The 56,219-nt window shown below is 73.1% G+C and carries 55 protein-coding genes and 1 pseudogene (2 of these 56 only partly in view); 12 read left to right on the forward strand and 44 right to left on the reverse strand.

Going from position 1 to position 56,219, the window contains the following annotated elements; all coding sequences use genetic code 11:
• On the forward strand, positions 1 to 1,356 hold the 3' portion of the coding sequence (locus tag SHK17_RS13705; RefSeq protein ID WP_322425525.1) for a PTS fructose transporter subunit IIABC. It extends 858 nt beyond the left edge of the window; only the last 1,356 of its 2,214 coding nucleotides appear in the window; the start codon falls outside the window, past its left edge; it ends in the stop codon at positions 1,354 to 1,356.
• A 49-nt stretch (positions 1,357 to 1,405) separates the two neighbouring features.
• Positions 1,406 to 1,648, forward strand: coding sequence for an HPr family phosphocarrier protein (locus SHK17_RS13710; RefSeq protein ID WP_056602465.1), 243 nt, complete (start codon positions 1,406 to 1,408; stop codon positions 1,646 to 1,648).
• Positions 1,649 to 1,760: 112 nt separating this feature from the next.
• On the opposite strand, the gene SHK17_RS13715 is transcribed toward SHK17_RS13710, so the two are convergent.
• From SHK17_RS13715 to rimP, 8 genes are all read right to left on the reverse strand, one after another.
• Positions 1,761 to 2,747 carry a hypothetical protein gene (locus SHK17_RS13715; protein WP_172273849.1) on the reverse strand — a complete coding sequence of 329 codons (987 nt, stop codon included), beginning with the start codon at positions 2,745 to 2,747 and terminating at the stop codon, positions 1,761 to 1,763.
• Positions 2,744 to 3,679: a bifunctional riboflavin kinase/FAD synthetase gene (locus SHK17_RS13720; RefSeq protein WP_322919587.1), complete on the reverse strand. Its 936-nt coding sequence runs from the start codon at positions 3,677 to 3,679 to the stop codon at positions 2,744 to 2,746. Before SHK17_RS13720 ends, SHK17_RS13715 begins: the two co-directional genes overlap by 4 nt.
• Before the next feature lie 74 nt (positions 3,680 to 3,753).
• Positions 3,754 to 4,611, reverse strand: a complete 858-nt coding sequence (gene truB, locus SHK17_RS13725; protein ID WP_322919588.1) for a tRNA pseudouridine(55) synthase TruB — start codon at positions 4,609 to 4,611, stop codon at positions 3,754 to 3,756.
• On the reverse strand, positions 4,611 to 5,108 hold the full coding sequence (gene rbfA, locus SHK17_RS13730) for a 30S ribosome-binding factor RbfA (protein WP_322425529.1): 498 nt from the start codon (positions 5,106 to 5,108) through the stop codon (positions 4,611 to 4,613). The genes truB and rbfA overlap by 1 nt, the downstream gene beginning before the upstream one ends.
• A 68-nt stretch (positions 5,109 to 5,176) precedes the next feature.
• Positions 5,177 to 8,020: a translation initiation factor IF-2 gene (gene infB, locus SHK17_RS13735; RefSeq protein ID WP_172273837.1), complete on the reverse strand. Its 2,844-nt coding sequence runs from the start codon at positions 8,018 to 8,020 to the stop codon at positions 5,177 to 5,179.
• Between the two features lie 99 nt (positions 8,021 to 8,119).
• Positions 8,120 to 8,464 (reverse strand): YlxR family protein, encoded by a 345-nt coding sequence (locus SHK17_RS13740; RefSeq protein WP_322919590.1) that lies wholly within the window; start codon positions 8,462 to 8,464, stop codon positions 8,120 to 8,122.
• A 48-nt stretch (positions 8,465 to 8,512) separates the two neighbouring features.
• Positions 8,513 to 9,490 carry a transcription termination factor NusA gene (gene nusA, locus SHK17_RS13745; RefSeq protein WP_172273834.1) on the reverse strand — a complete coding sequence of 326 codons (978 nt, stop codon included), beginning with the start codon at positions 9,488 to 9,490 and terminating at the stop codon, positions 8,513 to 8,515.
• Positions 9,490 to 9,981 carry a ribosome maturation factor RimP gene (gene rimP, locus SHK17_RS13750; protein ID WP_322919591.1) on the reverse strand — a complete coding sequence of 164 codons (492 nt, stop codon included), beginning with the start codon at positions 9,979 to 9,981 and terminating at the stop codon, positions 9,490 to 9,492. Before rimP ends, nusA begins: the two co-directional genes overlap by 1 nt.
• Positions 9,982 to 10,098: 117 nt before the next feature.
• Between rimP and SHK17_RS13755 the strand changes: the two genes are divergently transcribed.
• Together SHK17_RS13755 and SHK17_RS13760 are read left to right on the forward strand one after the other, a co-directional pair.
• On the forward strand, positions 10,099 to 10,620 hold the full coding sequence (locus tag SHK17_RS13755; RefSeq protein ID WP_322919592.1) for a ferritin-like domain-containing protein: 522 nt from the start codon (positions 10,099 to 10,101) through the stop codon (positions 10,618 to 10,620).
• Entirely contained in the window at positions 10,617 to 11,045 is a 429-nt protein-coding gene (locus tag SHK17_RS13760; RefSeq protein ID WP_322425828.1) for a DUF4439 domain-containing protein, read from the forward strand. The genes SHK17_RS13755 and SHK17_RS13760 overlap by 4 nt, the downstream gene beginning before the upstream one ends.
• 292 nt (positions 11,046 to 11,337) lie before the next feature.
• Here SHK17_RS13760 and SHK17_RS13765 read toward each other — a convergent pair whose 3' ends face one another.
• From SHK17_RS13765 to SHK17_RS13775, 3 genes are all read right to left on the reverse strand, one after another.
• Positions 11,338 to 12,063, reverse strand: a complete 726-nt coding sequence (locus SHK17_RS13765) for an HAD family hydrolase (RefSeq protein WP_322919594.1) — start codon at positions 12,061 to 12,063, stop codon at positions 11,338 to 11,340.
• A 17-nt stretch (positions 12,064 to 12,080) separates the two neighbouring features.
• Positions 12,081 to 13,859, reverse strand: a complete 1,779-nt coding sequence (locus SHK17_RS13770; RefSeq protein ID WP_322919595.1) for a proline--tRNA ligase — start codon at positions 13,857 to 13,859, stop codon at positions 12,081 to 12,083.
• A gap of 339 nt (positions 13,860 to 14,198) precedes the next feature.
• Positions 14,199 to 16,793 (reverse strand): CHAT domain-containing protein, encoded by a 2,595-nt coding sequence (locus SHK17_RS13775; RefSeq protein ID WP_322919597.1) that lies wholly within the window; start codon positions 16,791 to 16,793, stop codon positions 14,199 to 14,201.
• Between the two features lie 82 nt (positions 16,794 to 16,875).
• Between SHK17_RS13775 and SHK17_RS13780 the strand changes: the two genes are divergently transcribed.
• Entirely contained in the window at positions 16,876 to 18,156 is a 1,281-nt protein-coding gene (locus tag SHK17_RS13780) for a S8 family peptidase (protein ID WP_322919598.1), read from the forward strand.
• A 24-nt stretch (positions 18,157 to 18,180) separates the two neighbouring features.
• On the opposite strand, the gene SHK17_RS13785 is transcribed toward SHK17_RS13780, so the two are convergent.
• The 6 genes from SHK17_RS13785 to dxr form a co-directional block, all read right to left on the reverse strand.
• On the reverse strand, positions 18,181 to 18,639 hold the full coding sequence (locus SHK17_RS13785; RefSeq protein WP_322919599.1) for a hypothetical protein: 459 nt from the start codon (positions 18,637 to 18,639) through the stop codon (positions 18,181 to 18,183).
• Positions 18,636 to 19,229 carry an RNA polymerase sigma factor gene (locus tag SHK17_RS13790; RefSeq protein ID WP_216651950.1) on the reverse strand — a complete coding sequence of 198 codons (594 nt, stop codon included), beginning with the start codon at positions 19,227 to 19,229 and terminating at the stop codon, positions 18,636 to 18,638. Before SHK17_RS13790 ends, SHK17_RS13785 begins: the two co-directional genes overlap by 4 nt.
• A 74-nt stretch (positions 19,230 to 19,303) precedes the next feature.
• The gene (locus SHK17_RS13795) at positions 19,304 to 20,155 is read right to left on the reverse strand and encodes a GNAT family N-acetyltransferase (RefSeq protein WP_172264576.1); all 852 of its coding nucleotides are present in this window, start codon (positions 20,153 to 20,155) and stop codon (positions 19,304 to 19,306) included.
• A gap of 82 nt (positions 20,156 to 20,237) precedes the next feature.
• Complete coding sequence (gene ispG / locus SHK17_RS13800) at positions 20,238 to 21,401, reverse strand: flavodoxin-dependent (E)-4-hydroxy-3-methylbut-2-enyl-diphosphate synthase (protein WP_322425823.1); 1,164 nt, start codon at positions 21,399 to 21,401, stop codon at positions 20,238 to 20,240.
• A gap of 58 nt (positions 21,402 to 21,459) precedes the next feature.
• Entirely contained in the window at positions 21,460 to 22,806 is a 1,347-nt protein-coding gene (locus tag SHK17_RS13805) for a site-2 protease family protein (RefSeq protein WP_172264581.1), read from the reverse strand.
• A 17-nt stretch (positions 22,807 to 22,823) separates the two neighbouring features.
• On the reverse strand, positions 22,824 to 23,912 hold the full coding sequence (dxr, locus tag SHK17_RS13810) for a 1-deoxy-D-xylulose-5-phosphate reductoisomerase (protein ID WP_322922034.1): 1,089 nt from the start codon (positions 23,910 to 23,912) through the stop codon (positions 22,824 to 22,826).
• A gap of 32 nt (positions 23,913 to 23,944) precedes the next feature.
• Between dxr and SHK17_RS13815 the strand changes: the two genes are divergently transcribed.
• Complete coding sequence (locus SHK17_RS13815; protein WP_172264586.1) at positions 23,945 to 25,000, forward strand: tetratricopeptide repeat protein; 1,056 nt, start codon at positions 23,945 to 23,947, stop codon at positions 24,998 to 25,000.
• Positions 25,001 to 25,022: 22 nt separating this feature from the next.
• Positions 25,023 to 26,282: an AAA family ATPase gene (locus SHK17_RS13820; protein WP_322919600.1), complete on the forward strand. Its 1,260-nt coding sequence runs from the start codon at positions 25,023 to 25,025 to the stop codon at positions 26,280 to 26,282.
• Here the strand turns inward: SHK17_RS13820 and SHK17_RS13825 are convergent.
• A complete protein-coding gene (locus SHK17_RS13825; protein ID WP_322425541.1) occupies positions 26,279 to 26,884 on the reverse strand; it encodes an AMP-binding protein in 606 nt (201 codons plus the stop codon). The two genes, SHK17_RS13820 and SHK17_RS13825, sit on opposite strands and share 4 nt — an antisense overlap.
• A gap of 4 nt (positions 26,885 to 26,888) precedes the next feature.
• Entirely contained in the window at positions 26,889 to 28,328 is a 1,440-nt protein-coding gene (locus SHK17_RS13830; RefSeq protein WP_322919601.1) for a M1 family metallopeptidase, read from the reverse strand.
• Between the two features lie 178 nt (positions 28,329 to 28,506).
• On the opposite strand from SHK17_RS13830, the gene SHK17_RS13835 reads away from it, so the two are divergent.
• On the forward strand, positions 28,507 to 29,400 hold the full coding sequence (locus SHK17_RS13835) for a serine protein kinase RIO (protein WP_322919602.1): 894 nt from the start codon (positions 28,507 to 28,509) through the stop codon (positions 29,398 to 29,400).
• Positions 29,401 to 29,563: 163 nt separating this feature from the next.
• On the forward strand, positions 29,564 to 30,682 hold the full coding sequence (locus SHK17_RS13840; RefSeq protein ID WP_322919603.1) for an LOG family protein: 1,119 nt from the start codon (positions 29,564 to 29,566) through the stop codon (positions 30,680 to 30,682).
• Here the strand turns inward: SHK17_RS13840 and SHK17_RS13845 are convergent.
• The 10 genes from SHK17_RS13845 to rpsB all read right to left on the reverse strand — a co-directional run bounded on the left by SHK17_RS13845 (position 30,660) and on the right by rpsB (position 39,357).
• Positions 30,660 to 31,892, reverse strand: coding sequence for a glycosyltransferase family 4 protein (locus tag SHK17_RS13845; protein WP_322919605.1), 1,233 nt, complete (start codon positions 31,890 to 31,892; stop codon positions 30,660 to 30,662). The two genes, SHK17_RS13840 and SHK17_RS13845, sit on opposite strands and share 23 nt — an antisense overlap.
• A 222-nt stretch (positions 31,893 to 32,114) precedes the next feature.
• Complete coding sequence (rlmN, locus tag SHK17_RS13850; RefSeq protein WP_322919606.1) at positions 32,115 to 33,251, reverse strand: 23S rRNA (adenine(2503)-C(2))-methyltransferase RlmN; 1,137 nt, start codon at positions 33,249 to 33,251, stop codon at positions 32,115 to 32,117.
• A gap of 46 nt (positions 33,252 to 33,297) precedes the next feature.
• Positions 33,298 to 33,645 (reverse strand): hypothetical protein, encoded by a 348-nt coding sequence (locus SHK17_RS13855; RefSeq protein ID WP_216651952.1) that lies wholly within the window; start codon positions 33,643 to 33,645, stop codon positions 33,298 to 33,300.
• Between the two features lie 85 nt (positions 33,646 to 33,730).
• Positions 33,731 to 34,243 (reverse strand): histidine phosphatase family protein, encoded by a 513-nt coding sequence (locus SHK17_RS13860; protein ID WP_322425547.1) that lies wholly within the window; start codon positions 34,241 to 34,243, stop codon positions 33,731 to 33,733.
• Positions 34,240 to 35,034, reverse strand: coding sequence for an SDR family oxidoreductase (locus tag SHK17_RS13865; RefSeq protein ID WP_322919607.1), 795 nt, complete (start codon positions 35,032 to 35,034; stop codon positions 34,240 to 34,242). The genes SHK17_RS13860 and SHK17_RS13865 overlap by 4 nt, the downstream gene beginning before the upstream one ends.
• Positions 35,034 to 35,933, reverse strand: a complete 900-nt coding sequence (locus SHK17_RS13870) for a phosphatidate cytidylyltransferase (RefSeq protein WP_322919608.1) — start codon at positions 35,931 to 35,933, stop codon at positions 35,034 to 35,036. Before SHK17_RS13870 ends, SHK17_RS13865 begins: the two co-directional genes overlap by 1 nt.
• Positions 35,934 to 35,943: 10 nt before the next feature.
• Positions 35,944 to 36,498 (reverse strand): ribosome recycling factor, encoded by a 555-nt coding sequence (gene frr, locus SHK17_RS13875; RefSeq protein ID WP_322425673.1) that lies wholly within the window; start codon positions 36,496 to 36,498, stop codon positions 35,944 to 35,946.
• Positions 36,499 to 36,538: 40 nt separating this feature from the next.
• Entirely contained in the window at positions 36,539 to 37,267 is a 729-nt protein-coding gene (gene pyrH / locus SHK17_RS13880; RefSeq protein WP_172264622.1) for a UMP kinase, read from the reverse strand.
• Between the two features lie 133 nt (positions 37,268 to 37,400).
• On the reverse strand, positions 37,401 to 38,213 hold the full coding sequence (tsf, locus tag SHK17_RS13885; RefSeq protein ID WP_322919609.1) for a translation elongation factor Ts: 813 nt from the start codon (positions 38,211 to 38,213) through the stop codon (positions 37,401 to 37,403).
• A 76-nt stretch (positions 38,214 to 38,289) separates the two neighbouring features.
• Positions 38,290 to 39,357, reverse strand: coding sequence for a 30S ribosomal protein S2 (gene rpsB, locus SHK17_RS13890; RefSeq protein WP_322919610.1), 1,068 nt, complete (start codon positions 39,355 to 39,357; stop codon positions 38,290 to 38,292).
• A gap of 427 nt (positions 39,358 to 39,784) precedes the next feature.
• Between rpsB and SHK17_RS13895 the strand changes: the two genes are divergently transcribed.
• On the forward strand, positions 39,785 to 40,378 hold the full coding sequence (locus SHK17_RS13895) for a M23 family metallopeptidase (protein WP_322919611.1): 594 nt from the start codon (positions 39,785 to 39,787) through the stop codon (positions 40,376 to 40,378).
• A gap of 14 nt (positions 40,379 to 40,392) precedes the next feature.
• Here the strand turns inward: SHK17_RS13895 and SHK17_RS13900 are convergent, their stop codons facing one another.
• From SHK17_RS13900 to SHK17_RS13960, 13 genes and pseudogenes are all read right to left on the reverse strand, one after another.
• Positions 40,393 to 41,292, reverse strand: a complete 900-nt coding sequence (locus SHK17_RS13900) for a tyrosine recombinase XerC (protein WP_322425674.1) — start codon at positions 41,290 to 41,292, stop codon at positions 40,393 to 40,395.
• A 70-nt stretch (positions 41,293 to 41,362) separates the two neighbouring features.
• The gene (gene dprA, locus SHK17_RS13905; RefSeq protein WP_322919612.1) at positions 41,363 to 42,508 is read right to left on the reverse strand and encodes a DNA-processing protein DprA; all 1,146 of its coding nucleotides are present in this window, start codon (positions 42,506 to 42,508) and stop codon (positions 41,363 to 41,365) included.
• Positions 42,505 to 44,109 carry a YifB family Mg chelatase-like AAA ATPase gene (locus tag SHK17_RS13910; protein WP_322919614.1) on the reverse strand — a complete coding sequence of 535 codons (1,605 nt, stop codon included), beginning with the start codon at positions 44,107 to 44,109 and terminating at the stop codon, positions 42,505 to 42,507. Before SHK17_RS13910 ends, dprA begins: the two co-directional genes overlap by 4 nt.
• Entirely contained in the window at positions 44,109 to 44,510 is a 402-nt protein-coding gene (locus SHK17_RS13915; RefSeq protein WP_172264642.1) for a YraN family protein, read from the reverse strand. Before SHK17_RS13915 ends, SHK17_RS13910 begins: the two co-directional genes overlap by 1 nt.
• Positions 44,511 to 44,639: 129 nt before the next feature.
• The gene (locus tag SHK17_RS13920; RefSeq protein WP_056906529.1) at positions 44,640 to 44,948 is read right to left on the reverse strand and encodes a DUF2469 domain-containing protein; all 309 of its coding nucleotides are present in this window, start codon (positions 44,946 to 44,948) and stop codon (positions 44,640 to 44,642) included.
• Between the two features lie 134 nt (positions 44,949 to 45,082).
• Positions 45,083 to 45,712 (reverse strand): annotated as a pseudogene (locus SHK17_RS13925) (ribonuclease HII); the annotation flags it as partial.
• Between the two features lie 29 nt (positions 45,713 to 45,741).
• A complete protein-coding gene (lepB, locus tag SHK17_RS13930; protein ID WP_172264645.1) occupies positions 45,742 to 46,575 on the reverse strand; it encodes a signal peptidase I in 834 nt (277 codons plus the stop codon).
• A 57-nt stretch (positions 46,576 to 46,632) separates the two neighbouring features.
• Positions 46,633 to 46,983 carry a 50S ribosomal protein L19 gene (gene rplS, locus SHK17_RS13935; protein WP_172264648.1) on the reverse strand — a complete coding sequence of 117 codons (351 nt, stop codon included), beginning with the start codon at positions 46,981 to 46,983 and terminating at the stop codon, positions 46,633 to 46,635.
• A 201-nt stretch (positions 46,984 to 47,184) separates the two neighbouring features.
• Positions 47,185 to 48,351: a tRNA (guanosine(37)-N1)-methyltransferase TrmD gene (gene trmD / locus SHK17_RS13940; RefSeq protein ID WP_322919615.1), complete on the reverse strand. Its 1,167-nt coding sequence runs from the start codon at positions 48,349 to 48,351 to the stop codon at positions 47,185 to 47,187.
• Entirely contained in the window at positions 48,348 to 48,977 is a 630-nt protein-coding gene (gene rimM / locus SHK17_RS13945) for a ribosome maturation factor RimM (protein ID WP_322919616.1), read from the reverse strand. Before rimM ends, trmD begins: the two co-directional genes overlap by 4 nt.
• 80 nt (positions 48,978 to 49,057) lie before the next feature.
• Positions 49,058 to 49,300 carry an RNA-binding protein gene (locus tag SHK17_RS13950; RefSeq protein ID WP_091196877.1) on the reverse strand — a complete coding sequence of 81 codons (243 nt, stop codon included), beginning with the start codon at positions 49,298 to 49,300 and terminating at the stop codon, positions 49,058 to 49,060.
• A gap of 2 nt (positions 49,301 to 49,302) precedes the next feature.
• A complete protein-coding gene (gene rpsP, locus SHK17_RS13955; protein ID WP_322919617.1) occupies positions 49,303 to 49,854 on the reverse strand; it encodes a 30S ribosomal protein S16 in 552 nt (183 codons plus the stop codon).
• Positions 49,855 to 50,026: 172 nt separating this feature from the next.
• Positions 50,027 to 50,689, reverse strand: coding sequence for a GNAT family N-acetyltransferase (locus SHK17_RS13960; RefSeq protein WP_322919618.1), 663 nt, complete (start codon positions 50,687 to 50,689; stop codon positions 50,027 to 50,029).
• A gap of 76 nt (positions 50,690 to 50,765) precedes the next feature.
• On the opposite strand from SHK17_RS13960, the gene SHK17_RS13965 reads away from it, so the two are divergent.
• Positions 50,766 to 51,647 (forward strand): VanW family protein, encoded by an 882-nt coding sequence (locus SHK17_RS13965; protein ID WP_322919619.1) that lies wholly within the window; start codon positions 50,766 to 50,768, stop codon positions 51,645 to 51,647.
• Between the two features lie 7 nt (positions 51,648 to 51,654).
• Here the strand turns inward: SHK17_RS13965 and SHK17_RS13970 are convergent, their stop codons facing one another.
• Both SHK17_RS13970 and SHK17_RS13975 read right to left on the reverse strand, forming a co-directional pair.
• Positions 51,655 to 52,749, reverse strand: a complete 1,095-nt coding sequence (locus SHK17_RS13970; protein WP_322919620.1) for an amidohydrolase family protein — start codon at positions 52,747 to 52,749, stop codon at positions 51,655 to 51,657.
• A 128-nt stretch (positions 52,750 to 52,877) separates the two neighbouring features.
• Positions 52,878 to 54,932: a glycoside hydrolase family 3 protein gene (locus SHK17_RS13975; RefSeq protein ID WP_322919621.1), complete on the reverse strand. Its 2,055-nt coding sequence runs from the start codon at positions 54,930 to 54,932 to the stop codon at positions 52,878 to 52,880.
• Positions 54,933 to 55,073: 141 nt separating this feature from the next.
• On the opposite strand from SHK17_RS13975, the gene SHK17_RS13980 reads away from it, so the two are divergent.
• A protein-coding gene (locus tag SHK17_RS13980) for an ROK family protein (RefSeq protein ID WP_172264671.1) crosses the window boundary here: on the forward strand, positions 55,074 to 56,219 show its 5' portion. 39 nt of this gene lie beyond the right edge of the window; 1,146 of the gene's 1,185 nt are visible here — the first part of the coding sequence; the start codon lies at positions 55,074 to 55,076; its stop codon lies beyond the right edge, outside the window.

Genomic DNA, 56,219 nt, shown 5'->3' on the forward strand with positions numbered 1-56,219 from the left:
GTGGGCGTGCGTGACCGGTCCCGGTTCGCCGGCAAGCCGATGGTGACCTCCAGCGTGAAGCGTCCGATCGACGACGCCGACGCGATGATCGCCGAGGCCCTGCGCTACGCCGCCGACCCGTCGGCGTCGCCCCGGGTCGAGGGCGCGGCCGGCGGCGGGTCCTCGGAGGGCACCGGCGCGACCGGGCAGGAGAGCTGGGGCGGTCGTACGCGACGCGTCCTGATGACCGGCGTCTCCTACATGATCCCCTTCGTCGCCGCGGGCGGCCTGATGATCGCCCTCGGCTTCCTCTTCGGCGGCTACGAGATCGTCGGCCCCGCGCAGGAGATCCTGCTCGAGAACTCCTTCACCAACCTGCCCGACCCGTCGGCGCTCGGCCTCGACCACGCCCTGTTCGACTCCGGGTTCTTCGCCTACATCGGTGCCCTGCTGCTGATCATCGGCCAGACCGCGTTCGCGTTCTTCATCCCTGCACTGGCCGGCTACATCGCGTACGCCATCGCGGACCGCCCCGGCATCGCCCCCGGCTTCGTCATGGGTGGCCTCGCCTCCAACGTGATCGGCGTGAGCGGCGACTCCGCCTACCCCGCGACGGGCTTCCTCGGCGCGATCGTCGGCGGCGTGCTCGCCGGCGTCATCGCCCACTGGATCGCGGGCCGCAAGGTCCCGGCCTGGGCCCGCGGCCTGATGCCGGTGCTCGTGATCCCGCTGGTCACCAGCGTGGTGGCCGGCTTCCTCATGCTGGTGGTCCTCGGCCGGCCGATCGCCTGGTTGATGGGCCAGCTCGAGGACGGCCTCAGCTCGCTGAGCGGCGGCAGCGCCGTCCTGCTCGGCGTCATCCTCGGCCTGATGATGGCCTTCGACATGGGCGGTCCGCTCAACAAGGTCGCCTACAGCTTCGCCGCCGCCGGCGTCGGCGGTGCCGCGCTCTCCGGCGACGCACCCGAGCTGCGGATCATGGCCGCGGTCATGCTGGCCGGCATGGTCCCGCCCATCGCCCTGGCGCTCGCCACGGTGATCCGCCCCAGCCTGTTCTCCATCCCCGAGCGCGAGAACGGCAAGGCCGGCTGGCTGCTCGGGGCGTCGTTCATCACCGAGGGCGCCATCCCGTTCGCCGCGGCCGACCCGCTGCGGGTCATCCCGTCGATCATGGCCGGCAGCGCCGTCACCGGCGGCCTCGCCATGGCGATGGACGTCAGCGTGCGGGCACCCCACGGTGGCATCTTCGTGCTGTTCGCCGTGGACGGGGTCCTCGGCTACCTGATCGCCCTCGCGGCGGGCGTCGCCGTCGGTGCCGCTCTCGTGATCGTCCTCAAGAGCCTGGGCCGCCCGAGCCCCGACGTCGCTACTGTCTGACCACGCCCGTCCCGCCGCACCCACACCCCACCCCACCCCAAGGAGAACCATGCCCAGCAAGTCCGTCGTCGTCGGCTCCGCCGTCGGCCTCCACGCCCGCCCCGCCGCGATCATCGCCGAGAAGGCCGGCGAGCTCGGCTCCGACGTGACCATCAACGGCGTCGACGCCAGCTCGTCGCTGATGATCATGACCCTCGGCGCCGGCAACGGCGACACCGTCGAGGTGGCCGGTGACGACCAGGCCGCGGTGGACGCCATCGCCGCGCTGGTCGAGCAGGACCTCGACGCCTGAGGCACTCCCGGTGGGCGGTGCCCGAGCCACGTCCTCGTCGTACGACGAGCAGCTCGGGCACCGCCCACCGGCATGTCCGGGGCCGATGCGCCGGGCGGGGGCGAGCCCTGCGTTAGTCGGTCCGTCGCAGCGCTCGGTAGGCGGCCCGCACGCTCACCGCGCGCTCGAGCTCGGCCACGATCGAGCTGAAGAACTGGGTGCGGTAGACCTCGTCGGTGACGGCGTAGACCGTGAAGTAGAGACCGCTGAAGGCCGCGAGGAACGTCGACACCTGCACCAGCTCCCAGTTGGCGCGGGCGGAGAACGGCAGGTTGGTCACCTCGTGGCCGATCCACCCGGCGATGACGCCCGGGTCCATGACCAGCAGCCCGAAGACCACGAAGAACACGAAGACGCTGACGCTGAGCAGCACGACCTGCACGAGCTGGGTGATGAGCAGCATCAGCACGAGGTTCGCCTTCTGGAGCCCCGAGATGGCCACCTCGTCGACGACCTTCGCGCCCGCAGGCTGCCGGAACCCCTCGAGCGGCGTGCCCACCAGGTGGCGTGCCAGCTCATCGGGGTCGACGTGCTCGTCGAACCCCGCCAGCTCCTCGGGCAGCCGGACGAGCAGGAACCCGACGGTGATCGTGAGGAACAGCGCCACCGTCAGCCACATCACCCGGCCGTCGAGCGTGGCCGACACCTCCCAGACCTCGGCGTTGATGAAGAGGAAGGTCACGAAGAGCAGCAGCAGTGGCAGCGCTCGCGTCACGAGGGGGAAGAGCAGGCCGAGGCTCGAGAAGGTCTGGCTCGCGGCCCAGCGGGCCACCACCCACGCACGCAGGGTGAACAGCGCGTAGAGGGCGACGCTGAGCAGGCCGAGGTTGATCCCGGGGACCAGGCCGTCGTCCCACTCCAGGTGGTCGGTGAGGGCGAACCCGCACACCACCGCGGCCGCGAGCACGACGGCGAGCAGGCCGACCCGGACGAGCCGACCGCGCGCCAGCCCGCGCTGGACCTCGGCCCGGATGTCGTCGACGAAGTAGGGCAGCCCGTGGTCGACGAACCACTGCTCCACGGCCGCCAGGTCCGTGCGGTCGGTGCGGTCCCCCGTCACGCCAGCAGGTCCCGAGCCCGGCGCACGTCGTCGTGCATCGTCTCGATGAGTGCCTCCATGCCCTCGAACTTCACCATCCCGCGGAGCCGGTCGACGAACGCCACCTCGACCTCCACGCCGTAGAGCTCGAGGTCGTCGCGGTCGAGCACGTAGGACTCCACGCGGCGGTCCCGCTCCCCGTCGAACGTGGGGTTGGTGCCGACGGAGATCGCCGCCGGGTAGCGCTCGCGCGTGTCGAGGCGCGTCAGCCAGCCGGCGTACACGCCGTCGGCGGGCGCGGCGTCCACCGGCGGGATCGGCACGTTGGCGGTCGGGTAGCCCATCTGGCGCCCGCGCTTGTCCCCCTCCACCACGGTCCCGCGGACGGTGAACGGACGACCGAGGGCCTCTGCGGCCCCGGCGACGTCGCCGGTCGCCAGGCACTGGCGCACGTAGGTCGAGCTCCAGACCTGCGGCCCACCGTCGAGGGCCACGCCGACGGTCTCGAAGCCGCGCGAGGCGCCCGCCTCGACGAGCGTGGCCACCTCGCCGGCGGCCTTGGCGCCGAAGCGGAAGTTGGCGCCGACGACCACGGCGCCGGCGTGGAGGGTGTCGACGATGATCCGGTCGATGAACTCCTCCGGCGACCAGCCGGCGATCTCGCGGTCGAAGCCGACCACGAGGATCGCGTCGACGCCGGCGGACTCGAGCAGCCGGGCGCGCGTGTGGATCGAGGTCAGGGTGGGCGGCGCGTGGTCGGGCCGCAGCACCGCCATCGGGTGGGGGTCGAACGTCACCGCCACGACGGAGTCGATGCCGAGCCGGGAGGCGGCCGCGCGGGCCTCGCGCAGCACGTGGGCGTGCCCGAGGTGGACGCCGTCGAAGTTGCCGATGCTCACCACGGTGCGGCCGAGGTCGGCCGGCACGTCCTCGACGTCTCGCCAGATCTGCACGTCGGCAGCCTACTGGCGGCCCCGAGCCGGCCCCGCGCTCCCCCCGCCGTCCCCTCGCTGCCGCCCGCCGTTGCTCAGACGAAGACGGCGACGGGCCTGGCGCGTGCGCCGTGCGGCTCGTAGAGGGCGAGGAACTCGCCTCCCGGCGCGAAGACTGCGTGCGCCCCGTCCCCCGGCAGCGCCAGGTCGAGGGGGCGCCCGAACCGGACGTGCGCAGCCTGCTCCTCGTCGAGGTCGATCGAGGCGAACGTGCCGCGGGCGGCGTCGGCGATGGGAACCATGGCGAAGTCGTCGGCCAGCTCGTCGAGCGTGCGGGCGACCGAGAGGTCGAAGGAGCCGACGGCCGTGCGCCGCAGCGCCGTCAGGTGACCGCCGACGCCCAGCGCAGTCCCCAGGTCGCGCGCGATGGCGCGGATGTAGGTGCCGCTCGAGCAGCGGACCGAGATGCGCACCTCCGGCAGCGTCACGTCGGTCACGGCCAGCTCGTGGATCGTCACCGGCCGGGCCGCGAGCTCGACCTGCTCGCCGGCGCGGACCCGCGCGTAGGCGCGCTGCCCGTCGACCTTGATCGCGGAGACGGCGGTCGGGACCTGCTCGATGTCGCCGACGAACCGCGCCAGCTCCGCGCGTACGTCGTCCTCCCGCACGCCGCCGGTGCCACGCGTCTCGACGACCTCTCCCTCGGCATCGTCGGTGGTCGTCGACACCCCCAGCCGGATGGTCGCGTCGTAGGCCTTCTCGGTGAGCATCAGGTGCCCGAGCAGCCGCGTGGCCCGGTCGACGCCCAGCACGAGCACACCCGTCGCCATCGGGTCGAGGGTGCCGGCGTGGCCGACCTTGCGGGTGCCGGCGAGGCGGCGGACCCGGGCGACGACGTCGTGGGAGGTCATGCCCGGGGACTTGTCGACGACGACCAGACCGGGGTCGACCATCAGGGGCGGACGTCCCCGTCGAGGTCGTCCCCGCCGGGCTCGTCCTCGTCGGGCTCGTCCTCGTCGTCGAGGTCGTCCTCGGCCGCCCGCGGCTTCTTGTAGGGGTCGGGCTCGCCGGCGTAGGCCGTGCCGCGCTGCGCGGCGACCGCCTCGTCCTGCTCCTTGGCGCGGGCGAGCACCTCCTCGAGCTCCCGGGCGCTCTCGGGGAGCGCGTCGGGGATGAAGGTCAGCGACGGCACGATGCGCATGCCGAGCTGCCGGGCGACCTCGGAGCGGATGACGCCCTTGGCCGACTCGAGCGCAGCGGCGGTGCTGGTCCGCTCCTCCTCGCCGCCGAGGACGGTGTAGAAGATCGACGCCTGCTGGGAGTCGCCGGTGACCCGGACGTCGGTGATGGTGACGAAGCCGAGGCGCGGGTCCTTGATGCGACGCTCGAGCATCTCGGCGACGATCACCTGGATGCGGTCGGCGATCTTGCGGACGCGGGGGTTGGTCATGTGCTCACTCTCTCAAATGCCGACCGGGCACCTGCACAGCAGTGCAGGTGCCCGGTCAGTGTCCTACGTCAGCTGCGCGGGATCTCGCGCATCTCGAACGACTCCACGACATCGCCGATCTTGATGTCCTGGAAGTTGCGGAGCACCAGACCGCACTCGAAGCCCTCGCGGACCTCCGAGGCGTCGTCCTTCTCGCGGCGGAGGGAGAGGAGGTCGAGGTTGTCGGCCACCACCGCTCCGTCTCGCAGGACCCGGACCTTGGCGTTGCGCCGGATGAGGCCGGAGGTGACCATGCAGCCCGCGATGTTGCCGGCCTTGGACGAGCGGAAGATCTCGCGGATCTCCGCCTGGCCGAGGGTCGACTCCTCGTAGATGGGCTTGAGCATCCCCTTGAGGGCCGCCTCGATCTCCTCGATCGCCTGGTAGATGACCGAGTAGTAGCGGATCTCGACACCTTCCTTGTCGGCCATCTGGCTCGCCTTGCCCTGCGGGCGGACGTTGAAGCCGATGATGATGGCGTCGGAGGCGGCAGCCAGGTCGACGTTGGTCTCGGTGATGGCACCGACACCGCGGTCGATGACCCGCAGCGAGACCTCGTCGCCGACGTCGATCTGCGACAGGGCGTCCTCGAGCGCCTCGACCGAGCCGGACACGTCGCCCTTGAGGATGAGGTTGAGCTCCTGGCTCTCGCCCTTCTCCATGGAGGCCATGAAGTCCTCGAGGCTGCGACGCACGCGACGCTTGGCCTGCATGGCCGCACGCTCGCGCGCCTCACGCTTCTCGGCGATCTGGCGAGCCATCCGGTCGTCCTCGACCACGATGAAGTTCTGCCCGGCACCCGGCACCGCCGAGAGGCCCAGCACCATCGCGGGACGTGACGGGTCGGCCTCGAGGATCTCGTTGCCGTGCTCGTCGAGCATCGCGCGGACCCGGCCGTGGGCCGGACCGGCGACGATCGAGTCGCCCACGCGCAGCGTGCCGCGCTGGACCAGCACCGTCGCGACGGGGCCGCGGCCGCGGTCGAGGTGCGCCTCGACCACGAGGCCCTGTGCGTCCTGCGTGGGGTTGGCCCGCAGGTCGAGCGACGCGTCGGCCGTCAGGACGACCGCCTCGAGCAGCTTGTCGAGGTTGATGCCGGCCTTGGCCGAGACGTCGACGAACATCGCGTCGCCGCCGTACTCCTCGGGGATCAGGCCGTACTCGGTGAGCTGGCCGCGGACCTTGGTGGAATCGGCCTCCGGCTTGTCGATCTTGTTGACCGCGACCACGATCGGCACCTGGGCCGCCTTGGCGTGGTTGAGCGCCTCGACCGTCTGCGGCATGACGCCGTCGTCGGCCGCGACGACCAGGATCGCGATGTCGGTGGCCTGGGCACCACGGGCACGCATGGCGGTGAACGCCTCGTGACCGGGGGTGTCGATGAGGGTGATGCGGCGGTCCTCGCCGTCGACCTCGGTGTGCACCTGGTAGGCACCGATGTGCTGGGTGATGCCACCGGCCTCCTTGTCGACCACGTTGGCGTCACGCAGCGCGTCGAGGAGCTTGGTCTTTCCGTGGTCGACGTGACCCATGACGGTCACGACCGGCGGACGGATGACCAGGTCGGCCTCGTCGCCCTCGTCGGCACCGAACTCGAGGTCGAAGGTCTCGAGCAGCTCGCGGTCCTCGTCCTCGGGCGAGACGATCTGGACGACGTAGTTGAGCTCCTCGGCGAGCAGCTCGAACGTCTCGTCACCCACCGACTGCGTCGAGGTCACCATCTCGCCGAGCGAGAACAGCATCTGCACCAGGGCAGCGGCGTCGACGTTGATGCGCTCGGCGAAGTCGGTCAGCGAGGCGCCACGCGGGAGACGGACGGTCTCCCCGTTGCCCTTGCGGACCCGCACGCCGCCGATCGTCGGGGCCTCCATGGCCTCGAACTCCATGCGACGCGCCCGCTTGGACTTGCGTCCGCGGCGCGACGGGCCGCCGGCGCGCCCGAAGGCACCCTGGGTCTGGCCACGCTGGCCGGGACGACCGCCACCTGGGCGACCGCCACCGGACGGACCGAAGCCGCCGGGGCGACCCGGGGCACCGCCGCCGGGAGCACCGGCACCGGCGCCGGGACGACCCGGGGCACCACCGCGGGCGGGGGCACCCGGACGACCGGGACCGCCACCGGGACCACCGCGGGCCGGACGGCCGCCGGGGCCGTTGCCGAACGCGGCCGGGGACTTGGGCATCATCGCCGGGTTGGGGCGCGGCATGCCGGGGCGTGCCTCGCCGCCGCCGGCCGGCGGACGCGGCGGACGGGTGTCGTCGCCCGGGGTGCGCGGGGCCGGGCGCGAGCCCATCCCCTGGCTGGGGGCGAACGGGTTGTTGCCGGGACGCGGTGCGCCGGGCCGGCCCACCGGACGCGGTGCCGGGGACTTGGCGGCCGGAGCAGCCGGGGCTGCCGGGGCAGCCGGGGCGGCAGGCGCCGCGGACTCGGCCGCGGGTGCCTGCGGCTCGGCGGCAGGTGCCTTGGGTCCGGGCCTCGGGCCGGGCCTGGCGGCGGCCGGTGCGGCCTCCTCGACGACGGCCGGGGCGGGAGCCGCGGCGGGTGCCTCGGCGGCGGGCGCAGCGGCCGGCTTGGGGCCGGGACGCGGCGCCGCCTTCTTGTCGGCCGGCTTGTCAGCGGGCGCGTCGGTGGACGTCGCAGCCGGCGCGGCGGCCTGCTGGGTCGCGGGGGCGGCAGCCTCGGCGGCGGGGGCTGTGGCCGCAGCGGCCTTCAGCTCGTCGCCGTACTGCTTCTTGAAGCGCATCTCGACGGGCGGCTCGACAGTCGACGATGCCGACTTGACGAACTCCCCCATCTCCTTGAGCTTCTCGAGAACGAACTTGCTCTCGACTCCGAACTCCTTGGCGAGTTCGTGGACTCGGGTCTTTGCCACGGTTGGTCTCTACTCCTTCTGGTCCGTGACCCCAGAAGGAGAGGGGAAACGGAACAGCTAGTGGGTGTGCACACTCATTACGAGTTACTCATCGAGTGCTCATGAGCTGCGTGCTCCAGTTTCTGGTCGGTCGAGCGGTGATTCGGACTGGTCGATCACGGTGGCGAGGTAGTCGGCCACCGGTGTGTCGGCGAGCGGGCCCCCCGAGCGGAGCGCCCGGGGTAGTGCTCGGCGTCGTGCTGCGAGCTCCCAGCACTCGGTCGTGGGGTGCAGGTGCGCCCCGCGACCGGGCGCTCGGCGGTCCGGATCGGGCACCAGGGCCGGTCGGCCCTCGGCGTCCGAGCCTGCGACCACCCGCAGCAGCTCGCTCGCAGCGGCCCTGGCCCGGCAACCCACGCACGTCCGGACGGGTCCGGGCGCAGGGGTGTCAGACGTGGTGGCCACTGCGGTCCACTCTACTGCGTCGGACCAGCGGATGACGAACCGGCCGCGTCAGTCCGGCGTGGGCGCCTCGTCGGAGCGGATGTCGATCCGCCAGCCGGTGAGCCGCGCGGCGAGGCGGGCGTTCTGGCCCTCCTTGCCGATGGCGAGGGAGAGCTGGAAGTCGGGTACGACGACGCGGCAGGAGCGGGCGGCCAGGTCGACGATCTCGACCGAGTTCACCCGAGCCGGGGAGAGGGCGTGCGCGACCATCTCGGCCGGGTCCTCGGCCCAGTCGACGATGTCGATCTTCTCGCCGTGCAGCTCGCTCATCACGTTGCGCACCCGCTGGCCCATGGGGCCGATGCAGGCGCCCTTGGCGTTGACGCCCGCGACGGACGAGTGGACGGCGATCTTGGTGCGGTGCCCGGCCTCGCGGGCGATGGCGGCGACCTCCACGGTGCCGTCGGCGATCTCGGGCACCTCGAGCGCGAAGAGCTTCTTGACCAGCGTCGGGTGCGAGCGCGACAGGGTGATCTGCGGGCCGCGCATCCCCTTGCGCACCGAGGTCACCAGGCACTTGATGCGCTCGCCGTGGACGTACTTCTCCCCCGGCACGCGCTCGCTGACCGGCAGCAGCGCCTCGACCTTGCCCAGGTCGACCATCACGTCGTCGGGGTTGCGGCCCTGCTGGATGATCCCCGAGATGATGTCGCCCTCCTTGCCGGAGAACTCGCCGAACTTGATCTCGTCCTCGGCGTCGCGCAGCCGCTGCAGCATCACCTGCTTGGCGGTCGTGGCCGCGATGCGGCCGAAGCCCTGCGGGGTGTCGTCGTACTCGGGGCCGGCGTTGCCCTCGTCGTCGACCTCGCGCGCCCAGACCGTCACGTGGCCGCTCTTGCGGTCCAGCTCGACCCGCGCGGGGTGCTGCGACTCGGTGGCGCGCTGGTAGGCCGTCAGGAGGGCCTGCTCGATGGCCTCGGCCAGCACCTCGAAGGAGATCTCCTTCTCACGCTCCAGCATCCGCAGGATGCTCAGGTCGATGTCCATCAGTCGTCGTCCTTCTTCTCGCTCTTGCGGTTGAACTCGATCTGCACCAGGGCCTTCGCGACGTCGGCATAGGCGACCTCGCGCCGGGTGCCCTCGACGTCGAGGGTCGCGGACTCCTCGGCCGAGCCGACGATGCGGCCGGTCACGCTGGACCCGTCGGTGAGGGTGGCCTTGACCAGGCGGTCCTGGTTGCGCCGCCAGTGGCGCGGCAGGGTCAGCGGCCGGTCGACGCCGCGGGAGGTGACCTCGAGGGTGTAGGGCATCTCGCCCATCACGTCGGACTCGTCGAGGACGCGGGAGACCTCGCGCGTCGCGTCAGCGACGTCGTCGAGGGTGACGCCGCCGTCCTTGTCGACGGCCACCCGCAGCACCCGGCGCTTGCCGGCGGGGGTGACCTCGACGGCCTCGACGTCGAGGCCCATCACGCGCAAGGGGTCGACCAGCTCCGCTTCGATGCGGTCCCGGGTGGCGTCCTGGTGGGGAGTGCTCATCGGGTGCGACCTCCTCGTGTGCAGTTGTCGAGCCATCACCCTAGCGGCCGTCCGGGCTGCCCCGGAATCGTGCGCCGGCCGGTCGGGAGCGACGCGCGCGAGGGTTAGGGTTCGGGGGTGCCGAGACGCCCGCTGACCCGTCGTACGACGGTGGGGTCGGCGCTGTGCGCACCGCTGGTCCTCGCGGGCTGCGACATCGACCCGCCGGTCCGCGACGGTGGCACCTCCGCCGCTCCAGCACCGCCCGACGCCGAGCTGGTCGCCGCCGTCGTCGGGTCGCTCGTGCGGGCGCAGTCGGTCCTGGAGGCCGCCACGTCGTCCGCGCCCGTCCTCGGCGCCCGCCTGGCGGCGATCGGCGAGGCCCACGCCGCGCACCTCGACCTGCTGGCCGGCGCGGTCCCCGGAAGCGGTCTCCCGAGCGCCGGCGCGCCCACTGTCCCGCCGCGGGTCGACCGGGCGCTGGGAGCGGTCCGCCGCTCCGAGCAACGCCTGCTGCGCGAGGCGCGCGAGGCGTGCGCCGTCGCCGCCAGCGGCGACCTGGCCAGGGTGCTGGCCAGCATCGCCGCCTCCACGGCCCAGCACAGCGCCGCCCTGGCCGGCGCCCCCACGGGTGCCACGCCGATGAAGGCGAGCCCATGAGCGTCGTCGACGCCCTCCAGGTCGTCCTCGCCGACGAGCACGCCGCCGTCTACACCTACGGCGTCCTCGGGGCACGGACCTCGCAGGCGGCCACCCCCGCGCTCCTCGACGCGCTGACCACCGCCCACCGCCGGCACCGGTCGCGGCGCGACCAGCTGCGGACGATGGTGGTCGAGGCCGGCGGCGAGCCGGTGGCCGCCGCTGCCGCCTACGAGCTCGACGGCGCGGCGCTGCGCCCGGCGCAGGTCGAGGCGGCCGCCCGCGACCTCGAGGGGGCGAGCGTCGAGGCCCTGCTCGCGCTGGTCGCCCGCTCGACCGGCACGGTGCGCGGGTGGGCGCTCACCGAGGCGACGTGGTCGGCGACCTGGCAGGTCGGGCTGGGCGCGACGCCCGCCACCTGGCCGGGGGCACCCGAGCTCGGCTGAGCCAGCTTCGCCCCACTCGACCGGCCGCGTCGCCATGTCTTCTGGACCAAGGCACCGGTAAAGGGAAAGCGGCCCGCGGCCTCAACCTTTGGGAAAGTCCCGAGATCTCTCCCAAAGGCCGAGGACGCGGACCGCTCGTGGGGTTGGTCAGCATCACCCTGCGTGGCCGTCCTGTGGGGGTGGAGCGGCCACATGCACAATCATGCAGCCGATCGGCGGCCAGCAACAGGCTCACCGACTTGCATGTTCGTGCAACGCACAAAGTTGCAGGACGCCGGCTCGTCCGCGGCGCTCACCCGCGGTCGAGGACACGGACCACGGCAGGCACCTCGGCGAGCGAGGCGACGGTGGCGTCGGGCTCGCCCTCGGTGTGGCCGACCTGGTCGACCGGGATGTTGCTCAGGGGGACGTGGACGGCGCGGAGGCCGGCGTTGTGTGCGCCCCAGACGTCGTCGAAGAGCCGGTCCCCGACGTAGACGCACGCGGCCGGGTCGGCCACGCCCACGGCGTCCATGGCGGCGCGGAAGGCGTGCGGCGACGGCTTCGTCCACGGGATCTCGCTGGTGTAGACGTCACCGTCGACCAGGTCGAGGACGCCGTCGCGCTCGAAGAAGCCGACGTGCCACTCGCGGGGCCAGATCGTGTTGGACAGGACGCCCACCTTGAGCCCCGCGGCGCGCAGCTCCTCGAACATCGGTCGCACCTCGGGGTCCGTCAGCGTGTGCGGCTCCCAGAACTCGTAGTAGGCGCGCAGCAGCTCGGGGTCGTGCTCGAGCCCGGCCTCGGCGAACAGGTCCGCGATGGTGGCGCTCCGCTGGTGGTCGCGGCTGCGGCCCCACACCGCGGCTCCGGCACGGTGCAGCCGCTCGGCATGGGCGTGGTGGTCATCGTCGAGCGTCGGCGTACGTCGTACGGCCGCAGCCAGCGCGACCGACTCGGCGTGGAAGTCCACGTCGTGCCACCGCGTCAGCGTCCCGCCCCAGTCGAAGATGACCGCCTCGATCCTCGTCCCGGCCATGCGCGGACCAGCCGCCGTCAGCTGCGGACGAGGCCGACGACGTGGGTCGCCGCAGCGCCCACCGCGACGTCCTCGCGGTCGCCGGAGCGCCGGTCGCGGACCTCGACGTTGCCGTCCGCCAGGCCACGGCCGACGGTGACGATCGTCGGGACGCCGATCAGCTCGGCGTCCTTGAACTTCACCCCCGGGCTGACCTTGCCGGTGCGGTCGTCGAGGAGCACGTCGAGGCCGGCGCCCTTCAGCTCCTGCGCGAGCACCTCCGCCGCGGCCAGGATCGACTCGTCCTTGCCTGCCGCGACCACGTGCACGTCGGCGGGCGCGACGTTGCGCGGCCAGCACAGCCCGATCTCGTCGAGGGTGCCCTCGGCGATGGCGGCCACGGCGCGCGAGGGCCCGATGCCGTAGGAGCCCATGGTGACCGTGACGAGCTTGCCGTTCTCGTCGAGGACCTGCAGGCCCAGCGCCTCGGCGTACTTGCGACCGAGCTGGAAGATGTGGCCCATCTCCACCCCGCGCGCGGACTCGAGCGTGCCCGCGTCGCAGTTGGGGCAGGCGTCGCCGTCGCGGACGTCGGCGGCCTCGATGGTGCCGTCGGGGGTGAAGTCGCGGCCCACCACCATGTCGACCACGTGCGAGCCGTGCACGTCGGCGCCGGTCACCCACCGGGTGCCCTGCGAGACGCGGGGGTCCACGAGGAAGCGGATGCCGGACGCGGACTCCGCGCCGAGCGCCCCGGGGCCGATGTAGCCCTTGACCAGGGCGGGGTGCCTCGCGAGCTCCGCCTCGTCCATCGGCTCGACCTCGATCGGCTCGAGCTGGCCCTCGAGGCGCTTCTGGTCGACCTCGCGGTCGCCGGGCACGCCGATCGCCAGCGGCTCGCGCGTGCCGTCGGGGTGCTTGAGCACGACGAGCACGTTCTTGAGGGTGTCGCCGGCCGCCCAGGGACGGTCGTCGCGCGGGAAGGCCGCGTTGAGGTGGTCCACGAGGGAGTCGATGGTCGGCGTCCCGGGGGTGTCCTCGGCGTGCGCGGCCGGCACGTCGTCGTACGAGACGGGTGCGGGGGTCGGGACGGCGACGGCCTCGACGTTGGCGGCGTAGTCGCAGTGCGTGCACCGGACGTAGGTGTCCTCGCCGACCTCGGCCTTGGCGAGGAACTCCTCGCTGGCCGACCCGCCCATCGCGCCGGACGTCGCCTTGACGATCACGTACTCGAAGCCGAGCCGGCCGAAGATCCGGACGTAGGCGTCGCGGTGCCGCTGGTAGGAGCGCTCCAGGCCGGCGTCGTCGATGTCGAAGGAGTAGGAGTCCTTCATGACGAACTCGCGGCCGCGCAGCAGGCCCGCGCGGGGACGCGCCTCGTCGCGGTACTTGTTCTGGATCTGGTAGATCGAGAGCGGCAGGTCCTTGTAGGAGGAGTAGAGGTCCTTCACCGCGAGCGTGAACATCTCCTCGTGGGTGGGCCCGAGGAGGTAGTCGCCGCCCTTGCGGTCCTGGATGCGGAAGAGGCTGTCGCCGTAGTCGGTCCAGCGGCCGCTCGCCTCGTAGGGCTCCTTGGGGAGCAGGGCGGGGAACAGCACCTCCTGCGCGCCGATCCCGTCCATCTCCTCGCGGATGATGTCCTCGATGCGGCGCAGCACCCGCAGGCCCAGCGGCAGCCAGGTGTAGATGCCCGGGGCGGCCCGGCGGATGTAGCCGGCGCGCACCAGCAGCCTGTGGCTCGGCACCTCGGCGTCGTTGGGGTCGTCGCGCAGGGTGCGCACGAACAGGGTCGACATGCGGAGGATGCGGCCAGTCATGCGCGCAACAATAGGTGCGCGCCTCCGGGCGTCGCGAACCAGTTGCGCCGGGGACGCCCGGCGGTCCGGCGCCCGATCCCGGTGGTGGCGGCACATCGCACTCCCAGCCGGCGCCCGCGCACCATGGGCCGCCACCCCCGTCCACCCGATCCCGATGGTGGCGGCACTTCGCAGCCGAACACGGCCGTCGCGTGCGATGTGCCGCCACCCCCGCCCACCCGATCCCGGTGGTGGCGGCACATTGCAGCCGAACACGGCCATCGCGTGCGATGTGCCGCCACCCCCGCCAGCCCGTGCGCGATGTGCCGCCACCACCAACCGGGGCCGGGGCGCGCGCCCTCAGGTGCCGAGGACCGTGAACGAGGCGGCGGTCGCCGTCAGCACGGGGTCGCCGGCCGCCGCCTCGCGGGCGGCGAGCATCGCGTCGCCCAGGCCGCCGCCCTGCCGCAGCCTCGCGTGCAGCGCGACCATCACATCGACCGTGGCCGCGTCGTCGACCTCGGCGAGGCTGGAGACCACGCCGGCCGTCCCCATCGAGAGCAGGGCGGCCGCCAGCCCCAGCAGCTCCTGGTCGCCGACGGGGGCCATGACGCCGGACTCGCAGGCCGAGAGCACCACCCGGTGCGGAGGTCGGTGGAGGCGCTGGAGGTCGTGCACGAGCAGCGGACCGTCGGCGAGCGTGAGCGAGGAGAAGAGCGGGCTGTCCTCGCGGAAGTGACCGTGGGCCGCGACGTGCGCCAGCGCCGCGCCGTCGAGCGCGGCGAGGGACGCCGCCACCGTGGCCGCGTTACCGTCGATCACCTCGGCACCCGGGTCCTGGGCGGCGACGGCGGGCACCTCGGCGCCACCACTGCCGAGGCCGGGCCCGACGAGCATCACCCGACGGTCCCGATCGGCGGGTGCAGCGGTGCGCGCGCGCAGCCACAGCCGCGCCGACGGGGTGCTCGTGACGGGCCGGTGCGCCAACGACGGGAGCAGCCCCCAGGGCACGCCCTGCAAGGCACTCGTGCCGGACACGACGACCCGGGCGTCCCCCGCCCGGCCGAGGGCGGGACCGAGGAGGGCCTGCTGCAGCCGGGCACCGGCCACGTCCAGCTGGGCCCGGCGCCCCCGGGCGGCCTGGCGGAGGGTGAAGAGGGCGAAGTCGACGGCCTTCGTGGCGCCGGCGGCGCCACCCACCTCGAGGCGGCGCACACGTCCGCGTCCCGCCACCACGGCGTGCAGGTGACCGCGGATCTCGACGAGCTCGACGAGGACGGCGTCGTCCGCCGCGAGGGCGGCGAGGAGCTCGTCCACGTCGAGCGACGCCCCCGTCTCCCCCGAGCCGCGCGCGTGGAGCAGACGCTGTCGCACCGACTGCTCGAGCCTCGTCGCGAGCGCCTGGAGGCGATCGGTCGGCTCGCCGGACGCCCGGGCGTCCGCCAGCCGACGGTGCTGGGCGCGCAGCGCCGCGAGGTCCGCGGCGATGTCCGTCTCGGTCCCGGCGTCGGAGCGGGCCGAGGGGACCGTGAGAGCGGTGGCCCGCCAGCGCTCTGACCACCGGAGCAGGCGACGGGCCCCACCCGCGGCGAGCGCGGTGCGTGTGCCGAGCTCCGCGAGCTCCGCGCCGTGGGCGGAGGAGAACGCCCGCAGCTCCTGGCTCCCGAGGCTGGCGCGGTGCTCGTCGAGCGCCGTCAGCCCGCGCTCGCACGCCCGGAGGACCCCGCCGAGGTCACGTCCGGCGTCGCGGCGCTGTGCCAGGGCGAGCCAGCCGAGGGCCCGGGTCGTGGCGGTGGCCGCGTTGCGGAACCGCGACGCCTCGTCCAACCAGCGGCCCGCGAGTCCTGCAGCGCGCGGCGATCGTGACCGAGCGGCCAGCTCGGCGCCCAGCACCAGCGCCTGGGGCAGCTCGGGGGCCCCGGACCCACGTGCCACGTCGATGAGGACCTCGACGCGGTGGAGCAACCGACCCGGTCGGTCGGCCGACCCTGCCCGTGCTGTGAGGGCGAGCAGCTCGGCGGTCACCCAGGGCTGCAGCCTCCCCTGCGCGCGGAGCAGGCCGCGGGCCTCGTCCGCCGCCGACCAGGCACGAGCGTGGTCCCTCGCCTCGAGCGCGGCGCCGGCCAGCGCCAGCAGGAGGTCGGCCCGCTCGACCGCGAGCAGGGGGCGGGCGACGATTGCACGCTCGACGACGTCGAGGGCATCGGCGGCAAGGCCTCCGGCGAGGTAGGCGGCGCACCGGTCGTAGACCAGCTCGGTGTTGGTCTGGCCCACCGCCTCGAAGCGGGCGTGGGCGTCGGCATAGAGCTCGAAGGCACGGGGAAGGTCGCCCTGCAGGTAGGCCAGCCAACCCTGGTTGTGCACTCCCACGGCGACGGCCCCCGGCTGGCCCAGCGCCTCGTGGAGCTGGATGGACCGGTCGAACGCGCGGCGGGCCGCGGCGAGGTCGCCCAGACCGATGCTCGTCCATCCGACCAGGTTGAGTGCCCGGGCCTGCCACACGTCGTCGCCCGACCCGTCCAGCAGGGCGAGCGCCCGCCGCAGGTCGGCCGCCCCCTCCTCGAGCTGGGCGAAGTAGTAGGCGCGGACCCGGGCACGTCGGACGAGCACCCGGGCCAGCGGAACACCGCCCAGCCCGGCAGCGGCCAGGTCGAGCTGCGCCAGGCCCTCACGGGTGCGGCCGGCGTGGACCAGGGAGCCGCCGAGGGTCGCCCGCACGTCGGCCTCGCGCTCGGCGTCCACGCGCCGCGCGAGCCTCAGTGCCTCGCGGATGTGGGCCAGGGCCTCGTCGGTCTCGCCCAGGTCGCGCAGCACGATCCCCACCACCTGGTGACCGACCGAGGACACGGCGGGGTCGGGGTCGGGGACCAGGTCGGCCATCGCTGTCGCACGTGCGGCCGCCGGGTCGGCGAAGAGCGTGCGCAGCAGCTCCTCGGCCTCGACCCTGGTCACCATGGTCCGGCCATCCTTGCCGATCCGGCCGCCGAGTTGGCACGAAACCATTCCGGCGGCGACGGCGCGTCGCTAGCGTCGCATCATGAGCGACTGGAAGATCGGCGACGACCGGCGACGACGCAGCACCGACCAGCTCCGCGACCTCCGCGCGGCCAACGACCGACAGGTGGCCTGGGACACCGAGGCGCCCGCCGACTTCACCTACCTGTTCCACCCCCACCACGTGCTGGTCGGGGCCGAGGACGCCGGCGACTTCGAGGCCGCCGTGGCGCGCCTCGACAAGGGTGTCCTCGACGAGGCGCCTCGCCGTGACGACGTACGACTGCTCGGGGGCGACCTCGTGCGCTACGTGCTGGCCGAGCGGCCCGGAGGGCAGTCCGTCCCCGACATCCTCGACCTGCTCGAGGATGGCGGCCTCCGACGGGGCGCCGCGTCACCCGACCACTGGGTGCACGTCTCCCCCGGTGGGGGCAGCGGCAGCGCCTGCCCGGCCGTCGAGCCCGAGGAGACCGGGCTCGCCGAGCCGTGGCCCCCCGTCGCACCGCAGGAGAAGGGCCACGACGTGCGCGTCGTGGTCGTCGACACCGGCTGGAACCCACCGTCCGGCAACGACCCCCGCACGCCCTGGCTCGACGGGGTCGAGGGCGACGACGAGCTCAACGGTCCTGACCTGCGGCCCTATGCCGGGCACGGCACGTTCATCGCCGGGGTCGTGCGTTGCATCGCCCCCCTCACGACGATCTTCGTCGAGGGCTTCGCCGTCGGCGGCGTGGGCGGCGGCGGCATCCTCGAGTCCGAGATCGTGCGCCGGCTCGAGGAGGCCATCGTCCGCAAGCCGCAGGTGATCAACCTGTCCGCCGGCTGCCGCACCCGCCACGACCTGCCGTCGATCGCCTTCTCGCGGTTCCACCGCAGGCACCTCGAGGGCACGGACTGCGTGCTCGTGGCCGCCGCCGGCAACGACTCGTGGGCGGCACCCTTCTGGCCCGCGGCCTTCGATTGGGCCGTCGGCGTGGGATCGCTCGACCGCGACGGACGCGTGTCGGCCTTCTCCAACTACGGCGTCTCCGCCGACGTCTACGCCCTCGGCCGCAACGTGGTCAACGCCTTCCCCGACGGCACCTTCGTGTGCCACGAGTCGCCCGACAAGGGCGACGTCCGGGTCTTCAGCACCGGGATGGCCCGGTGGAGCGGGACCTCCTTCGCCGCGCCGATCGTGGCGGGCCTCATCGCCCGCGAGATCAGCGAGACCGGGGCATCGGCCGCAGACGCACGGGACGCGGTCCTGGCGCGTGCGACGTACGACTCCGACCCCCAGGTCGGACCCCACGTCGAGCTTCGCCAGCCCTACCCGGGCCCGTAGCGTCGACGTTGCCGGGCCGAGCCCTCAGAGCTCGAGCCAGCGGCTGGTCGCCGACCCGCCCGCGTGGCGCACCGTGAAACGGACCGAACCGGTCGGCTCCGCCGCGATCGCGAGGAACCCCACCTCGTCGAGGGCGGTGGCCCAGCTCTGCCCGTCGGACGTCTCGAGCACGACCTCGACGGCCCCCATGTCGCCGTCGAGGTCGAGCAGCTGACCGCGCACCTGGCCCTCGTCGAGCTCGACCTCGAGCGACCAGCCCTCCCCCGCGGTGAAGTGGAGCATCCGCGACGTGGCGAGCCCCCTCACCTGTGCGGCCGGCTCGTCGCGCGAGTCACGGACCAGGACGAGCATCTCCCACTCGTCGTCGAGGCCGGCGGCGGCCACGGCCGCGATCATGGTCGCCACGAGTCCGGGCGGCGGCGGGTCGTACGTCAGCCACATGTCACGCAGTTCCTCGAGGAGAGCGGCGTCCCCAGTAGTCATCGCTCGCCTCCTCTCTCCAGTGCGGTTCGGACCTTGGCCAGGCAGCGGGCCCGGGTGGGTCCGATGCTCCCGACGGGCATGTCGAGGTCCTGGCTCAAGGATTGGTAGTCGGGTCGGTCCATGAAGGCCACGACCCGCAGCAGCTTGCGGCACCGCTCGTCGACCGATGCCACCGCCTTCCACAGCCGTGATCCCTCGTCGCCGAGCACGGCGAGCGCCTCGGCCGACTCCGCGTCCGGGAGCACGGCGTGCAGCGTCTCGTCCTGCACCGGTGTCGCCCGACGTGCGGTCCGGGCGTGTGCGGCTGCGCCGCGCCTGGCTGAGGTGATCAGCCAGGACGCGACCGCCTTGGGGTCGTCGATGGTCTGGTGCAGGCGTACGAACCCCAGCCAGGTCGCCTGAATCACGTCCTCAGCCGACTGGCGGTCGTGCCCGTAGGCCCTCACCACGTGCCAGAGCACCGGTGTCATCGTGGAGACCAGATCGTCCACCGCGCTGGCGTCCCCCGAACGCCAGGCGATGAACGCCCCACTGGCCAAGTCCCACGGTGACTGGTCGAGCTGCCCCTCAGCTCTTCGGTCCTCTGACATGGTGACCATTGTCCCCATGTCAGTAGAGGAGGGAGCACCCGCCGTGCTGATACACCGCGAGCGAGATTTCTTTCTCAGAACATCAGTGTCGCGAACGTCGCCGTCTGCTCGAAGCCGACGCGGGCGTACGCCGCACGCGCCGGGGCGTTCCACTCGTTGACGTAGAGGGAGACCACCGGCGCGAGGCCGGACTCCAGGACGTGGCTGACCACGGCGGACATGCCCCGCGCGGCGAGGCCCTCGCCCCGGCGGTCCGGACGCACCCACACGCCCTGCACCTGGGCGGCGTACGGCGTCGCGCAGGCGATCTCGGCCTTGAACACCACGCCGTGGTCGTCGAAGCTCGCCAGCGACCAGCCGCGGCCGATGAGCTGCTGGACGCGCGCCCGGTAGAGGTCGCCGCCGCCGGCGTCGTTCTCCGGCGAGACGCCGACCTCCTCGGTGTACATCGCGACGCAGGCCGGGTAGAGGACGTCGAGGTCGCGCTGCGTGGTCAGGCGTACGTCGGGGGCGGGCGCCACGGCCGGCGCCCGGCTGATCTGCAGGTGGGGCTGCTCCGGGCGGACCTCGCGCGGTCGCGACCACCGGGGCTGGATCTCGTCCCACAGCGCGGCGACCACCTCGCTCGGGCCGACGATCGTCCCGACGCTGCTGCGGCGCCGCAGCGCCGCGTCGGCGAAGGCGCCCACGTCGGCGGGCGTGCACTGCACCGGCACCAGGTTGGCACCGAGGTGGCAGCCGGCGACGAGCTCGCCGTCCTCGAACCGGCCCCAGACCTGGCCGCCGAGCCACCGCTCGTCGAGGTTGGTCAGGCGGGCGCGGTAGTCGGCGAACACGTTGACCACCGGGTCCTGCTCGGCGAGCGCGACGAAGCGGTCCCGGTCTCCCGGGCCCAGCACACGCACCTGCTCGCGGGTCCTCAGCACGCTCCCGAGCCTAGGGCGGTGGAGGGCCGGCCACCAACGTGAGCGCCGACCACCGGTCAGGTCAGGGGTGCGGCGGGGTAGGTCAGCTGACGCTGACGGTCGCCTCGGCGCCCTCGACCGCCTCCATGCCCTCGGCGATGCGCATGGCCTCCTCGATGAGGGTCTCCACGATCTGCGACTCCGGCACCGTCTTGACGACCTCGCCCTTGACGAAGATCTGGCCCTTGCCGTTGCCGGAAGCGACGCCCAGGTCGGCCTCGCGGGCCTCACCCGGACCGTTGACGACGCAGCCCATCACCGCGACGCGGAGCGGCACCTCGAGGCCGTCGAGCCCCGCGGTGACCTCCTCGGCCAGCTTGTAGACGTCGACCTGCGCGCGACCGCAGGAGGGGCAGGACACGATCTCGAGCCGCCGCGGCTTGAGGTTGAGCGACTCCAGGATCTGCAGGCCGACCTTCACCTCCTCGACCGGCGGGGCCGACAGCGAGACCCGGATGGTGTCACCGATGCCCTTGCTGAGCAGGTGGCCGAAGGCGACGGCCGACTTGATGGTGCCCTGGAACGCCGGCCCGGCCTCGGTGACGCCGAGGTGCAGCGGCCAGTCGCCGGCCTCGGCGAGGAGCTCGTAGGCGCGCACCATGACGACCGGGTCGTTGTGCTTGACCGAGATCTTGAAGTCGTGGAAGTCGTGCTCCTCGAAGAGGCTGGCCTCCCAGACGGCCGACTCGACGAGCGCCTCGGGCGTCGCCTTGCCGTACTTGTCGAGGATCCGCTTGTCGAGCGAGCCGGCGTTGACGCCGATGCGGATGGAGGTGCCGCGGTCCTTGGCAGCGCGCGCGATCTCCTTGACCTGGTCGTCGAACTTGCGGATGTTGCCGGGGTTGACCCGGACGGCGGCGCAGCCGGCGTCGATGGCCGCGAAGACGTACTTGGGCTGGAAGTGGATGTCGGCGATCACCGGGATCTGCGAGTGCTGCGCGATCTCGGGCAGCGCGTCGGCGTCGTCCTGGCTCGGGCAGGCCACCCGGACGATGTCGCAGCCGGTGGCGGTGAGCTCGGCGATCTGCTGGAGGGTGGCGTTGACGTCGGAGGTCAGCGTGGTCGTCATCGACTGGACCGAGATCGGCGACTCGCTGCCGACACCCACGGAGCCCACCTTGATCTGGCGAGTCTTGCGGCGGGGCGCCAGGACGGGGGGCGGCAGGGCGGGCATGCCGAGCGAGACGGACGGGCTGACAGCGGTCATGGCGCCAGTCTAGGTCGGCGGACCTCCTCGACCCGACTCGGCGGACCCGGGACCCGGGTCAGCTCAGGTGCAGCGGCACGACGATGTCGGCCACGATCAGGACCACGCCCATCACGAGCATGGCGAGCCCGACGACGTAGGCCACCGGCAGCAGCTTGGCGACGTCGACGTGCCCGGGGTCCGGTCGGCCGCGGAGGCGTGCGACGCCGCGCTTGAGGCCTTCGTAGAGGGCCCCGGCGATGTGGCCGCCGTCGAGCGGGAGCAGCGGCACGAAGTTGAACATGCCGATGAAGAAGTTGAAGCTCGCGATGAGGAACAGCAGCGTCACGAGCTTGTCGGTGAGCGGGAACGCCTCGTTGGAGGCGGCCTCGCCGGCGAACCGGCCGCCGCCCACGATCGAGACGGGGCTGTCGGCGGCGCGCTCCTCGAGCCCGACGATCGCGCGGCCCACCTCGTAGACCTTGACCGGGAGCTGGCCGAGGGCCTGCACCGTCTCGACGGTCATCGTCCCCATCTGCTCGGTCGTGTAGAGCAGGCCACCGGTCCGCAGGCTCGTCTCCGGCTGGACGCCGAGGAAGCCGACCTCGGTGAGGGTGTCGTCCTCGAGCGAGGTCTGGCGCAGGGTCACCGTGGTGTTGGTCGTGAGGGTCAGCATCGTGTCACTGCGCCGCACCTCGATGACGGCGTTGCCGTCGGCGTTGTCGCGGATCGCCGCCTGGAGGCTGTCCCAGTCGCTGAACCGGGTGCCGTTGAAGCTGACGATCTCGTCGCCGGGCCGGATCCCGGCCTCCTTCGCGGGCGTGACCGGGTCGTCGGCGGTGCAGTCGCGCGGCAGCTCCTCGACCGGGATGACGCACGCGGGCACGGCGGCGACGGTGGGCTCCACCACCTCGTCGCGGGGGTTGCCGTAGGTCGCGAACAGCACCGCGAAGATTGAGAACGCGATGGCGATGTTGACCATCGGCCCGCCCGCCATCACGATCACCTTCTTCCACCAGGTGAGCCGGTAGAACAGCCGGTCGGTGTCGTGCTGCTTGACGTACTCCCACTCCGCGGCGCGCGCGTCGGAGATGAGCTGGGTGAACATGCCGGTGTTGGAGCGGCGCACCTTGTGCACCGGCTCGCCGTCCTCGTCGTAGGTCGTCTCCTCGACGAGGCCCTCGGCACCCGGGGGCAGCATCCCGACGATCTTGACGTAGCCGCCGAGCGGGATCGCCTTGATGCCGTACTCGGTCTCACCGATCTGCCGGCTCCACACGGTCGGGCCGAAGCCGATGAACCACTGCGGCACCTTGCACCCGAACTTCTTCGCCGGGATGAGGTGACCGAACTCGTGCAGCCCGATGGAGACCAGGATGGCCACCACGAAGGTGACGACACCCAGGGTGTAGAGGATCGGGGTCACGAGGGTTCCTTGTCAGGTCAGGCAGGCGCGATGACGGCGGTGGCGCGCTCCCGCGCCCACGCGTCGGCCGCGAGGACGTCGTCCACCGTCAGGTTCTCCGACGAGCGTACGTCGTGGGCGGCGAGGACGTCGGCAACCGTGGGGATGATGTCGACGAAGCGGAGGCGCCCGGCGCGGAACGCCTCGACGCAGGCCTCGTTGGCGGCGTTGTAGACCGCCGGCGCGGTGCCGCCCTGCTCCCCCGCCGCCCGCGCGAGGGAGACGGCCGGGAAGGCGTCGTCGTCGAGCGGGAGGAACTCCCACGTGCCGGGGGTGGTCCAGTCGAAGGCGGGCGCCGCGTCGGGCACCCGGTCGGGCCAGGCGAGGCCGAGCGCGATGGGGATCATCATGGTCGGCGGGCTGGCCTGGAGGATCGTGGAGCCGTCGACGAACTCGACCATCGAGTGGACGTCGCTGGTGGGGTGCACCACCACGTCGATCCGGTCGAAGGGGATGTCGAAGAGCAGGTGTGCCTCGATGACCTCCAGGCCCTTGTTGACCAGGGTGGCGGAGTTGATGGTGATGACCGGTCCCATCGACCAGGTGGGGTGCTGGAGCGCCTCGTCGACGGTGACGGTGGCGAGGTCCTCGCGGGTGCGGCCGCGGAAGGGTCCGCCGGACGCGGTCAGCACGAGGCGTCGTACCTCCGCGCGGGTGCCGGAGCGCAGGCACTGGGCCAGCGCGGAGTGCTCGGAGTCGACCGGCACGATCTGGCCCGGCTGCGCCCGGCCGGTGACCAGGGCACCGCCCATGATGAGCGACTCCTTGTTGGCCAGCGCGAGGGTGTTGCCGGCGTCGAGGGCGGCCAGGGTGGGCCGCAGGCCGACAGCGCCGGTGATGCCGTTGAGCACGACGTCGCACTCCCGGGCCGCGGCCTCCGTCGACGCCTCCTCGCCCAGGCCGGACCAGGCGGGGGCGAACTCCGCCACCTGGGCGTCGAAGAGCTCGCGGTTCGAGCCGCCGGCGGTGAGCGCGACGACGCGGAAGCGGTCGGGGTGGGCGCGGACGAGCTCGAGGGCCTGGGTGCCGATCGACCCGGTCGAGCCGAGGATCACGATGTCGCGCACAGTCACCGCCCCAGTTTGTCAGGATGGGCGCCGTGACCGAGGACTGGCAGGCACTCATGCGTGCCGAGACGCTGCTCGACCTGCGCCGCGACGCCGAGGCCGAGCAGCGCTTCCGCGACGTCCTCGCCGCCGACCCGGAGTCGGTCCCCGCCCTGCTGGGGCTCGGTCGCGCCCTCAACCGCCAGGACCGGCACGAGGAGGCCGAGCGGGCGGTCCGCAGCGCGCTGGCGCTCGCGCCGGAGCACGCGGCGGGCTACCACCAGCTCACCGACGTCCTCTGCGACCGCCGCGACGGCGCCGGCGCGCTGAGTGCCGCCGAGAGCGGCCTGGCGCTCGCGCCGCACGCCTTCACCTCGCACTACCAGCACGCCCGCGCCCTGCTGAGCCAGCGGCGACCGCGGGTCCGCGACGCGTACGACGCCGCGGTGCGGGCCGTGGGGCTCGCTCCGCACAGTCCCGACGCCCACAACCTCGTCGGCCTGTGCCTCGACGGCCTCGGCGACCACGCCGGCGCGCAGGCCGCCTTCCGCAACGCGCTGGCCCTCGACCCGCTGCACACGATGGCGCAGAACAACCTCGCCGCGACCGAGCTCGACCGCGGCCGGCTCCGCCGCGCGGCCGGCCTGCTGCGCTCGGCGGTCGGCAACGACCCGCAGGAGAAGCAGCTGCACCAGAACCTCGACGTCGTGCTCCTGCTGCTCGTCCGGCGCGTGGTGTGGTCCCTGTGCGGGGTGGCGATCGTGCTCGGCGTGCTGCTGGTGACGGAGGCGCCCTGGTGGGCCCGAGCGCTGAGCGGCACGGCCTACGTCGCCGTGCTCGCCACGCTGCTGCACCGGGTCCGCGTCCAGCTCCCGCGCGGCGTGAGCCGCTGGGGCCGGGGCATCTGGGGCCGGACGCGGTGGCAGGGGCGCTACCTCATCGGCCTGCTGGTGCTCCTGTCCGTCGCGGTGCTGCTGCTGGCCTTCGCCCCCTACCCGGTGGCGGCCGGAGCCGGGCTCGTGCTCGGCGGCATCCTGCGGGTGCTCGGCGTGCTGTGCGTCATCGGCTGGATCGGCGCCGCCGCGGTCAACCTCGCGCGCGGTCGGTGACGGCCCTCCTAGGGTGGGCGCCGTGGACGAGCGACTGATCGACAGCCTGGCGGCCGCGGTGCGCTCCGCCCCGGACGACCTCACCCTCCGGCTGCACCTCGCCGGGCTGCTCGTCGACGCCGGGCGCGGCGGCGAGGCCGTCGAGCACGTCGCGACCGTCCTGGCCACCGAGCCCACGTCGGCGCGGGCCCGCGAGCTGATGGCTCAGGCCGTGGCTCCCCCGTCGGCGCCTGCGCCCGCCGACCAGGCTCCCGCCGACGCGCCCACCGACGCTCCCACTGACGCGCCCACCGACGTGCCCCCTGCGGGTGCGCCGACCGACTTCGACTGGCGTGCCGCCGAGTCCGACCTCGGCGACCCGGTCGGACCGATGTTCGTCGACGGCGCCACCGAGGACCCCGGCCCGGCCGCGTTCGACGCCGAGCGGGTCGGCGTACGGCTCGCGGACGTGGGCGGGCTCACCGAGGTCAAGAAGCGCCTCGAGGCCGGCTTCCTCGCGCCGCTGCGCAACCCGGAGCTGCGCCGGCTCTACGGCAAGTCGCTGCGAGGTGGCCTGCTGCTCTACGGCCCGCCGGGGTGCGGCAAGACGTTCCTCGCCAAGGCCGTCGCCGGGGAGCTCGGCGCCTCCTTCATCCACGTCTCGCTGGCCGACGTGCTCGGCATGTACGTCGGGCAGAGCGAGCGCAACGTCAAGGAGCTCTTCGAGGTCGCCCGGACCTCCGCGCCGTGCGTGCTGTTCCTCGACGAGCTCGACGCCATCGGGCAGAAGCGCTCCCTGTCGCGCAACAGCGGCGCGCGCACCACCGTCAACCAGCTCCTCACCGAGCTCGACGGCGTCGGCTCGGACAACGAGGGCGTCTTCGTGCTCGCGGCCACCAACCACCCGTGGGACGTCGACCCGGCGCTGCGCCGCCCCGGTCGCCTCGACCGCACGCTGCTGGTGCTGCCGCCCGACCGCGAGGCGCGGGAGGCGATCCTGCGCACCCACCTGCGCGACCGGCCGGTCGAGCGCATCGACACGCGCAGGCTGGCCACGGCGACCGACGGCTTCAGCGGCGCCGACCTCGCCCACCTGTGCGAGTCGGCGTCGGAGAACGCGCTGATGGAGTCCGTCGGCTCGGGGCAGGTCCGGATGATCGGGATGGCCGACTTCGACCAGGCCCTGTCCGAGGTCCGCCCCTCGATCGGGCCGTGGTTGGAGACCGCGCGCAACGTGGCGCTCTACGCCAACGCCTCGGGCGAGTACGACGACCTGGCGACGTGGCTGCGCAAGCAGCGCTAGCCCGCCTGCTCCTCCGGCGCGCCGAACGACCAGATGCCCACGCCGCCGACCTCCACCAGCGTGGCGCCGGCGGTGACCGGCACCTTCTGGTCGTCCGACGCGCCGAGCGCGGCGCGCACGGTCAGCACGTCGTCGCGGTGCCGGGCGAGCACGGCGTCGCCGGGCACGTCGGCGCAGGGCGCCGGGTCCGTGCGGCCTGCGCGCATCGCGACGTCCCAGGGGACGTCCTCGTCGTCGACCGTGAGGACCACGCCGGCGTCGGTGGAGCCGACCCGCACCCGGCCCTCGGCGCCGGGCGAGTCGTCGTACGCCGCCTCGGCGCCGACGCGTGCCACGGCCAGCGCCACCAGCACCCCCTCCTCGGGAGGCAGCGAGCCGAGCACCACCCGGTCACCGATCCCGACGCCGAAGGCGCGCAGCACGCCGGCGCAGGCGGCCACCTCGGTGAGCAGCCAGGCGAAGGTCCGCTCCTTGCCGGCGAGCGTCAGGGCGACGTCATCGGCGCGACCACGGATCACGTGGATGTCGAGGGCGTTGTAGCAGGCGTTGAGGGTGCCGGGGTCGCCGTCGGCGGGCGCCCTGAACCAGGTGACGTCGGCCATCGGGTCAGGCCAGCCCGTTGTCCGCCGTCTCGGCCGGCCGCGACGGGGTGCGCAGCCAGGCGTCGAAGAAGCCGGTGAGGTCCTGCCCGCTGACCCGCGCGGCCACCTCCTCGAACTCGGCGGACGAGCCGTTGCCGCCGCGCTGCTCGCTGATCCACGTGCGCAGCACCCGCCAGAACGCCTCGTCGCCGACGCGGTTGCGCAGGGCCTGCAGGGTCATGGCGCCGCGGCCGTAGACGGCCCCGTCGAAGACGCGCTCGGCGCCCGGGTCGCCGATGGTGAGCTTCCAGAAGTCGGAGGAGCCGTCGACGTCGGTGTAGTAGTCGCGCAGGGTCGCAGCGGCCGAGCGACCGCCGTGGTTCTCGGTCCAGCGCCACTCCATGAACGTCGCGAACCCCTCGTTGAGCCAGATGTCGCGCCAGTGCTGGACGGCGATGTCGTCGCCGAACCACTGGTGGGCGAGCTCGTGCACCACGAGGCTGGTGTAGCCGGCGCCCACCGAGGGGTAGGTCGGCCGGGTCTGGTTCTCCAGGGCGAAGCCCGGGTCGAGCGACGTCGTGATGCCGCCGACCACCGAGAACGGGTAGTCGCCGAGGTCCTCCTCGAGTCCGGCGACGACCTCCGGGGTCTTCTTCATCAGCCGCATGCTGGCGTCGTGCTCGGCGTCGCTGAGGCCCTTCGAGACCGCCACGAGCCACGGCAGGCCGCGGTGCCTGCCCTTGGCGATGGTGAAGTCGCCGGCGGCGAAGAAGGCGAGGTAGGGCACCATCGGCTCGTCGGCGCGCCAGTGCCACATCGTGGAGGTGCGGCCGACCTTCCTGCCCTTGAGCTCGCCGTTGGAGATCACCTCGCGCCCGTTGGGCACGCGCACCTTGACGTCGACGACCGCCTTGTCGAGCGGGTGGTCGTTGGCGGGGAACCACCACGGGGCCATGTGCGGCTCGTTCATCGTGACGACCTCGCGCCGGCTCGCGAGCCAGTTGTCCTCGCCGGCGTAGGAGTGCCTGCCGGGGCGGTCGGCGTACGACACGACGACGGTGTGCTCGGTGCCGGCGGCCAGCGGCCGCTTCGGCGTGATCCGCAGCTCGTGCCCGCCGCCGGTCCTGGCGACGTCGGCCTTCGCGCCGTCGACGGTCACCTTCGACACCTTCAGCAGGAAGTCGAGGGAGAAGCTCCTGAGCTCGGTCAGGGCGGTGAGCTCGACGCGGGTGCGACCGCTCAGCCGCCTGTCCTCGAGCGAGTAGCGGTTGTCGATGGCGTAGGACGACACGTCGATGCCGCCGTTGCCGTCGAGCGGCCAGTAGGGGTCGCCGATGCCCGACGCGCCGTCGACCGGGGCGTCCGCCCGCACTCCGGCCGTGGCGGTGGCGCTGGCCAGCCCGACGGTCATGGCACCGGCGAGGACGACGGCGAGCAGGGGTCGAGGGATCGGTCGTGAGGTCACCCTCCGAACCTAGCCCACTCCGTAATTCGGGTGCGGACCGCCGACGGCTGCGCCAGACTGGTCGGCGTACGCCCCGGCGACGACCCGCGTCGCCCGTGTTGTGAGAGGAGCCGTGACATGTCCATCACTGTCCTCGGCCTGCCCGCCGACCACCTCTCTCACGCACGGAGCACCCACCTTGACGCACGCATTCCCGGAGGACTTCCTCCGCACTGACGACCGTTCGCCCACCGAGGGCATCGACGAGTCGTTCGTCTTCTCGTTCCACACCTACGCCGACGAGCTCGGCGAGGGTCAGCGCTGGTCCCGCTGGGAGGACCTCGAGGCCCTCATGCGGGGCCCCGAGCCGCGCCCCGACTGGGTCGTCACCTCCAGCGGCGCCATCGACGCCGACCTGGGCATCCTCAAGACCGGCAAGGAGGCCGACGTCTTCCTGCTGGAGCGCGGCGACCCGCACCGGCCCGAGGACGCGGTCGTGATGGCCGCGAAGCGCTACCGCGACACCGACCACCGCACCTTCCACCGTGCAGCCGCCTACACCGAGGGCCGCTCCATGAAGCGCTCCCGGGACGAGCGCGCCCTCAAGCGCAAGTCGACCTGGGGCCGCCAGGTCGCCGCGGGCGAGTGGGCGATCTCGGAGTGGAACGCCCTGCGGCGGTGCTGGGAGCTCGGCCTCCCGGTCCCCTACCCGGTCCAGATCGACGACACCGAGATCCTGATGGAGTGGATCACCCACACCGTCGACGGCGAGGTCGAGACCGCGCCCCGGGTGGCCCAGGTCCGCCCCGAGCGGACCGTGGTCGAGGGCTACTACGAGCAGCTCCGCGACGCGCTGATGACGCTCGTCCAGGCTGGGCTCGTGCACGGGGACCTGTCTCCCTACAACACCCTCGCCGCCGGTGAGCGGCTGGTCATCATCGACCTGCCGCAGATGGTGGACCTCGTCGGCAACCCGCGCGGGATGGACTTCCTGCTGCGCGACTGCGCCAACATGTGCGCCTGGTTCCGCTCCCGCGGGCTCGAGGTCGACGAGCAGGAGCTGTTCGGGGAGCTGATGGCCCACGCCTTCTGAGCGGGGGTCGTCGGGTGGGTCCTCGGGTTTCGGGTTTCCCCGCACAGGCGGGGAAACCCGAACTTCTGGGGGCGTGCACACCCCCAGAAGTTCGCAACACGCTCGGCAAGTCCGCCTTGAGTCTCTCAGGGACTCACGCCTGAGAGCGGATAGGTTGGGGCGCGTGCTGCACTCCCGTGGACGCGTCCTCGACGTCACCTCCCTCGACGACCTCGACCGTCGGCTGGCCGAGGGCGTGCGGTCGCTGGCCGGCTGGCGGGTGCTGCGCCTCGACCTCACCGCGCGCGGCCCCGCCCTGCTCGAGCGGTCGCTGGCGCAGTCGCTGTTCCTCGGCTGCGAGTTCGCCGAGGGCGAGGACGACGCCGTACGTCGCGCCGGCGGGGTGGTGCTGCACGCGATCCCCGACGTCCCGGTCGACCCCTACCGGGCGGGCCTCTACTCCCCCGCCGAGCTCTACGACGCACCCCGCTACGAGGACACCCTCGACGCCCGGGCCTACGCCTGGTCCCGGCGCGGTGCCGGACCCGAGGACGCGCTCGCCATGGCGCTGCACGACCACCACGTCGACGCCGCCCTCGGCGAGTGGGTCGCCGGACGCGAGGTCGTCGGCGTCATGGGCGGCCACGCGCTGGAGCGCGGCAGCGAGGCGTACGCCGACGCGGCGCGGCTCGGCCACACCCTGGCCGCGCGGCTGACGGTCGCCACGGGCGGCGGACCCGGGGCGATGGAGGCCGCCAACCTCGGCGCGTTCGTGCCGGGGGACGCATCGGGTCAGGCGTCCGCCGCGCTCGACGCCGCGCTGGCGGCGGTCGCGCGGGTGCCGTCGTTCCGACCCGACATCGGCGCTTGGGCCCGGGTCGCGCTGGACGTCGTCGAGGCGACGGCCGGCGGCCGGGCGTCGCTCGGCATCCCGACCTGGCACTACGGCCACGAGCCGCCGAACCCCTTCGCCACGGCGATCGCGAAGTTCTTCCGCAACGCCCCGCGCGAGGCGCTGCTGCTCGAAGTGTGCACAGCCGGCATCGTGTTCCTCCCGGGAGCCGGCGGCACGGTGCAGGAGGTCTTCCAGGACGCCTGCGAGAACTACTACGCCGACCGGACGTCCGTGGCGCCCATGGTGCTGGTCGGCCGCCGCCACTGGACCGAGGACCTTCCCGTGTGGCCGCTGCTGCAGGCGCTGGCGCGCGGACGGTCGATGGAGCCCCACGTCCACCTCGTCGACAGCGTCGAGGAGGCCGTGGCGGTGGTGGTGGCGGAGGTCACCCGGCGCGTCGGCGGCTGAGCGCCGGGGCCGCGCCCACCTCGCGGTAGTGGCCGACCAGCAGCTCGTTGACCGCCTGCCACGTCCGCCCGTGGACGCTGGCGCGCGCCGCACGTGACATCCGCAGCCGCAGCACGGGCTGGGTGACGAGCCGCTCGACGTGCGCCGCCAGCTCCTCGGCGTCGCCCGGCTCGTAGAGGAAGCCCGCGACGGTGTCGTCGACGACGTCGACCGGGCCGCCGGCGCGCGGGGCCACCACCGGGACGCCACTGGCGAGCGCCTCCTGGGCGGACTGGCAGTAGGTCTCGTGGCGGCCGGTGTGCACGAAGACGTCGAGGGTGGCGTAGGCCCGGGCCAGCTCCTCGCCGTGCAGGACGCCGAGGAAGGCGGCGTCCGGGAGCAGCGCCCGGAGGCGGCCCTCCTCCGGCCCGCCGCCCACCAGGACGAGGCGTACGCCGGGGAGCCGGTCGACCTGCGCCAGCAGCTCGAGCTCCTTCTCGGGCGCCAGCCGGCCGACGTACCCCACGAGCAGCTCGCCCGCCGGCGCGAGCGCGGCGTGCAGGTCCTCGTCGCGCCGGGTCGGGTCGAAGAGGACCTGGTCGACGCCCCGCGGCCACCGCGCCACGGCGTCGACCCCGAGGCGGGCCAGCTGGTCGATGCTCGCCGTCGACGGCGCGAGGGTGCGGTCGACACCCAGGTGGATCCGGCGGGTGAGCGACTCCATGGCGCGCGCGCCGCCGGGGACGGCGTACCGGTCGGCGAACCCCACGAGGTCGGTCTGGTAGATCGCGACGGTCGGGATGCCGAGCGACCGCGCGGCGCGCGCCGCCTGGTAGCCGAGCGTCGCCGGCGAGGCGATGTGCACCACGTCGGGGCGGAACCGCTGCATCGCCGCCCGGAGCCGGCGGCGGGTCTCGAGCCCGATCCGGAAGTCGGCGTAGAACGGCAGGTTGGCCCCGCGGGCCCGGGTGACCGGGAACCCGGCGTACGTCGCGGGGCCGGTCGGTGCGATCAGCTCCGCCTCGTGGCCCTCGGCGGCCAGGTGCTCCAGCACCCGGCGCACAGAGTTGGTGACGCCGTTGACCTGGGGCAGGAACGACTCGGTGACGACGAGCACCCGCAGGCGCGGGCCCGGGTCGCGCGGATGCAGGTCGCGCGGCGTGAAGGTCGGGAGGGTGACGAGGTTGGCCGGGACGGTGCGGCTGCGACGCCGCCTCTCGAGCAGGTCCATGCCCCGGACGCTAGGAAGCGCCTCGCAACGGACGCCCCGATCCGGGAGGACGACACGTGAACGGTCCCCGACGCTCGGGGGTTCGGCGGGAAGGTGCGGCCGAGCTTCGCACCCGAGTTGCGTGCTTCGAGGTGGAGATCTCTACCTCGAAGCACGGCGGTCACCGGATATCCGGGGACCGCCGGGCCAGTCACGCCGAGGCCGAGCAGGCCCCCGGAGGAGCTACTCCTTGGCGGCCAGCTGGCCGCAGGCGCCGTCGATCTCCCGGCCGCGGGTGTCGCGGACGGTGGTGGGGATGCCCTTGGCCTCGAGCCGGCGGACGAACTCGCGCTCGTCCGCGGGGTCGGACGCGGTCCACTTCGAGCCCTCGATCGGGTTGAGCGGGATCAGGTTGACGTGCACCCAGCCCCAGTCGCCGTACGAGTTCAGGACGTCGCCCAGCAGGTCGGCCCGCTCTGCCTGGTCGTTGATGCCGCGCATCATGGCGTACTCGATCGAGACCCGGCGCTTGGTCCTGGCGGCGTAGTTCCACGCCGCCTCGACGGTCTGGGCGACCGAGAAGCGGGTGTTGATCGGCACCAGCTCGTTGCGCAGCTCGTCGTCGGGCGCGTGGAGGCTGAGGGCCAGCGTGACGGGGATGCCCTCGTCGGCGAGCTGGTTGATCCGCGGCACCAGGCCGACGGTGGACACGGTGACGCCGCGGGCGCTCATGCCGAGGCCGGCGGGCGAGGGGTCGGTGAGGCGGCGCACGGCGCCGATGACGGCCTTGTAGTTGGCCAGCGGCTCGCCCATGCCCATGAACACGACGTTGGAGACGCGGCCCGGTCCGCCGGGGACCTCACCGCGGGCGAGGGAGCGCGCGCCGGCCACGACCTGCTCGACGATCTCGGCGGTCGACATGTTGCGCTGCAGCCCGCCCATGCCGGTCGCGCAGAACGGGCAGGCCATGCCGCAGCCGGCCTGGCTGGAGACGCAGATGGTCGCGCGGTCGGGGTAGCGCATCAGCACCGACTCCACGAGCGCGCCGTCGAAGAGCTTCCACAGGGTCTTGCGGGTGGTGCCCCGGTCGGCCTCCATGGTGCGCAGCGGCGTCATCAGGTGCGGCAGCAGCGCCGCCACGAGCTCGTCGCGCTGGCCCGACGGCAGGTCGGTCATCTCCGCGGGGTCGTCGACGAGGCGGCCGAAGTAGTGGGTGGACAGCTGCTTGGCGCGGAAGCCGGGCAGGCCCATCTCCTCCAGCAGCGCCTTGCGGCCGGCCTCGTCGAGGTCGGCGAGGTGCCGCGGCGGCTTGCGGCGCCCGCGGGGCTCGTCGAAGACGAGCGGCAGGGTCTTGATCGGCTGCTGGGTGGATTCGGACATCTGGACCAGTGTCCCACCCCGGCGGTCGGGGCGACGATTCAGCGGATCAGGCGTCGACCATGAAGTAGAGCACCAGTGAGGCGACGCCCAGCACGACCATCGCGGTGACGATCATGCCGACGAACATGAACTGCCCGAAGCGGCGGGTCTTGCGCTTGACCAGCAGGAAGATCGGCAGCGCCAGGAAGACGAGCACGAACGGGAACAGCCGCTCGGCCGTCTCGTAGGGGAACAGCAGCCGCAGGATGCCGGCGAAGGCGCCGGGCAGCGCCGTGACGAACAACATGCCGGCGAAGAAGCCCGTGATCCCGGCGAACGTCGGGTGGCTGGAGTGCCACCACGCGAAGCGCCCCTCCTGCGTCGTCCCGACCTCCTGCACCGGCTGCGTCTCCACGCGCCCAGAGTAGGTGGTCGCGTCCGTCCGGCGCCGGTGGGCACGCGGTGGCAGGCAATTCGTGGCACCGGCGGGCGGCGCCGGCTCAGCGGTCGACGGTGATGACGTCGGGCATCCCGAGCCCCGACCACCGGTCGAGGTCGGGCGGGCGAGCGGTGAGGTCGGCGACGACCACGGTCCAGGCGGTGCCGTGGCCGACCAGCACGACGTCCTCCTGTCCGTGCACCTCCAGCAGCCGCCGGACCGCGGGGACGACACGGTCCCGGCAGGCGGCGAGCGGCTCCCAGCCGTCGACGGCCGGCTCGTCGGGCCGCTCGAAGGCGCGGCGGACCGCCCCGGCGAAGTCCTCGACCCACTCCCCTCCCCGCTCGTGCTCGCGCAGGTCGGGGAGCACGCCGACCTCGGCGTCGGTGAGGAGCTGCGCCGTCTGGACCGCCTTCGGCTCGGGCGAGGTCAGCCAGGCGGCGCGTCCCGGCAGGCGACCCGAGGCCCGCAGCGCCCACACGTCGTCGTACGCCGCGGGGTCGAGGTCCCACGCGGACGCGGGCACACCGGGGACGACGAGCGGCCGCCCGTGCCGGACCAGGTGGAGCGTCATCGCGGCCTCGGCGCCAGGAACTCGGACGCGCCGCGGAGCCGGGTGGCGAGGAGGGTCGCGGCGAGCGCCGAGTCGAGGCGTACGTCGATCGGGCCGGGGTCGGCGAGGTCTGCCCGCCGACCCGGGCGGAGCGCGCCGGCGTCGAGGCCGTCGCGGCGGGCGATCAGCCGGCCGAGCTGGAGCCGGCTGGTCGGCTCCCCGCCTCCGACGTGGAGCAGTCCCCGGACGTCGTTGCCGGCGAGCTCGACGAGGGCGGTGGCGAGGTCGTCGACGTGGACCGGGCAGCGGCGCTCGTCCTCGAAGAGGACGCCCTCGGCGCCCGTGGCCAGCGCGCGCACGAGCTGTTCGTGCTTCGAGGCGCCGTCGCCGAGGATGAGGGAGGTGCGGGCGACCACGGCGCCGGGGCAGGCGGCCAGCGCCTCGGTCTCGGCGGCGACCTTCGCCCGGCCGTACGACGACACCGGGTCGGTCGGCGCGGCCTCGGTGTAGGGCCGGTCGGACCCGCCGAAGACCACGTCGGAGGAGACCAGCACCAGCCGCGCACCCACGCCGGCGGCGGCACGGGCGACGTGGGCGGCGCCGGTCGCGGTCACCTCCCAGTCGGCCTGCACGTAGGCGGTGTGCACGATCGCCGCGGGGCGGTGCCGCTCCACCAGCGCCCGTACGGCGGCCTCGTCGCGGACGTCGGCGTCCGCCGAGCCGACCGCGACGACGTCGTGCGTGGCCTCGGCCGCTGCCACGACCTGCCGACCGAGATAGCCGGTGCGGCCGCCGGTGACCAGGATCCGCATCAGAAGACGAGGTAGTAGAGCACCAGCCAGATCGGCGCGACCGTCGCGAGCAGCGAGTCGAGCCGGTCCATGAGGCCGCCGTGGCCGGGGATGACCTGGCTCATGTCCTTGATGCCGAGGTCGCGCTTGATGACGGACTCGCAGAGGTCGCCGAGGGTGGCCATCACGGCGGTGATGACACCGAGGATGACGCCGACCCACCAGTCGCCGCCGAGGAAGGACGTCACCAGCCAGACGCCGACCGCGATGGTGGCGACCATCGACCCGGCGAACCCCTCCCAGGACTTCTTGGGCGAGATCACGCGGGCCATCGGGTGCTTGCCGAACAGCACGCCGGCGACGTAGCCGCCGGTGTCGGAGGCGATCACGATCGCGATGAACGTGATGACGCCGCGCACGCCGTCGTCGTCGACGTCGAAGCCGAACGCCGGGTCGTGACCGCCCTCGGCGAGGAGCAGCGCCACGAAGGAGGCGAGGAAGGGCACGTAGACGAGCGTGAAGACCGATGCGGTGGCGTTCTTGACGTAGCCGTCGACGCCACGCCGCAGCAGCCACAGCATCACGACCAGGGCAGTGACGGCGGTGGCCGTCACGAGCGCCGGCGCCCCCCAGAAGTAGGCGACGACCACCATCACGACGCCGCCCAGCATCAGCGGCTGCTCGGGGAGGTCGATGTCCTTGGCCGACAGCCCGCGGTGCAGCTCCCACACGGCCACCGCCACGGCGACCGCCACGATCCCCATGAACGCGGTCTTCCAGAAGAAGAGCGAGAGCAGGATCGCGCTGACCAGCACCACCGCCGAGCCGACGGCGGCAGGCAGGTCCCGGCCGGCGCGGCCGTGGTCCTTCTGCGGTGGCTGGGGCGTCCCCGGCGCCGGTGGACTGTCAGGAGTCGTCATGGAGGGGCGCTCAGACCTCGAGCAGCTCGGCTTCCTTGTGCTTGAGGAGCTCGTCGATCTTGTCGGTGTGGGTCTTGGTCATGCCCTCGAGGCGCTTCTCGGCCCCGGTGACGTCGTCCTTGCCGACCTCGCCGTCCTTCTCGAGCTTCTCGAGCGCCTGCTTGGCGGTGCGGCGGATGTTGCGGACCGACACCCGGCCGTCCTCAGCCTTGGCCTTGGCGAGCTTGATGAACTCCTTGCGGCGCTCCTCGGTGAGCTCGGGGAAGACGCAGCGCAGCACCTTGCCGTCGTTGGCCGGGTTGACGCCGAGGTCGGAGTCGCGGATGGCCTTCTCGATGGCGCCCATCGCGCCGACGTCGAACGGCTGGATCAAGATGGTGCGGGCGTCCTGGGAGGTGAAGCTCGCCAGCTGCTGCAGCGGGGTCGGGGAGCCGTAGTAGTCGGCCGTGATCTTGGCGAACATCGCCGGGTTGGCCCGGCCGGCGCGGATCGCGGCGAACTCCTCGCGGGTGGCCTCGACGGACTTGTCCATCTTGGCGTCGGCATCGTTCATGACGTCGTTGATCACGGGTTGCTCTCTCTCGTCGTACGTCTCGGTGCGGCGGTCAGGCGGTCGGCTCGGGCGCGCTGCTCACCAGCGTGCCAATCCTCTCACCCCGCACCGCCCGCACGATCGTGCCCGGGGTGGAGAGGTTGAAGAACACCATGTCCATCGCGTTGTCGCGCGCCATCGCGATCCCGGTCGCGTCGGCGACCTTGAGGTCGCGGGCGAGGTACTCGTCGTAGGTGAGATGGTCGAACTTGACCGCGTCGGGGTTCTGCTTGGGATCGGAGTCGTAGACCCCGTCGACGCCCTGCTTGCCCATGAGGATGACCTCGCACCGGGTCTCGAGGGCGCGCTGGGCCGCGACCGTGTCGGTCGAGAAGAACGGCATGCCGGCCCCGGCGCCGAAGATCACGACGCGACCCTTCTCCATGTGCCGGATGGCGCGGCGCGGGATGTAGGGCTCGGCGACCTGGCCCATCGTGATGGCGGTCTGCACGCGGGTCTCGACGCCGTGCTTCTCGATGAAGTCCTGGAGCGCCAGGCAGTTCATCACCGTGCCGAGCATGCCCATGTAGTCGGCGCGGGCTCGCTCCATGCCGCGCTGCTGCAGCTCGGCGCCGCGGAAGAAGTTGCCGCCGCCGACCACGATGGCGATCTGCACGCCCGACTTCGCGACCTCGGCCACCTCGCTCGCCGTGGCGTTGATGACGTCGAGGTCCAGTCCCACCTCGCCCCCGCCGAAGACTTCGCCCGAGAGCTTGAGCAGGACACGGTTGTAGGCCGTCACTGGGATCCCTTCACACGGCTGGGTGGGTCACCGGAAACCTACCGGCCGGCAGGCCCGGGGGTCGAACCCGAGCGACGAGGGGCCGTACGCCACTGGCGTACGGCCCCTCGTCGGTGATCGGGTGGTGCGTGGCTCAGGCGCCGACCTCGAAGCGGGCGAACCGCTTCACGGTCGTGCCGGCCGCGTCGAGGACGGCCTTGACGCTCTTCTTGGACTCGGTGACCGACTCCTGCTCGAGCAGGACGATCTCCTTGTAGAAGCCACCGAGGCGACCCTCGACGATCTTGGCGATCGCCTGCTCGGGCTTGCCCTCCTCGCGGGTCTTCTGCTCGGCGATCGAGCGCTCGGACTCGACGACGTCGGCGGGGACCTCGTCGCGGGTGAGGTACTGCGCCTTCATCGCGGCGATCTGCATCGCGGCGCCGCGGGCGGCGGCCTCGTCACCCTCGAACTCGACCAGCACGCCGACGGCCGGCGGGAGGTCGGCGGCACGCTTGTGCATGTAGGTGACGGTGGTGCCGTCGAAGTAGGCGACCTCGCCCAGCTCGATCTTCTCGCCGATCGTGATGGCCAGGTCCTCGACGACCTCGCCGACGGTCTTGCCGTCCAGCTCGGCGGCCTTGAGGGCGGCGGTGTCGGCGGCCTTGACCTCGTTGGCCACGTCGGCGATCTGCTGCGCCTTCTTGATGAAGTCCTCGTTCTTGGCGACGAAGTCGGTCTCGCTCTTGAGCTCGACTAGGGCGTTGCCGGAGGTGGCGACGAGGCCGGCGGCGGTCTCGCGCTCGGCGCCGCGGGCGGCGGCCTTGGCCGCGCCCTTGACCCGGAGCAGCTCGACGGCCTTGTCGAAGTCGCCGTCCGCCTCGGTCAGCGCCTTCTTGCAGTCCATCATCCCGGCCTGGGTCTGCTCACGGAGCTTCTTGACGTCGGCGGCGGTGAAGTTGGCCATGGTCCTTCTTCCTTCAGGTTCGTTGGGTACGGCGCGGCGGCGCGCAGGTCGTGCGCGCCGCCGCGGTCGGGACGTCTCAGGCGGTGGGCTCGTCGGTCGCCGGCTCGGCGTCCGTGACGGCCGTGGCGGTGTCGACGGACGCAGCCTCGGCGACGGCGGCGTCGACGTCGGCGGCGACCTCGTCAGCCGACGCGTCGCTGCCGGCGACGGGAGCCGGCGCCTCGTCCGAGGTCGCGGCGTCGGCCGGGGCCTCGACAGCGGCGCCGGCGGCGGCGTCGGCCTGGGGGGCCTCGGCAGCGGCACCGGTGGACTCGGAGGCCGGGGTCTCGGCGGCGGCGTCGCCCGTGGCGGCGGCAGCGGCCTTCTCGGCGTCACCGGCGAGGAGCTCGCGCTCCCACTCGGCGAGGGGCTCCTCGGCACCGACGGTCTCGTCGGCGTCGCCGCCCTTGACGCCCGAACGGGCCATGAGGCCCTCGGCGACGGCGTCCGCGACCACGCGGGTCAGCAGGCCGACCGCGCGGATGGCGTCGTCGTTGCCCGGGATCGGGAAGTCGACGAGGTCGGGGTCGCAGTTGGAGTCGAGGATGCCGATGATCGGGATCCGCAGCTTGCGGGCCTCCTCGACGGCCAGGTGCTCCTTGTTGGTGTCGACGATCCACACGGCCGAGGGGACCTTGGTCATCTCGCGGATGCCGCCGAGGGTCTTCTCGAGCTTGGTGTGCTCCCGCTTCATCTGCAGGAGCTCCTTCTTGGTGCGACCCGAGCCGGCGACCGTCTCGAAGTCGACGTCGTCGAGCTCCTTGAGGCGGTTGATCCGCTGGTGGACGGTCTGGAAGTTGGTGAGCATGCCGCCGAGCCAGCGCTGGTTGACGTAGGGCATGCCGACGCGGGTGGCCTGCTCGGCGATGGCCTCCTGCGCCTGCTTCTTGGTGCCGACGAACATCACGACACCGCCGCGCGCGACGGTCTCCTTGACGAAGGCGAAGGAGCGGTCGATGTAGGACAGCGACTGCTGCAGGTCGATGATGTAGATGCCGTTGCGCTCGGTCATGATGAAGCGCTTCATCTTGGGGTTCCAGCGACGGGTCTGGTGACCGAAGTGGACGCCGCTCTCGAGCAGCTGGCGCATGGTGACGACTGCCATGGGTTCTCCTGTGGTGGCGGAGGCGCTGACCGATGTGCCCGACCTTGCGCAGGCCGGACCGGGAGCGTGACTCCTGTTGGTTTCAGTTGCTGCCCCCGGCGGGTGCCGGGTGCCCTGACGCTCACACGCCGGTCCGATCCGCACCGGTGGGGCTGGCGGGAACTGAGGACCGACGCCCACGGGCGGTCCGGGACCGAGGAGCATCCCGACGCGGTCTGCGAGCGTGCGAAGTCAGTCCGGGTGGACTGCTCCGCACATCGTAGGCCAGGGACTCACGCCGGGCGAAATGGCGGAACGCTGCGGCGGAGCGGCGTCTTCCCGCTGGGCACGCACCGGCAACCGTCCACAACCGACCCGGCACCGTCGCACTCCACAGCCGCGCACGTCGGCCGTCGCCCTCGGGGCCCCTGCCGGGCAGCCTCGCAGGGTGCGCACCCACCTCGTCGCCGTCCTCACGGCCCTCCTGCTCGCGGCGTCCTCCGTGCCGCTCTCTCCCGCCACCTACGCCTGGCCCACCCCGTCGGCGAAGCCCGAGGTCGACGGGGTGTGGCCCCTCGACCCCGAGCCCGACGTGGTCCGCGGTCTCGAGCCCCCGCCGCACCCGTACGCCTCCGGGCACCGCGGCGTCGACCTGGCCGGTGCCCCCGGCCAGGCGGTGCGGGCCGCCCTGCCCGGCACCGTCGGCTTCGCCGGCTCCATCGGCGGCAAGCCGGTCGTCACGGTGCTGCACGGAGGGCGGCGTACGACCTACGAGCCGGTCGTGGCCACGGTCGAACGGGGCGACGAGGTGGCTGCCGGTTCGGTGCTGGGCAGGCTGGTGGTCACCGACAGCCACTGCTTCCCCGCGGCCTGCCTGCACTGGGGGCTGATCGAGGGCGAGACCTACCTCGACCCGCTGTCCCTCGTCGGCGGCGGCCCGGTGCGGCTGCTCCCCCTCTGGCGCGACGCGCCGGCCACGACGCGGTTGCCGTGGACTCCCCCGCTCCAGCGCTGGCGGCGCCCGGTCGACCGCGCCGTCTGACGACGCCGGTCTGCCTAGGCCCGGGGGTGCGCCTGCTGGTAGGCCCGACGCAGCCGGTCGGTGGTGACGTGCGTGTAGAGCTGCGTCGTGGCCAGCGAGGCGTGGCCGAGCAGCTCCTGCACCGAGCGCAGGTCCGCGCCCCCCTCGAGCAGGTGGGTGGCGGCGGAGTGCCGCAGGCCGTGCGGGCCGATGTCGGGGGCGCCGGGGACGTCCGCGATGCGTCGGTGCACGAGGTCCCGGACGGCCCGCTGGTCGATGCGTCGCCCGCGTACGCCCAGGAACAGCGCCGGCCCGGACCCCTCGACGCGCAGCGCGGCGCGTCCGGAGCGCAGCCACCGGTCCAGCGCGCGGCCCGCCGGGGTGCCGTAGGGCACCGAACGCTCCTTGCGGCCCTTGCCGAGGACCCGGACCACCCGTCGCTCGTCGTCCACGTCGTCGACGTCGAGCCCGACCAGCTCGCCCACCCGGATGCCGGTGGCGTAGAGCAGCTCGAGCATCGCCACGTCGCGGACCCCGACCGGGGTGCCGTCGTCGGCCAGCTCGGCGGCCGAGCGGATGAAGGCCTCGGCCTCGTCGGCCCGGAGGACCGGGGGAAGCGTCTTGTGCTTCTTCGGCGATCCGAGCGCAGCCCCCGGGTCGGTGGGCAGGCGCCCGGTCCGGTGCAGCCACGCGGTGAAGACGCGGGCCGCCGTGGCCCGGCGCGCGATGGTCGTCCGGCTGCGGCCGGTGGACTGGAGGCGGGCCAGCCAGCTCCGCAGCGTGCGGAGGTCGAGGTCCGTGACGTCGTCGTGGCCGAGCCGCAGGCAGTGGTCGAGCAGGCCGGAGACGTCACCGAGGTAGGCACGGACGGTGTGCGGGGCGAGGTCGCGCTCGGAGACCAGGTGGCGCTCGTAGTCGGCGAGCACGCGCATCATGGGTTCGGGCAGCCCCGGCGCACCTGCCTCCTCGTCGGCCACGCCACGATCGTAGGCGTCGGGACGCCTCTCACCCGGCACCCGCGAGTCGCCACCCGCCGGGGACCTCCCGGACGAAGCCGCCCCGCTCGAGGCGACCCAGCGCGTTGGCCGCCTCGCGGACGTGGAGCGCGCACATCCCGGCGATCGACTCCACGTCGGCCGGGGCGCTCACCGGAACGGCCTCGAGCACCAGCTGGTCGGTGCGGCTCAGGCTGTCGCGTGGCCGCTCCTCGCCGCGACGGACCTCCGGGAGGTGCTGACCCGCGGCACCGACGATCTCGAGGACCTCCGCGCCGCGGGTGACCAGGGAGGCGCCGCCGCGCCGAAACCACTCGTGCACGCCCTCCGACGTGTAGCTGGTGACGGGGCCGGGCACGCACATGACGGGTCGGCTGAGCTGCTCGGCCCAGCTGGCGGTGTTGAGGGCGCCGCTGCGCAGGGCGGCCTCGACGAGGACCGTCCCGCTGGTCAGCGCGGCGATGAGCCGGTTGCGCGCCAGGAACCGGATCCGCGTGGGGGCGGACCCCGGCGGCTGCTCGGAGACCACCGCGAACTCGGCGGCGAGGTGGGCCAGGAGTCGGCGGTGCTGCACGGGATAGGTCCGGTCGACGCCGCACGCGAGGACGGCCACCGTGGCACCGCCGGCCAGGAGCGCCGCGTCGTGCGCCGCGAAGTCGATGCCCTTGGCTCCCCCCGAGACCACCGGCGTCCCGGCTGCGGCGACGGTGCCCGAGATCCAGCGGGCCACCTCGTCGCCGTAGACCGAGCAGGACCGGGACCCGACCACGGCCACCGACGTGGCCAGCTCCGTCAGCGGCATCGGGCCCTTCACCCAGATCCCCGGCGGGGTGCCCCCGAGCGCCTGGACGTCCTCGACGTGGTCGAGGTCGTCGAGGCCGGGGGGCCACTCGGGATCACCGGGCACCACGAAGCGGATGCCGCACCGTTGGGCCTGATCCAGCTCGCGGACGGGGTCGACCTGCAGGAGCCGGTCCGGCAGGCCGCTGCCCGGCTTGGGCTCGAGCTGCGTGCGCAGCGCGCCCTGGGGGCCGAGCTGCCGCACGAGCGAGGAGGTGGTGCGGTCGCCGGGCTCGACGGCACGGCTCAGCACCACCCGGGCGAGCCGGTCGGCCTCCGTGGGGCCGCCGGCCGGGCGGATCGCCCGGACGCTCATGACGCCACCGTCCGCACGACCTCGGCGGGCAGGACGCGCGACGGGTCGGGCGACCGCAGGACGAGGGCGACCCGGGCCTCGGCCTCACCCGGACGGTCGACGTCGGCGCAGTCGGCGACCGTCCACGCCAGCCGCTGGACCCGGGTGAGGCCCCGTCGGGTCAGCCGCCCCGCGGCGAGCTCCGCCTCGACGAGGCGCTGGGCCGCGGGGTGGAGGGGCCACCGCTCGGCCAGGGCGGGCCCCGGGACGGCCGAGTTGAGCAGCCACGGGCAGTCGCGGTAGCGACGGTGCTGGCGCAGCCGAGCGCTCTCGACGCGGGCCCGGACGTCGGCCGACGACTCCGGGGGCGGGGCGAAGCTCCGCCCGCTCCTCGGGCCGTGGGGGCGGACCTGCATCCAGATGTCGACCCGGTCGACGATGGGGCCAGACAGCTTGCGCTGGTAGTGGGCGCGCTGCACCTCCGAGCACTCACAGCCTCCCCCGGTCAGGCCGTGGAAGTTGCCGCACGGGCAGGGATTGGCCGCCAGCACGACGAGCGAGCGGGCGGGATAGGTGGCCGACTCCTCGCCCCGGGCGATCGTCACCTCCCCGGACTCCAGCGGCTGGCGCATCGCCTCGATGACGTCGGAGCGGAAGTGCGGGAACTCGTCGAGGAACAGCACGCCGTGGTGGGCCAGGCTGACCTGGCCCGGTCGGACGCGACCGGTGCCACCGCCGAGCACGCTCGCGGCGCTCGCGCTGTGGTGGGGCGCGAACCACGGCGGTCTCCGGAGCAGGCCCGCGCCCTCGGGGAGCGTCCCGGCCACCGAGTGCAGGGCCGTCACCTCGAGCGACTGCTCGATCGTCAGGTCGGGGAGGATCGTGGGGATCCGCTCGGCGATCGACGTCTTGCCCGTCCCGCGCGGTCCGACGAGCATCAGCGGGTGGGCGCCGGCCGCCGCGACCTCCACGGCGTAGCGGACGTCGTCGAGGCCGTCGAGGTCGCCCAGGTCGACGTCGTCGAGCCGGTCGGCACCACGCCACGAGGTGAGCGGGCTGGCGGACGGCGCCACGACGGGTGGCGCCTCCGGGACCTCGACGTCGCACAGCACGGCGACGACCTGGGACAGCGAGCGCACGCCGAACACCGTCATCCCGGGGACGAGACCGGCCTCGGCCGCCTGCGGCTCCGGCACGAAGACCCGCGTGATCCCGTGCGCCGCGGCGGCGATCACCATCGGCAGCACCCCCGGCACCGGGCGCAGTCCGCCCGACACGGACAGCTCCCCGACGAACGCCCAGCCCTCGAGGTGCTCGGGAGCGAGCTCGTCGTGCTTCTTGTCGGCCGCCATCACCGCCACGGCGATCGCGAGGTCGTAGTGGGTGCCGCCCTTGGGCAGGTCGGCCGGCGACAGCAGGACCGTGACGCGCTTGGTGGCCGGCCAGCGGCCGCAGTCGTTGTTGATGGCCATCCGCACCCGGTCACGCGCCTCGGACAGGCTCTTGTCGACCCGGCCGACCAGCGTCGTCCCGACCACGCCCGGGGACACGTCGACCTGGACGTCGATCACGTGCCCGTCCGCGCCCTTCAGGGCCAAGGAGCGGGCCGTCGCGAAGGCCATCAGCCGATCGCCTCGACGTGCTCGACCTCGACCGGCCGACCCGGCGGCGCCAGGACACCCACCATGTCGATCCGGACGTCCTCGGGGTGGCAGTCGTGGACGCGCAGCCACCTCGCGGCGAGGCGGCGCAGCCGGTCGACCTTGCGCCGGTCGACCGCCTCCAGCGGTGCGCCGTAGTCGGTGGAGGTGCGGGTCTTCACCTCGCAGATCACCAGGACCTGCCCGTCGCGCAGCACGAGGTCGATCTCGCCGGCCTCGCACCTCCAGTTGCGGTCGAGCAGCACCATCCCGCGACCGGTCAGGTGGCGCGCTGCGATCGTCTCGCCGCGCTCGCCGAGCAGACGCTTGCGCTGGGCGGCCGGGTCGGGGACGAAGGGTGAGGTGGCGGCAGGTCGGGCCATCGTGGGTGCCTTCCGGTCGGGCAGATCGGGGAGGCACCAGCACACCGCGGCCCGCCGACAGGGCGGGCGGGTGCGCGGCGGCGGCTGTGGAGAAGTGGCGGACGAGGACGGCTGTGGACGCCCGGTGGCTCAGTCCTTGGGCGGGTCGATCTCCTGCGGAGCCAGCTCCTCCACGTTGACGTCCTTGAACGTCAGGACCTTCACGTTCTTGGCGAAGCGCGCGGGTCGGTACATGTCCCACACCCACGCGTCGCTCATCGAGACCTCGAAGAACACGTCGCCGCTCTCGGAGCGTGCCTTCACGTCGACCTGGTTGCAGAGGTAGAAGCGGCGGTCGGTCTCCACGACGTACTTGAAGATGCCCACGACGTCGCGGTACTCGCGATAGAGGGTGAGCTCCATCTCGGTCTCGTACTTCTCGAGGTCCTCGGCGCTCATGCGTCCTCCTCCGTCGGGTCCGGCCCCGTGCTGCCCGGCTGCTCCCGACCGACACTAGTGGCCCGCTCCAGCACCTCGGGCGGGGACGCCTCGGACGACGACGGCTCGGGCGGCGACGTCTCCGGCAGCGGCTCGAGGCCGGCGGCGCGGCGCACGTTGACGAAGCGCATCCGGTGCTGGGGGCACGGCCCGTGGGCGGCGAGGGCCGCGTCGTGCTCCGCGGTGCAGTAGCCCTTGTGGGTGCGGAAGTCGTAGTGCGGCCACGAGTCGTGCATCTGGACCATCAGCCGGTCGCGGGTCACCTTGGCGATGACGGAGGCCGCGGCGATGCAGGCCGCGACCCGGTCGCCCTTCCACACCGCGAGGCCGGGCACCCCCAGCCCGTCGACCGGGAAGCCGTCGGTGAGGACGTAGGACGGCCGAGCCTCGAGGCGGGCGACGGCACGGCGCAGCGCCTCGACGTTGGCCACGTGCATCCCGAGGCGGTCGCACTCCTCGGCGTCGATCACCACGACCGACCACGCGAGAGCGCGGCGCACGACCTGGGCGTAGACGCGCTCGCGGGCGGCCTCGGTCAGCAGCTTGCTGTCGGCGAGCCCCGGGACGACGCCGGCCTTGCCGGCCGGCAGCACGACGGCCCCGGCGACGAGCGGGCCGGCGCAGGCTCCGCGGCCGGCCTCGTCGACCCCGGCGATCGGGTCGAGCCCGGCCCGCCGCAGGGCGCGCTCGTAGCCGTAGATCCCGGCGTCACGACGTACGGTCATGCCGCCCGGCAGGGGCTGGGGCGGCTGGGTCACGAGGTCGGTGCGGGCACGTCCTCGAACGTGTCCGGACGGGTGTTCCAGCGGAAGCGGTCGGCGGGCCACAGCAGGACGAAGACCTTGCCGACGACCAGGTCGACGGGGACGAACTCGTCGCCGGGCACGCACTCGGTCTCGTCGGTGCGACACATCTTCTGCGAGGAGTCGGCCGAGCGCGACCGGTTGTCGCCCATCACGAAGATGTGGCCCTCCGGGATCGGGCCGACCTGCCAGTCCTCGTCGCAGGTGCCGTTGGTGGGCATGGGGCCGTTGCACTTGCCGGTGCCGCGCTTGACGTAGGCGCTCTCGGCGAGCGGCTGGCCGTTGACGACGAGCCGGCCCTGGTCGTCGCAGCACTCGATGGTGTCGCCCGCGACGCCGATGACGCGCTTCACCAGGTGCCCACCGGTCGGGTAGAGCCCGATCTTGGCCATCGCCTTGGCCACCGGGTTGGTGGGCCCGGCGCTGTCGATGGGGGGCAGCCAGCCGCCCGGGTCCTTGAACACGACGACGTCGCCGCGCTCCGGCTCCCCGCCGCCCCAGTAGGAGACCTTCTGGATGAGGATCCGGTCGTTGAGGATCAGGCCCGGCTCCATCGACTCCGACGGGATGTAGAAGGCCTGGACGAAGAACGTCTTGATGACCACGGCGAGGACCAGGGCGACCCCGAGCAGGAGGATCGTCTCCTGCCACAGGGGCAGCTGCTTGCGCTTCGGCTTGCCCTGTCCCGATCCCTTGCGGCCGCTCGCCGAGCTGCCCGTGGAACGCGACGACCGCGGTTCCTCGTCCGTGGAGAGGGACGCAGAACCGCGGTCGTCGGAAGTCACTCGCAGAGACTAACGAGTCGCTGGTCGCTCCCCGCCCAGCAGGGCGGGGTGGCGAGATCAGGCCTCGCGGCGCTCCTTGATCTTGGCAGCCTTGCCGCGCAGGTTGCGCAGGTAGTAGAGCTTGGCGCGACGCACGTCACCGCGGGTGACGACCTCGATCTTGTCGAAGATCGGGGAGTTCAGCGGGAAGGTGCGCTCGACGCCGACGCCGAAGGAGACCTTGCGGACGGTGAAGGTGCGGCCGATGCCCGAGCCGTGGACGCGGATCACGACGCCCTGGAACACCTGGACGCGCGAGCGGCTGCCCTCGATGACCTTGACGTGGACCTTGACGTTGTCGCCGGCACGGAAGGCCGGGACGTCGTCGCGCTTGAGGGAGGTGCCGAGGTCGGCGATGACGTTGGTCATGACTGCTCCTCGCGAGTGCCACAGGTCAGCCGCGGTGTGAGAGGTGGTGATCGGGTCGGTCCGTGCCCGAGCTGGCCGGCCGGCGCGCCCCCTGTGGCAGGTGCGGTACGGCGGGACCCCGGGGCGGTGCATCTGGTGGGATGCGTCCGGGCGACCCTGGCCTCGAGCGGACCAGGGGTGAAGTCTGCCAGAGCGTCGGCGTCAGCGGGAAATCCGCTTGGTGAGCACGACGGCTCCCGGTGGGGCGACCCGGTCGCCGCGCACCCGGAACCCCGCCTTCTTGTACATCCGCAGGTTGTCCAGTGACCCGGCGCCGGTGAAGAGGACGTAGGTCTCGACCTCCGGCGGCGCGAGTCCCTCGACGAGCTCGAGGAGCGCGCGGCCGAGACCGCGGCCCTGGAGGTCGGGGGCGACCATGATCCGCCCGATGTCCCACTCGCCGTGGCCGTCGACCCGACCGCGCACGGCGCCGACGAGGCGGCCCGAGGACGGCTCGCGCGCGACCATCACGGTCCACTCCCCCAGGCCGCGGCGTACGTCGTCGAGCGACTCGCGCAGGGCCGGGATCTCCACGCCGGGGTTGGCCTCCATCTCCTGCAGCCAGCAGGCGCGCTGCAGGGTGTAGATCTCGCCGGCGTCGGCGGACACGGCCGGGCGTACGTCGAGGTCGGCGAGGCCGCGGACGGCGCCGGTCGCCGGGAGGAGGTCCGGGCGGCGCGCGGCGGTCCGGCGCTCGGCCTGCTCGCGCCGCCAGGCGGCGATCCGCGCGTGGTCGCCGGAGAGGAGCACGTCCGGGACCTCGCGGCCCTCCCACGACGCCGGCTTGGTGTAGACGGGGTACTCGAGCAGGCCGTCGGCGTGCGACTCCTCGACGAGCGACTCGGCGTTGCCCATGAAGCCGGGCAGGAGCCGCACCACCGCCTCGGTGATCGCGAGTGCGGCGACCTCCCCGCCGTTGACGACGTAGTCACCGAGCGAGACCTCGCGCACGGTGCCGATCGTGGCGGCGTGCTCCACCACGCGCTGGTCGATGCCCTCGTAGCGCCCGCAGGCGAAGACCAGGTGCTCGTGGCCGCTCAGCTCGTGCGCGAGCGCCTGGGTGAACGGCTCCCCGCTCGGCGTCGTGAAGACGATCGTCGCCCCCGTCGCGACGGCGTCGAGCGCTCGTCCCCACGGCTCCGGCTTCATCACCATCCCGGCTCCCCCGCCGTAGGGGGTGTCGTCGACTGTGTGGTGGCGGTCGGTCGTCCACTGGCGCAGGTCGTGGACCGCCACCTGGAGCAGGCCCTTGTCCCGGGCCTTGCCGGGCAGGCTCAGGTCGAGCGGGGCGAGGTAGTCGGGGAAGATCGTGACGACGTCGATCCTCATGCGTCGCCCGACCCGCCGTCGGACGCGTCGCCAACCCCAGCGTCGGACGCAGCGGGCGCGTCCGGTGCGTCGTCGGGGAACGGCGACACGAGCCCGGGACGGTCGGCCACCACCACGCGGCGCGCGTCGAGGTCGACCTCCGGCACCAGCGCCGTCACGAACGGCACGAGAGCGTCGCGGCCGTCGGTGCTGCGCACGCTCAGCAGGTCCTGGGCCGAGCCGTGCACGAGGCCCTTCACGGTGCCGAGGTGGGTGCCGTCGAGGTCGACGACGTCGAGCCCGACGAGCTGGTGGTCGTAGAACTCGTCGGGGTCCTCGGGCGTCTCGTCGGGGCCGATCGTGGCGTGGAGGACGGTGCCGCGGACGGCCTCCGCGGCGTTGCGGTCGGCCAGCTCCTCGAAGGTGACCAGCAGCGTCGTCTGGTGCCAGCGCGCCCGCGCGACGGTGAGGCTGGAGGGCCGGCGGTCGGCGCCCGCAGGGGCCTCGGCCCGCAGGGTCGTACCGGGGGCGAAGCGGCGGTCGGGCTCGTCGGTGCGGACGTCGAGGGTGACCTCGCCGCGGATGCCGTGGGGCTTGCCGATGCGGCCGACGACGACCTCGATCTCGCCCGCTTGCTGATCACTCACGCGGCCAGCGTAGAGGTCGCGGAACGACGACGGGCGCCACCCCGGTGGGGGTGGCGCCCGTCGTCAGGCGTGCACGTCGCTCAGCGGCGGCGGTCGGTGTCCACGAAGTCCACCCGCGCCCCGCCGCGGCCCGCGAGGGCCGAGACGACGGTGCGGAAGGCGGTCGCGGTGCGACCGTTGCGGCCGATCACCTTGCCGAGGTCGTCGGGGTGGACCCGGACCTCGAGGATCGAGCCCCGACGCAGCTGCTTGTCGCGGACGACGACGTCGTCGGGGTGGTCGACGATCCCGCGCACCAGGTGCTCGAGCGCCTCGGCCAGCACGATCAGGCCTGCTTGTCCGCGTCGACGCCGGACGTGTTCTTGCCGGCCTCCTCGGCGGTGACGTTCTCCAGGTCGGCGTTGGCCTCGGCGGCACCCTCGGGCGTCTCCGAAGCCGGGACCTCGACCGCGGCGGGCGTCGCGGCGGCGGGCTCCTCGGCGGCCGGCTTGTCGGCCTTCTTGCGGGTGGTGGTCGCACCGCCACGGGGCTCGGCGCTGACCTCCTTGAGGGCCTCGTTGAAGATGTCGACCTTGGAGCGCTTGGGCTCCTTGACCTTGAGGGTGCCCTCGGTGCCGGGGAGACCCTTGAACTTCTGCCAGTCACCGGTGACCTTGAGGATGGCCTCGACGGCCTCGGAGGGCTGCGCGCCGACACCGAGCCAGTACTGCGCCCGGTCGGAGGTCACCTCGATGAAGGAGGGCTCCTCCTTCGGGTGGTACTTGCCGATCTCCTCGAGCACCCGACCGTCGCGCTTCTTGCGCGAGTCGACGACGACGATGCGGTACTGCGGCACCCGGATCTTGCCCAGGCGCTTCAAACGAATCTTGACGGCCACGTTTGTGGTGTCTCCTCAGAATTGTCGTGGGTGAGAGGCCTTGCCCCAGGTGGGGTCACCGGGTCCAGCCACTCGATGGGCGCTGCGTGCTCGGATGAGAGGGTCCGGGCGCGCAGGACACGAGCGATGATTCTGCCAGACGCGGGCGGCGCGCCACCAATCGCCCGACCCGTCACGCCCGGACGGCGTCGAGCCCGAGGCACGACCGGAGCGCCTCGAGCCCCTCGACCCGCAGCGGGTGCGGCCCGCGCACGAGGTCCTCGGGGGTCAGCACGAGCGCCTGGTTGAGCGCCAGCTCCCCCGGCCGGCGCTTGAGCCGCCGCACGCCGTTGGGCCGGTAGCCCAGCTTGCGGGAGACCGCCAGCGAGGCCGGGTTGTCGAGGAAGGCCCCCGAGGTGATGACGGCCGCGTCGAGGTGGTCGAAGGCGAACGCGCAGATCACCTGCCGCATCGCGGTGCCGATGCCGCGGCCCTGGAACTCGCGTCCCAGCCACGAGCCGGTCTCGCCGGTGCGGGTGACGAGGTAGTCGGACGTCTCGAAGGCCTGCGTCCCGACCAGGCGGTCGTCGTGGAACACCGCGAGGTGCAGGCCCCAGGCGTCCGGGCCGAACTCGGCACGGGTCCGCCAGTGGTAGGCGGCGGTGTTGCGGGCCAGCTGGTCGGGCGGGGCGTCGGTCCACGGGACGTAGAACGGCATCGCGCCCGGGTCGTGGATGCCGCGCACCGCGAGGTCGCACAGGTCGGGCAGCACCTCGTCGGTGATGCCGCGCAGCACCAGCGGTCCGGCCTCGATGGTGAGGCCCAGGGGCGGGAACAGGTCGGCGACGGTGGACACCGGCCCATCCCAGCCGGTCCGGCGCTCGACCACAAATCTCCCGCAACCGAACGGGGGTCCACGACGTCTCCCGGTCATGACCACGCCGTCCGTCGAGCCGCTGGAGCTGCCCGCGCGGCTCACCGCTCCCCCGCGCCTGACGCAGCGCCACCCGTGGCTGCTCCCCGTCGCCGTGGCCACGCACCGGACGCGGAGACGTACGCGCTGGGTGCGCGACGCGTGGTCGGGCCGGGTCGTGTGGGCGACGCAGCACACCGGCTCCGACCTGCCGGTGCGGGTGAAGCAGCACGGCTCGCTGCTCCTGCGCGAGCTCGACCCGGACCGGATGCACCTGCAGCACAACAAGGTCACGAACCTGCGCCTGGCGGCCGCGCGGGTGGACGGCCTCGTCGTCGCGCCCGGCCAGACCTTCTCGTTCAACAAGGTGGTCGGCAACTGCACGCGGCGCAAGGGCTACCTCGACGGGATGAGGCTCTCGGACGGCTCGGCCGACGCAGGCGTCGGCGGCGGCATCTGCCAGCTCGCCAACCTCGTGCACTGGATGGTGCTGCACTCGCCGCTCACCGTCGTGGAGCGTTCGGAGCACTCCTTCGACCCGTTCCCGGACCAGGGCCGGATGCTGCCGTGGGGCGTGGGCTGCTCGATCGTCTACAACTACGTCGACCTGGTCGTGCGCAACGACACCGACCGCCCCTTCCAGCTCCGCGCGTGGGTGGGCGATCGCTACCTGCACGGCCAGCTGCGCACCGACGAGCCCCCCGGGCTCCGCTACACGGTGGAGGCGCGCGACGAGCAGTTCCTGCGCCGCGACGGCCGGGTCTTCCGGCGCAACCAGGTGTGGCGACGGGTGATCGACCGCCGCACCGGCGAGCAGGTCGGCGAGGAGCTGGTGAAGCGCAACTGCGCGCTGGTCGTCTACGAGCCCGGACCGGGCGTCGAGGTCCTCGAGCTGGACTGAGCCCGGCTCACCGGCCCCCCACCACGCCCCGCACCACACCGCGCAGCACGGTGCACGCGGGGGTCCGGAGCACGGACAGGTCCTCGACCGGGTTGCGGTCGTAGACGACGAAGTCCGCCGACGCGCCCTCCTCGAGGCCGTCCACCCCGAGCCACTCCCGCGCTCGCCAGCTGGCGGCACCCAGCGCGTCGCGGGCCGGCATCCCGATCCGGACCAGGGCCTCGACCTCCCCGGCGATGTTGCCGTGGCGGCTGATGCCGCCGCCGTCGGAGCCGGCGTAGATCGGCACCCCGGCCTCGTGGGCGGCCATGATCGTGGCGGGCATCCGGGCGTAGAGGTCGGTCATCGTCGCGGCGTAGGCCGGGAACCGCTCGGCACCGGCCGCCGCGTGCTCGGGGAACTTGTCCAGCTGCATCACCGTGGGCACCAACCGGGTGCCGTGCTCCACCATGGCGTCGATCAGGTCCTCGGTGAGGCCGGTGCCGTGCTCGATGCAGTCGATGCCGGCCTCGATCAGCCCGGGCAGCACGCCGTGGCCGAAGCAGTGGGCGGTGACCTTCGCGCCCTCCGCGTGGGCCGCCGCGATGGCGTCGGCGAAGGCCTCGGCGGGGAAGGACGGGGCCAGGTCGCCCTCGTCGCGGGAGATCCAGTCGCCGACCAGCTTGATCCAGCCGTCGCCGTTGCGCGCCTCCTGCGCCGCGTACGTCGCCAGCTCGGCGGGCTCGACCTCGTGGGCGTAGCCGCGGATGTAGCGCCGGGTGGCGGCGATGTGGCGGCCGCACCGGATCAGCCGGGGCAGGTCGTCGCGGTCCTGGATCCACCGCGTGTCGGCCGCCGAGCCGGCGTCGCGGATGAGCAGGGCCCCTCCGTCACGGTCGGCGATGGCCTGCTGCTCGGTGGCCGCGTCGTCGGTGGCTCCGAAGTCGTCGAGGCCGAGGTGGCAGTGCGCGTCGACGAGCCCGGGCACGATCCAGCCCTCCGCCACCGTCTCGGCGCCGGGCTGCGGCTCGTGGGTGATGCGGCCCTCGACGACGTAGAGGTCGCGGGCCTCGCCGTCGGGCAGGACCGGTCCGCGGAAGCGCTGGGCGGGCTCGTGGGGCATGGATCCGACCCTAGCGACGGTGGGCCGTGGACGGTCGGGTCGGACGGGCGAGGGCGGACGGGCGCGGGCGGACAGGACCGTGGCCCGACCCCGCACGGGTCGGGCCACGGACGTGGGCGCGACAGCGGTCAGGGGCGGGTGCGCCTGCCGAAGCCGTAGCGGAACAGCGGGTCGTAGTCGGCGTCGCCGACGTTGATCGGCTCCTGCTCCACCGATCGGGGCCACGACACCGGGAGGCGGCCGGTGAACGGCTTGCGACCGAAGAGCACGTCGCTGACGCCCCTGCCCTCGCTGCCCGGCAGCCAGGAGGCCACCAGCGCGTCGATGCGGCGGAGCAGGTCGGGCTCGATCACCATCGGACGGCCGGAGACCACGAGCACCGTGCAGGTGGCGGCGCGGTCGCAGACGGTGCGTACGGCCTCCTGGTCGGCCGCGGAGAGCCGCATCGTCTGCTCGGGACGCGGGACGCCGTTGTCGGCCGGGTCGTAGGCCCACTCCGGTCCACCGACGTCGCCGAACCCCTCGGCGTAGGGCGTCTCCCCCACGACGACGACGCCGTCGGCGCCGCGCGGCACCCGGGCGGAGGCGTCCTCGCTGAAGGTCACCGGCCGGGTGGCCTGCGCCTCGATCGCGTCGAGCACCGTGTCGCCGGGGATGACGTTGCTCGAGCCGCCCTGCCAGGTCAGCGTCCAGCCGCCGGCCTGGTTGCCGATGTTGTCGGCGTTGCTCCCGGCGACGTAGACGCGCGACTCGTGCGACGACAGCGGGAGCGTACGGCCCTCGTTGCGGAGCAGGACCTGGGACTGGGCGACGGCGTCGCGGGCGACCGCGCGGTGGGCCGGGCTCCCGATCGTGTCGATGAGCGAGCGGTCGGTCAGCGGCTTCTCGAAGAGGCCGAGCTCGAACTTGGCGGTCAGGATGCGGGAGACGGCGTCGTCGATGCGCTCCTCGGTGACCCGGCCGTCCTCGACGACCTGCGTCAGCGTGGTGATGAGCTCGCGGAACGCCGGCTCGGTGCCCGAGCCGGGCTCCATGAACATGTCGACGCCGGCGTTGACCGACGCGGTGACCTGGGTGGCCAGGTCGCCGGGGATCTGGTGGATGGCGCGCCAGTCGGAGATCACGAAGCCCTCGAAGCCCATCTCGCCCTTGAGGACGTCGGTGAGGAGCTCCTCGTGCGCGTGCATCTTCAGCGGGTTGCCGATCCCGTCCTCGGTCCAGTCGACGCTGGAGAAGGACGGCATCACGCTGCCGACGTGGTGCCGGTCGATCGCGGCCGGGTAGGGCGACAGGGCCAGGCGCCGGAACTCGCGCCTGTTGACCCGGCTGATGCCCTGGTCCAGGGTGTAGTCACCCTCCCCGGTGTCCCAGTCGGTGAGCCCGTCGCCGGCGAAGTGCTTGGCGGTGGCCAGCACCCGGTCCGGCTGGTCGAGCTGTCCGGGCTCGCCCTGGAGGCCGTCGATCACGGTCGCCAGGCTCTCGACCAGGCGCGGGTCCTCGCCGAACGACTCGTAGGTGCGGCCCCAGCGGTCGTCGCGGGCCACGCACAGGCAGGGCGCGAAGTTCCACTGCGGGCCGGAGGCCCGGGTCTCGATCGCGGTGATGTGCCCGATCTCCTCGAGCAGCGCCGGGTTGCGGGTGGCGCCGAGCCCGATGTTGTGCGGGAAGACGGTGGCGCCGAGGAGGTTGCCGTGCCCGTGCACCGCGTCGACGCCGTAGATCAGGGGGATGCCGAGTCGCGTCTCGAGCGCCGCCTGCTGGAACCTGTCCACGGTGTCGGCCCATGCCTCGGCGGTGTTGGGCGTCGGCACGGAGCCGCCGCCCGACAGGACGCTGCCGAGCCCGAGCTCGGTGATGGTCGTGGGGTCGGCGGCGACGTCGGCCCGCTCGGCCTGCGCCATCTGGCCGATCTTCTCGGCGAGGGTCATCCGCCCGAGGAGGTCGCGCACCCGCCGGCGGGTCGGCAGGGTCGCGTCCTGGTAGGGCAGCAGCTCGGCGCCCGCCTCGGCGAGCCGGACGCCGGTGGCTCCGGCGGACGCGCCGGTCGGTGGTGCGGTGGCGCCGGAGGGGACGCTGCCGAGCAGGCCGGCGGCGAGCGTCACCGTCGCGAGCGCGGCGACGACGCCGCGGCCGTGAGGTGTACGACGGGGTCGTCCGGATGGACGTGGACGGTGCTGTGCCATGGGGTGCTCCCTTGCCCGAGTCGAGAGCGTCGAGGTGACGCCCGTCACATCGGAACGTAGGAAGCCGCTAAAGTGCGCGTCAATGCCGAAAAGACGGCGTCCCGGCCCTCTTTCGTCCGGAGCCCGCAGGAAGGGGTGGCCGTGCCCGCACACCCGGTCCGCACCCGCGGCGGCTCGCTCGACGACCTCCGCCGGGCCAACCGCCGGACCGTCCTCGGCCATCTCGTGACGGAGGGCCCGCAGAGCCGCGCGCAGCTGGCCCGCGCGAGCGGCCTGTCCGCCTCCACCGTCTCCAGCCTGGTCACCGAGCTGCTCGAGGCCGGTCACGTCCGCGAGACCACCGTCGGCCGCGCCCACAAGGGCGGCTCCGGCCGGCCGCCCCTGTTGGTCGAGCTCGCCACTCCCCCCGGCGGCGTGGTGGGCGTCGACATCGGCCACGGGCACGTCCGGGTCGCCGCCGCCGGGCCGACGGGGGACGTCCTGGCCGAGTCCGTGCGCCGCGTCGACGTCGATGCCGCCGGACCCGCGACGCTCGACCTGGCGGCCGCGATGATCCGCTCCACGCTGGCCGACGCCGGACTGGACCCGAGCCAGGTGCACGCCGCCGGCATGTGCGTGCCGGCACCGATCGACCGGGAGACCAGCATGGTGAGCACCGGCATCCTCCCGGGCTGGCGCGGCATCAACCCCGCCGCCGAGCTCGGGCGCCGGATCGAGGCGCCGGTCATCGTCGACAACGACGCCAACCTCGGCGCCCTGGCCGAGGTCCGCCACGGGGCGGCCCGCGGCCACCACGACGTGGTCTACGTCAAGCTCGCCAGCGGCGTGGGCTCCGGGCTGGTCCTCGGGGGACGGGTGCACCGCGGTGCCACCGGCATGGCGGGCGAGCTCGGCCACGTGCAGATCGGCGAGGACGGGGAGGTGTGCCGCTGCGGCAACCGGGGGTGCCTGGAGACGCGGGTCTCGGCCCGGCGCCTCCTGCACGTCCTGCAGCCGGCCCACGACGAGGACCTCACCATCGCCCGCGTGCTGGAGCTCGAGGCGACCGGCGACGCCGGCGTACGCCGCGTGCTGTCCGACGCGGGCGCCACGATCGGCCGGGCGCTGGCCGACCTCAGCAACCACCTCAACCCCTCGATGGTGGTCATCGGCGGGCCGCTCGGCGGTGCCGCCTCGGTCGTCGAGGGCGTACGCCGCGCGGTGGACCGCTACGCGCAGCCCGCCACCGCCGCGGCTCTGCAGGTGTGCCCCGGCCGCCTGGGTGAGCGCGCGGAGGTGGTCGGTGCC

The organism is Nocardioides renjunii, from assembly GCF_034661175.1.
Classification (GTDB): Bacteria; Actinomycetota; Actinomycetes; order Propionibacteriales; family Nocardioidaceae; genus Nocardioides; species Nocardioides renjunii.

Excerpts from the sequence above, each read along its gene's own strand:
- rpsB (WP_322919610.1), bottom strand. The coding sequence starts at position 39,357 with ATGGCAGTCGTCACCATGCGCCAGCTGCTCGAGAGCGGCGTCCACTTC.
- truB (WP_322919588.1), bottom strand. The coding sequence starts at position 4,611 with ATGGTCGACCCCGGTCTGGTCGTCGTCGACAAGTCCCCGGGCATGACC.
- SHK17_RS13770 (WP_322919595.1), bottom strand. The coding sequence starts at position 13,859 with ATGACTGGCCGCATCCTCCGCATGTCGACCCTGTTCGTGCGCACCCTG.
- SHK17_RS13900 (WP_322425674.1), bottom strand. The coding sequence starts at position 41,292 with ATGATGCGCGTGCTCGCCGACTACGAGCGCCACCTGGTCTCCGAGCGC.
- SHK17_RS13765 (WP_322919594.1), bottom strand. The coding sequence starts at position 12,063 with ATGGCCGGGACGAGGATCGAGGCGGTCATCTTCGACTGGGGCGGGACG.
- rbfA (WP_322425529.1), bottom strand. The coding sequence starts at position 5,108 with ATGACCAACCCCCGCGTCCGCAAGATCGCCGACCGCATCCAGGTGATC.
- SHK17_RS13865 (WP_322919607.1), bottom strand. The coding sequence starts at position 35,034 with ATGCGGATCCTGGTCACCGGCGGCCGCACCGGCTATCTCGGTCGGCAG.
- dprA (WP_322919612.1), bottom strand. The coding sequence starts at position 42,508 with ATGAGCGTCCGGGCGATCCGCCCGGCCGGCGGCCCCACGGAGGCCGAC.
- nusA (WP_172273834.1), bottom strand. The coding sequence starts at position 9,490 with ATGGACATCGACCTGAGCATCCTGCGGATGCTGGAGCGTGAGAAGGAG.
- trmD (WP_322919615.1), bottom strand. The coding sequence starts at position 48,351 with ATGAGGATCGACGTCGTCACGATCTTCCCCGACTACCTCGCCCCGCTC.
- SHK17_RS13915 (WP_172264642.1), bottom strand. The coding sequence starts at position 44,510 with ATGGCCCGACCTGCCGCCACCTCACCCTTCGTCCCCGACCCGGCCGCC.
- rlmN (WP_322919606.1), bottom strand. The coding sequence starts at position 33,251 with ATGTCCGAATCCACCCAGCAGCCGATCAAGACCCTGCCGCTCGTCTTC.
- SHK17_RS13965 (WP_322919619.1), top strand. The coding sequence starts at position 50,766 with ATGACCACGCCGTCCGTCGAGCCGCTGGAGCTGCCCGCGCGGCTCACC.
- SHK17_RS13920 (WP_056906529.1), bottom strand. The coding sequence starts at position 44,948 with ATGAGCGCCGAGGACCTCGAGAAGTACGAGACCGAGATGGAGCTCACC.
- SHK17_RS13860 (WP_322425547.1), bottom strand. The coding sequence starts at position 34,243 with ATGACGCTCCACCTGGTCCGGCACGGGCGGCCGCTCGTCGTCCCCGGT.
- SHK17_RS13870 (WP_322919608.1), bottom strand. The coding sequence starts at position 35,933 with ATGACGACTCCTGACAGTCCACCGGCGCCGGGGACGCCCCAGCCACCG.
- SHK17_RS13790 (WP_216651950.1), bottom strand. The coding sequence starts at position 19,229 with ATGTCAGAGGACCGAAGAGCTGAGGGGCAGCTCGACCAGTCACCGTGG.
- SHK17_RS13825 (WP_322425541.1), bottom strand. The coding sequence starts at position 26,884 with ATGGCCGACGTCACCTGGTTCAGGGCGCCCGCCGACGGCGACCCCGGC.
- SHK17_RS13910 (WP_322919614.1), bottom strand. The coding sequence starts at position 44,109 with ATGGCCTTCGCGACGGCCCGCTCCTTGGCCCTGAAGGGCGCGGACGGG.
- ispG (WP_322425823.1), bottom strand. The coding sequence starts at position 21,401 with ATGACCGCTGTCAGCCCGTCCGTCTCGCTCGGCATGCCCGCCCTGCCG.
- rimP (WP_322919591.1), bottom strand. The coding sequence starts at position 9,981 with ATGAGCACTCCCCACCAGGACGCCACCCGGGACCGCATCGAAGCGGAG.
- SHK17_RS13710 (WP_056602465.1), top strand. The coding sequence starts at position 1,406 with ATGCCCAGCAAGTCCGTCGTCGTCGGCTCCGCCGTCGGCCTCCACGCC.
- SHK17_RS13780 (WP_322919598.1), top strand. The coding sequence starts at position 16,876 with ATGAGCGACTGGAAGATCGGCGACGACCGGCGACGACGCAGCACCGAC.
- rplS (WP_172264648.1), bottom strand. The coding sequence starts at position 46,983 with ATGACCAACGTCATCGCCGACCTCGGCACCTCCCTCAAGCGCGACGAC.
- SHK17_RS13760 (WP_322425828.1), top strand. The coding sequence starts at position 10,617 with ATGAGCGTCGTCGACGCCCTCCAGGTCGTCCTCGCCGACGAGCACGCC.
- tsf (WP_322919609.1), bottom strand. The coding sequence starts at position 38,213 with ATGGCCAACTTCACCGCCGCCGACGTCAAGAAGCTCCGTGAGCAGACC.
- SHK17_RS13785 (WP_322919599.1), bottom strand. The coding sequence starts at position 18,639 with ATGACTACTGGGGACGCCGCTCTCCTCGAGGAACTGCGTGACATGTGG.
- SHK17_RS13970 (WP_322919620.1), bottom strand. The coding sequence starts at position 52,749 with ATGCCCCACGAGCCCGCCCAGCGCTTCCGCGGACCGGTCCTGCCCGAC.
- SHK17_RS13975 (WP_322919621.1), bottom strand. The coding sequence starts at position 54,932 with ATGGCACAGCACCGTCCACGTCCATCCGGACGACCCCGTCGTACACCT.
- SHK17_RS13845 (WP_322919605.1), bottom strand. The coding sequence starts at position 31,892 with ATGGACCTGCTCGAGAGGCGGCGTCGCAGCCGCACCGTCCCGGCCAAC.
- SHK17_RS13775 (WP_322919597.1), bottom strand. The coding sequence starts at position 16,793 with ATGGTGACCAGGGTCGAGGCCGAGGAGCTGCTGCGCACGCTCTTCGCC.